59 protein-coding genes, 1 tRNA gene and 1 pseudogene (2 of these 61 only partly in view) are annotated in these 55409 nt (G+C 66.7%); 26 read left to right on the top strand and 35 right to left on the bottom strand.

Going from position 1 to position 55409, the window contains the following annotated elements; all coding sequences use genetic code 11:
- From ACFFII_RS03145 to gph, 6 genes are all read left to right on the top strand, one after another.
- Positions 1–558, top strand: partial view of a form I ribulose bisphosphate carboxylase large subunit gene (locus ACFFII_RS03145; protein ID WP_377697515.1) — the 3' end only. 897 nt of this gene lie to the left of the window's left edge; the window shows 558 of its 1455 coding nt (coding positions 898–1455); its start codon lies beyond the left edge, outside the window; its stop codon occupies positions 556–558.
- A 10-nt stretch (positions 559–568) separates the two neighbouring features.
- The gene (locus ACFFII_RS03140) at positions 569–958 is read left to right on the top strand and encodes a ribulose bisphosphate carboxylase small subunit (RefSeq protein WP_377697445.1); all 390 of its coding nucleotides are present in this window, start codon (positions 569–571) and stop codon (positions 956–958) included.
- Between the two features lie 138 nt (positions 959–1096).
- Positions 1097–2023: a CbbX protein gene (cbbX, locus tag ACFFII_RS03135; protein ID WP_377697444.1), complete on the top strand. Its 927-nt coding sequence runs from the start codon at positions 1097–1099 to the stop codon at positions 2021–2023.
- Complete coding sequence (gene rpe, locus ACFFII_RS03130; protein WP_377697443.1) at positions 2013–2702, top strand: ribulose-phosphate 3-epimerase; 690 nt, start codon at positions 2013–2015, stop codon at positions 2700–2702. The genes cbbX and rpe overlap by 11 nt, the downstream gene beginning before the upstream one ends.
- Complete coding sequence (locus ACFFII_RS03125; RefSeq protein WP_377697442.1) at positions 2699–3397, top strand: HAD family hydrolase; 699 nt, start codon at positions 2699–2701, stop codon at positions 3395–3397. The genes rpe and ACFFII_RS03125 overlap by 4 nt, the downstream gene beginning before the upstream one ends.
- On the top strand, positions 3394–4059 hold the full coding sequence (gene gph / locus ACFFII_RS03120; protein ID WP_377697441.1) for a phosphoglycolate phosphatase: 666 nt from the start codon (positions 3394–3396) through the stop codon (positions 4057–4059). Before ACFFII_RS03125 ends, gph begins: the two co-directional genes overlap by 4 nt.
- A 3-nt stretch (positions 4060–4062) precedes the next feature.
- Here gph and ACFFII_RS03115 read toward each other — a convergent pair whose 3' ends face one another.
- From ACFFII_RS03115 to epmA, 4 genes are all read right to left on the bottom strand, one after another.
- Positions 4063–5568 carry a PhnE/PtxC family ABC transporter permease gene (locus ACFFII_RS03115; RefSeq protein WP_377697440.1) on the bottom strand — a complete coding sequence of 502 codons (1506 nt, stop codon included), beginning with the start codon at positions 5566–5568 and terminating at the stop codon, positions 4063–4065.
- Positions 5561–6223: an ATP-binding cassette domain-containing protein gene (locus ACFFII_RS03110; protein ID WP_377697439.1), complete on the bottom strand. Its 663-nt coding sequence runs from the start codon at positions 6221–6223 to the stop codon at positions 5561–5563. The genes ACFFII_RS03115 and ACFFII_RS03110 overlap by 8 nt, the downstream gene beginning before the upstream one ends.
- Positions 6220–7077, bottom strand: a complete 858-nt coding sequence (locus tag ACFFII_RS03105; protein WP_377697438.1) for a putative selenate ABC transporter substrate-binding protein — start codon at positions 7075–7077, stop codon at positions 6220–6222. Before ACFFII_RS03105 ends, ACFFII_RS03110 begins: the two co-directional genes overlap by 4 nt.
- Positions 7078–7243: 166 nt before the next feature.
- A complete protein-coding gene (gene epmA / locus ACFFII_RS03100) occupies positions 7244–8281 on the bottom strand; it encodes an EF-P lysine aminoacylase EpmA (RefSeq protein ID WP_377697437.1) in 1038 nt (345 codons plus the stop codon).
- Positions 8282–8358: 77 nt separating this feature from the next.
- Here epmA and efp point away from each other — a divergent pair, with 77 nt between their 5' ends.
- Complete coding sequence (gene efp / locus ACFFII_RS03095) at positions 8359–8925, top strand: elongation factor P (RefSeq protein WP_090757324.1); 567 nt, start codon at positions 8359–8361, stop codon at positions 8923–8925.
- A 155-nt stretch (positions 8926–9080) separates the two neighbouring features.
- Here the strand turns inward: efp and selD are convergent, their stop codons facing one another.
- Entirely contained in the window at positions 9081–10124 is a 1044-nt protein-coding gene (gene selD / locus ACFFII_RS03090) for a selenide, water dikinase SelD (RefSeq protein WP_377697436.1), read from the bottom strand.
- Positions 10125–10337: 213 nt separating this feature from the next.
- Here selD and ACFFII_RS17820 point away from each other — a divergent pair, with 213 nt between their 5' ends.
- From ACFFII_RS17820 to ACFFII_RS03055, 8 genes are all read left to right on the top strand, one after another.
- Positions 10338–10931, top strand: a complete 594-nt coding sequence (locus ACFFII_RS17820; protein WP_512700624.1) for a molybdopterin-dependent oxidoreductase — start codon at positions 10338–10340, stop codon at positions 10929–10931.
- A 12-nt stretch (positions 10932–10943) separates the two neighbouring features.
- Positions 10944–13415 carry a formate dehydrogenase-N subunit alpha gene (fdnG, locus tag ACFFII_RS03085; RefSeq protein ID WP_512700623.1) on the top strand — a complete coding sequence of 824 codons (2472 nt, stop codon included), beginning with the start codon at positions 10944–10946 and terminating at the stop codon, positions 13413–13415.
- Positions 13412–14422, top strand: coding sequence for a formate dehydrogenase subunit beta (gene fdxH / locus ACFFII_RS03080; RefSeq protein WP_377697434.1), 1011 nt, complete (start codon positions 13412–13414; stop codon positions 14420–14422). Before fdnG ends, fdxH begins: the two co-directional genes overlap by 4 nt.
- On the top strand, positions 14422–15108 hold the full coding sequence (locus ACFFII_RS03075) for a formate dehydrogenase subunit gamma (protein ID WP_377697433.1): 687 nt from the start codon (positions 14422–14424) through the stop codon (positions 15106–15108). Before fdxH ends, ACFFII_RS03075 begins: the two co-directional genes overlap by 1 nt.
- 39 nt (positions 15109–15147) lie before the next feature.
- Positions 15148–16065 (top strand): formate dehydrogenase accessory protein FdhE, encoded by a 918-nt coding sequence (fdhE, locus tag ACFFII_RS03070; protein WP_377697432.1) that lies wholly within the window; start codon positions 15148–15150, stop codon positions 16063–16065.
- Positions 16065–17432, top strand: a complete 1368-nt coding sequence (gene selA, locus ACFFII_RS03065) for an L-seryl-tRNA(Sec) selenium transferase (RefSeq protein ID WP_377697431.1) — start codon at positions 16065–16067, stop codon at positions 17430–17432. The genes fdhE and selA overlap by 1 nt, the downstream gene beginning before the upstream one ends.
- On the top strand, positions 17429–19342 hold the full coding sequence (gene selB, locus ACFFII_RS03060) for a selenocysteine-specific translation elongation factor (protein ID WP_377697430.1): 1914 nt from the start codon (positions 17429–17431) through the stop codon (positions 19340–19342). Before selA ends, selB begins: the two co-directional genes overlap by 4 nt.
- Positions 19343–19438: transfer RNA gene (locus ACFFII_RS03055), tRNA-Sec, on the top strand.
- A gap of 47 nt (positions 19439–19485) precedes the next feature.
- Here the strand turns inward: ACFFII_RS03055 and ACFFII_RS03050 are convergent.
- The 7 genes from ACFFII_RS03050 to pedA1 form a co-directional block, all read right to left on the bottom strand.
- Positions 19486–20244, bottom strand: coding sequence for a hypothetical protein (locus ACFFII_RS03050; protein WP_377697429.1), 759 nt, complete (start codon positions 20242–20244; stop codon positions 19486–19488).
- Between the two features lie 66 nt (positions 20245–20310).
- On the bottom strand, positions 20311–20895 hold the full coding sequence (locus ACFFII_RS03045) for a hypothetical protein (protein WP_377697428.1): 585 nt from the start codon (positions 20893–20895) through the stop codon (positions 20311–20313).
- Positions 20892–21689 carry a lanthanide ABC transporter permease protein PedC gene (pedC, locus tag ACFFII_RS03040; protein WP_377697427.1) on the bottom strand — a complete coding sequence of 266 codons (798 nt, stop codon included), beginning with the start codon at positions 21687–21689 and terminating at the stop codon, positions 20892–20894. The genes ACFFII_RS03045 and pedC overlap by 4 nt, the downstream gene beginning before the upstream one ends.
- Entirely contained in the window at positions 21686–22417 is a 732-nt protein-coding gene (gene pedB / locus ACFFII_RS03035) for a lanthanide ABC transporter ATP-binding protein PedB/LutE (protein WP_377697426.1), read from the bottom strand. Before pedB ends, pedC begins: the two co-directional genes overlap by 4 nt.
- 55 nt (positions 22418–22472) lie before the next feature.
- A complete protein-coding gene (locus tag ACFFII_RS03030; protein WP_377697514.1) occupies positions 22473–22898 on the bottom strand; it encodes a cupredoxin domain-containing protein in 426 nt (141 codons plus the stop codon).
- A gap of 198 nt (positions 22899–23096) precedes the next feature.
- Entirely contained in the window at positions 23097–24059 is a 963-nt protein-coding gene (locus tag ACFFII_RS03025; RefSeq protein WP_377697425.1) for a YVTN family beta-propeller repeat protein, read from the bottom strand.
- Between the two features lie 6 nt (positions 24060–24065).
- Positions 24066–25268, bottom strand: coding sequence for a lanthanide ABC transporter ABC transporter substrate-binding protein PedA1 (pedA1, locus tag ACFFII_RS03020; RefSeq protein ID WP_377697424.1), 1203 nt, complete (start codon positions 25266–25268; stop codon positions 24066–24068).
- A gap of 198 nt (positions 25269–25466) precedes the next feature.
- Here pedA1 and ACFFII_RS03015 point away from each other — a divergent pair, with 198 nt between their 5' ends.
- Together ACFFII_RS03015 and ACFFII_RS03010 are read left to right on the top strand one after the other, a co-directional pair.
- Positions 25467–26015 carry an SRPBCC family protein gene (locus ACFFII_RS03015; RefSeq protein WP_377697422.1) on the top strand — a complete coding sequence of 183 codons (549 nt, stop codon included), beginning with the start codon at positions 25467–25469 and terminating at the stop codon, positions 26013–26015.
- Entirely contained in the window at positions 26012–26944 is a 933-nt protein-coding gene (locus tag ACFFII_RS03010) for a YncE family protein (protein WP_377697420.1), read from the top strand. The genes ACFFII_RS03015 and ACFFII_RS03010 overlap by 4 nt, the downstream gene beginning before the upstream one ends.
- Here the strand turns inward: ACFFII_RS03010 and ACFFII_RS03005 are convergent.
- The 11 genes and pseudogenes from ACFFII_RS03005 to hrcA all read right to left on the bottom strand — a co-directional run bounded on the left by ACFFII_RS03005 (position 26941) and on the right by hrcA (position 37050).
- On the bottom strand, positions 26941–27471 hold the full coding sequence (locus ACFFII_RS03005) for a rhodanese-like domain-containing protein (protein WP_377697419.1): 531 nt from the start codon (positions 27469–27471) through the stop codon (positions 26941–26943). The genes ACFFII_RS03010 and ACFFII_RS03005 overlap by 4 nt on opposite strands.
- A complete protein-coding gene (locus tag ACFFII_RS03000) occupies positions 27468–28286 on the bottom strand; it encodes a substrate-binding domain-containing protein (RefSeq protein ID WP_377697418.1) in 819 nt (272 codons plus the stop codon). The genes ACFFII_RS03005 and ACFFII_RS03000 overlap by 4 nt, the downstream gene beginning before the upstream one ends.
- A 2-nt stretch (positions 28287–28288) precedes the next feature.
- Positions 28289–28987, bottom strand: a complete 699-nt coding sequence (locus ACFFII_RS02995; RefSeq protein WP_377697417.1) for a c-type cytochrome, methanol metabolism-related — start codon at positions 28985–28987, stop codon at positions 28289–28291.
- 479 nt (positions 28988–29466) lie between these two features.
- A pseudogene (locus ACFFII_RS02990) lies at positions 29467–31260 on the bottom strand (methanol/ethanol family PQQ-dependent dehydrogenase); the annotation flags it as partial.
- 176 nt (positions 31261–31436) lie between these two features.
- Entirely contained in the window at positions 31437–32270 is an 834-nt protein-coding gene (gene fghA, locus ACFFII_RS02985) for an S-formylglutathione hydrolase (RefSeq protein WP_377697416.1), read from the bottom strand.
- Positions 32267–32788, bottom strand: a complete 522-nt coding sequence (locus ACFFII_RS02980) for a GNAT family N-acetyltransferase (protein WP_377697415.1) — start codon at positions 32786–32788, stop codon at positions 32267–32269. The genes fghA and ACFFII_RS02980 overlap by 4 nt, the downstream gene beginning before the upstream one ends.
- On the bottom strand, positions 32785–33435 hold the full coding sequence (locus ACFFII_RS02975) for an ATP-dependent Clp protease proteolytic subunit (RefSeq protein ID WP_377697414.1): 651 nt from the start codon (positions 33433–33435) through the stop codon (positions 32785–32787). The genes ACFFII_RS02980 and ACFFII_RS02975 overlap by 4 nt, the downstream gene beginning before the upstream one ends.
- A 76-nt stretch (positions 33436–33511) precedes the next feature.
- Complete coding sequence (locus ACFFII_RS02970; RefSeq protein WP_377697413.1) at positions 33512–34639, bottom strand: S-(hydroxymethyl)glutathione dehydrogenase/class III alcohol dehydrogenase; 1128 nt, start codon at positions 34637–34639, stop codon at positions 33512–33514.
- A gap of 91 nt (positions 34640–34730) precedes the next feature.
- The gene (gene gfa, locus ACFFII_RS02965; RefSeq protein WP_377697412.1) at positions 34731–35324 is read right to left on the bottom strand and encodes an S-(hydroxymethyl)glutathione synthase; all 594 of its coding nucleotides are present in this window, start codon (positions 35322–35324) and stop codon (positions 34731–34733) included.
- 91 nt (positions 35325–35415) lie between these two features.
- Positions 35416–35994: a nucleotide exchange factor GrpE gene (locus ACFFII_RS02960; protein ID WP_377697411.1), complete on the bottom strand. Its 579-nt coding sequence runs from the start codon at positions 35992–35994 to the stop codon at positions 35416–35418.
- Between the two features lie 3 nt (positions 35995–35997).
- Entirely contained in the window at positions 35998–37050 is a 1053-nt protein-coding gene (hrcA, locus tag ACFFII_RS02955) for a heat-inducible transcriptional repressor HrcA (RefSeq protein ID WP_377697410.1), read from the bottom strand.
- A gap of 82 nt (positions 37051–37132) precedes the next feature.
- Here hrcA and rph point away from each other — a divergent pair, with 82 nt between their 5' ends.
- The 3 genes from rph to hemW are packed head-to-tail and all read left to right on the top strand — an operon-like array spanning position 37133 to position 39611.
- A complete protein-coding gene (gene rph / locus ACFFII_RS02950) occupies positions 37133–37846 on the top strand; it encodes a ribonuclease PH (protein ID WP_377697409.1) in 714 nt (237 codons plus the stop codon).
- Positions 37843–38448 (top strand): RdgB/HAM1 family non-canonical purine NTP pyrophosphatase, encoded by a 606-nt coding sequence (gene rdgB, locus ACFFII_RS02945; RefSeq protein WP_377697408.1) that lies wholly within the window; start codon positions 37843–37845, stop codon positions 38446–38448. Before rph ends, rdgB begins: the two co-directional genes overlap by 4 nt.
- The gene (gene hemW, locus ACFFII_RS02940; protein WP_377697407.1) at positions 38448–39611 is read left to right on the top strand and encodes a radical SAM family heme chaperone HemW; all 1164 of its coding nucleotides are present in this window, start codon (positions 38448–38450) and stop codon (positions 39609–39611) included. Before rdgB ends, hemW begins: the two co-directional genes overlap by 1 nt.
- 3 nt (positions 39612–39614) lie before the next feature.
- On the opposite strand, the gene ACFFII_RS02935 is transcribed toward hemW, so the two are convergent.
- The 7 genes from ACFFII_RS02935 to ACFFII_RS02905 all read right to left on the bottom strand — a co-directional run bounded on the left by ACFFII_RS02935 (position 39615) and on the right by ACFFII_RS02905 (position 46813).
- Positions 39615–40502, bottom strand: coding sequence for a ParB/RepB/Spo0J family partition protein (locus ACFFII_RS02935; protein WP_377697405.1), 888 nt, complete (start codon positions 40500–40502; stop codon positions 39615–39617).
- Positions 40495–41280: a ParA family protein gene (locus ACFFII_RS02930; RefSeq protein WP_377697513.1), complete on the bottom strand. Its 786-nt coding sequence runs from the start codon at positions 41278–41280 to the stop codon at positions 40495–40497. Before ACFFII_RS02930 ends, ACFFII_RS02935 begins: the two co-directional genes overlap by 8 nt.
- A complete protein-coding gene (rsmG, locus tag ACFFII_RS02925; protein WP_377697404.1) occupies positions 41273–41851 on the bottom strand; it encodes a 16S rRNA (guanine(527)-N(7))-methyltransferase RsmG in 579 nt (192 codons plus the stop codon). The genes ACFFII_RS02930 and rsmG overlap by 8 nt, the downstream gene beginning before the upstream one ends.
- Positions 41848–43716, bottom strand: a complete 1869-nt coding sequence (gene mnmG / locus ACFFII_RS02920; protein ID WP_377697402.1) for a tRNA uridine-5-carboxymethylaminomethyl(34) synthesis enzyme MnmG — start codon at positions 43714–43716, stop codon at positions 41848–41850. The genes rsmG and mnmG overlap by 4 nt, the downstream gene beginning before the upstream one ends.
- On the bottom strand, positions 43717–44967 hold the full coding sequence (gene mnmE / locus ACFFII_RS02915; protein WP_377697401.1) for a tRNA uridine-5-carboxymethylaminomethyl(34) synthesis GTPase MnmE: 1251 nt from the start codon (positions 44965–44967) through the stop codon (positions 43717–43719).
- A 7-nt stretch (positions 44968–44974) separates the two neighbouring features.
- Complete coding sequence (gene rho, locus ACFFII_RS02910) at positions 44975–46246, bottom strand: transcription termination factor Rho (protein ID WP_377697400.1); 1272 nt, start codon at positions 46244–46246, stop codon at positions 44975–44977.
- A gap of 120 nt (positions 46247–46366) precedes the next feature.
- Positions 46367–46813 (bottom strand): CopD family protein, encoded by a 447-nt coding sequence (locus tag ACFFII_RS02905; protein ID WP_377697512.1) that lies wholly within the window; start codon positions 46811–46813, stop codon positions 46367–46369.
- Positions 46814–47276: 463 nt separating this feature from the next.
- On the opposite strand from ACFFII_RS02905, the gene ACFFII_RS02900 reads away from it, so the two are divergent.
- The 4 genes from ACFFII_RS02900 to ACFFII_RS02885 are packed head-to-tail and all read left to right on the top strand — an operon-like array spanning position 47277 to position 50390.
- Positions 47277–48152, top strand: a complete 876-nt coding sequence (locus ACFFII_RS02900) for a shikimate dehydrogenase (RefSeq protein WP_377697399.1) — start codon at positions 47277–47279, stop codon at positions 48150–48152.
- Positions 48149–48751, top strand: coding sequence for a dephospho-CoA kinase (coaE, locus tag ACFFII_RS02895; RefSeq protein WP_377697397.1), 603 nt, complete (start codon positions 48149–48151; stop codon positions 48749–48751). The genes ACFFII_RS02900 and coaE overlap by 4 nt, the downstream gene beginning before the upstream one ends.
- Positions 48744–49451, top strand: a complete 708-nt coding sequence (dnaQ, locus tag ACFFII_RS02890) for a DNA polymerase III subunit epsilon (RefSeq protein WP_377697395.1) — start codon at positions 48744–48746, stop codon at positions 49449–49451. The genes coaE and dnaQ overlap by 8 nt, the downstream gene beginning before the upstream one ends.
- Before the next feature lie 27 nt (positions 49452–49478).
- A complete protein-coding gene (locus tag ACFFII_RS02885) occupies positions 49479–50390 on the top strand; it encodes a YihY/virulence factor BrkB family protein (RefSeq protein WP_377697394.1) in 912 nt (303 codons plus the stop codon).
- On the opposite strand, the gene ACFFII_RS02880 is transcribed toward ACFFII_RS02885, so the two are convergent.
- The 3 genes from ACFFII_RS02880 to ACFFII_RS02870 are packed head-to-tail and all read right to left on the bottom strand — an operon-like array spanning position 50387 to position 52910.
- Positions 50387–52162, bottom strand: coding sequence for a histidine kinase dimerization/phosphoacceptor domain -containing protein (locus ACFFII_RS02880; RefSeq protein WP_377697393.1), 1776 nt, complete (start codon positions 52160–52162; stop codon positions 50387–50389). The two genes, ACFFII_RS02885 and ACFFII_RS02880, sit on opposite strands and share 4 nt — an antisense overlap.
- 11 nt (positions 52163–52173) lie before the next feature.
- Positions 52174–52758: an RNA polymerase sigma factor gene (locus ACFFII_RS02875; protein WP_175558859.1), complete on the bottom strand. Its 585-nt coding sequence runs from the start codon at positions 52756–52758 to the stop codon at positions 52174–52176.
- A gap of 5 nt (positions 52759–52763) precedes the next feature.
- Positions 52764–52910: a NepR family anti-sigma factor gene (locus ACFFII_RS02870; RefSeq protein WP_090756456.1), complete on the bottom strand. Its 147-nt coding sequence runs from the start codon at positions 52908–52910 to the stop codon at positions 52764–52766.
- A gap of 91 nt (positions 52911–53001) precedes the next feature.
- Here ACFFII_RS02870 and ACFFII_RS02865 point away from each other — a divergent pair, with 91 nt between their 5' ends.
- Positions 53002–53805: a response regulator gene (locus tag ACFFII_RS02865; protein WP_090756458.1), complete on the top strand. Its 804-nt coding sequence runs from the start codon at positions 53002–53004 to the stop codon at positions 53803–53805.
- A gap of 57 nt (positions 53806–53862) precedes the next feature.
- Here the strand turns inward: ACFFII_RS02865 and ACFFII_RS02860 are convergent, their stop codons facing one another.
- Positions 53863–54507: a carbonic anhydrase gene (locus ACFFII_RS02860; protein WP_377697391.1), complete on the bottom strand. Its 645-nt coding sequence runs from the start codon at positions 54505–54507 to the stop codon at positions 53863–53865.
- 157 nt (positions 54508–54664) lie between these two features.
- Here ACFFII_RS02860 and ACFFII_RS02855 point away from each other — a divergent pair, with 157 nt between their 5' ends.
- Positions 54665–55045, top strand: a complete 381-nt coding sequence (locus ACFFII_RS02855) for a hypothetical protein (protein ID WP_377697390.1) — start codon at positions 54665–54667, stop codon at positions 55043–55045.
- On the opposite strand, the gene ACFFII_RS02850 is transcribed toward ACFFII_RS02855, so the two are convergent.
- On the bottom strand, positions 55038–55409 hold the 3' portion of the coding sequence (locus tag ACFFII_RS02850) for a glycosyltransferase family 29 protein (protein WP_377697388.1). The gene runs 237 nt beyond the window's last position; 372 of the gene's 609 nt are visible here — the last part of the coding sequence; its start codon lies beyond the right edge, outside the window; it ends in the stop codon at positions 55038–55040. The genes ACFFII_RS02855 and ACFFII_RS02850 overlap by 8 nt on opposite strands.

Genomic DNA, 55409 nt, shown 5'->3' with positions numbered 1-55409 from the left:
ACCTATACCCGCCAGAAGAACCACGGCATCAGCTTCCGCGTGATCGCCAAGTGGATGCGGCTTGCGGGCGTGGACCACATCCACGCGGGGACCGCTGTCGGCAAGCTGGAAGGCGACCCGATGACCGTGCAGGGCTTCTACAACGTCTGCCGCGAAACGCATAACGCGGTGGACCTGCCGCGCGGGCTGTTCTTCGACCAGGACTGGGCCGACATCAGGAAGGTCATGCCGGTCGCCTCGGGCGGCATCCACGCGGGCCAGATGCACCAGCTGATCGACCTGTTCGGCGACGACGTGGTGCTGCAGTTTGGCGGCGGCACCATCGGCCATCCCATGGGCATCCAGGCGGGCGCGACCGCCAACCGCGTCGCGCTGGAGGCGATGGTCAAGGCCCGCAACGAGGGCGTGGACATCCGCACGGAAGGCCCCGAGGTCCTGCGGAAGGCCGCCAAATGGTGCAAGCCGCTAGAGGCTGCGCTCGATACCTGGGGCAACATTTCCTTCAACTACACCTCGACCGACACCTCGGACTTCGTGCCGACCGCCAGCGTTTCTTGAGGAGGATCAGATGCGCATCACCCAGGGCTGCTTCAGCTTCCTGCCCGACCTGACCGACGAGGAGATCGGCGCCCAGGTCGAATACTGCCTCGGCCGCAACTGGGCCATCGGCATTGAATACACCGACGAGCCGCATCCCCGGAACACCTATTGGGAAATGTGGGGCAACCCCATGTTCGACCTGAGGGACGCGAAGGGCGTGATGATGGAGCTTGACGACTGCCGCAAGGCACATGGGGACAAGTACATCCGCATCAACGCCTTCGACAGCACCCGCGGCTTCGAGACGGTGACGATGAGCTTCATCGTCAACCGCCCGGTGGTCGAGCCCGAGATCATCATGCGGCGGACCGAGGTGAACGGGCGGGCCATCCGCTATACCCACGAGGTCGCGCGCTGAGTTGCGCGGTTGCACCGGGGGCTTCGCGCCCCCGCTTCGGGGCTGCCGCCCCCTGCCTCGCTGAAAACGGTCCACCGGACCGTTTTCCGGGCGCTCGGCAGCCCTTGGGATATTTCCACGAAGAAGAAGGGCTGAAGGATGGATGACGCGACACCGACTTCGATCAACCTGCGAGCGGAGTATGCAGAGTCCGGCGTCCGCGAGGTGCTGGACGAACTCGACCGCGAGCTGATCGGGCTTGCGCCCGTCAAGCAACGCATCCGCGAGACGGCGGCGCTGCTGCTGGTGGACCGGGCGCGGGCGCGGCTGGGGCTGAGCCACGAGACGCCGACCCTGCACATGAGCTTCACCGGCAATCCCGGCACCGGCAAGACCACGGTGGCGCAGAAGATGGCCGGGCTGCTGCACCGCCTGGGCTATGTCCGCAAGGGCCACCTGGTCAGCGTCACCCGCGACGATCTGGTCGGCCAGTACATCGGCCACACCGCCCCCAAGACCAAGGAGGTGCTGAAGAAGGCGATGGGGGGCGTCCTGTTCATCGACGAGGCCTATTACCTCTACAAGCCCGACAACGAGCGCGACTACGGGCAGGAGGCCATCGAGATCCTGCTGCAGGTGATGGAAAACAACCGCGACGACCTGGTGGTCATCATGGCGGGATACGCCGACCGGATGGACCGCTTCTTCTCGGCCAACCCCGGCTTCCGCTCGCGCATCGCCCATCACATCGATTTCCCGGACTATACCGACGAGGAACTGGGGCGCATCGCAGATTCGATGCTGGACGCGCAGGGCTATCGGCTGGACGGTGAGGCCGCCGCCGCGATGGCCGAATACATCACCCTGCGCCGCGGGCAGCCGCATTTCGCCAATGCGCGGTCGATCCGCAATGCGCTGGACCGGGCGCGGCTGCGGCAGGCAAACCGGCTTTTCTCGCAGGATCGGCCCGTGACGGCGGTGGAACTCTGCACTATGACGCAGGCCGACATCCGCGCGAGCCGCGTCTTCTCCGGCGGGCTCGACCCCGACGGCAGCCGCAGGAAGGACGACCCGCATGAGCTTTGACCGCACCATCAAGATCGCCCCCTCGATCCTGTCGGCCGACTTCGCCGATTTCGGCCGCGAGATCCGCGCGGTCGAGGACCAGGGCGCCGACTGGGTCCATGTGGACGTGATGGACGGCCATTTCGTCCCCAACATCACCTTCGGCCCCCCCGCCGTCGCGGCCTTCCGCAAGCACGTCACCACCGTCATGGACGTGCACCTGATGATCGCGCCCGTGGACCCCTACATCGACGCCTTCGCGCGTGCGGGCGCGGACATCATCACCGCCCATGTCGAGGCGGGACCGCATATCCACCGCACCCTGCAGGCGATCCGCGGCGCTGGCGTCAAGGCGGGCGTGGCGCTGAACCCCGGCACCCCGGCGGAAGCGGTCGAGCACCTGCTGGACCTGACCGACCTGATCTGCGTGATGACGGTGAACCCCGGTTTCGGCGGGCAGAAGTTCATCGACATGACCGCCAAGGTCCGCCGCCTGCGCGCCATGATCGGCGACCGTCCCGTGCACATCGAGATCGACGGCGGCGTCGATCCCACCACCGCGCCGCGCCTGGCCGAAGCCGGGGCCGACGTGCTGGTCGCGGGCTCGGCGGTGTTCCGAGGCGGCTCGGTGTCCAACAGCGCGCCTTACGGCGAGAACATCCGGGCCATCCGCGCAGCGGCCGAGGCCGCGCTGGCGTGACGCTGCGGGCCATCATCTTCGACGTGGACGGCACGCTGGCCGAAACCGAGGAACTGCACCGCCGCGCCTTCAACGAAACCTTCGCCGCGCAAGGGCTCGACTGGCACTGGGACCAGGACCGTTACCGGGCGCTGCTGCAGGTGACGGGCGGGAAGGAACGCATGGCGCATGACCTGGCGGAACGCGGGCTTGCGGCGGACGGCCACGACATTCCCGGCCTGCATCGCGCCAAGACCGACCGCTACACCGAGCTGATGGCGCGCGGAGAGATCGCGCTGCGTCCCGGCATCGCCGACCTGATCCGCTCGGGCCGCGACGCGGGGCTGCGGCTTGCCATCGCCACCACGACCAGCCGCCCCAATATCGACGCGCTGATCCGCGCGACGCTGGGCTGCGAGGCAGCCGATCTGTTCCACGCCATCGCGGCCGGTGACGAGGTCGGCGCCAAGAAGCCTGCGCCCGACGTCTACCTGCTGGCGCTGGAACGGCTGGGCCTTCCTCCCGAAGATGCGGTCGCCTTGGAGGATTCGGTCAACGGGCTGATGTCGGCGCGGGCGGCGGGCCTGCGCTGCGTGGTCAGCCCGGCGACCTATACGGCGGGCGACCCCTTCCCCGATGATTGCACGATCGTCGAGGATTTCACCCACATCGCCTCGGTCGAGGCGCTGGAACGGCTGCTGGAGGCCAAGGCATGATCGTGATCTTCGACCTGGACGGCACGCTGATCGACAGCGCCCCCGACATCCACAAGACCGCCAACGAGGTGCTGGCCGACGAGGGCCTGGGTGCGCTGGACCTGCCCACCGTCCGCAGCTTCATCGGCCACGGCGTCCCGCATCTGGTCGGGCGGCTGCTGGGCCACCACGGAATCTCGGACGAGGCGCGGGCCGCGCGCATGATCGCAGGCTTCGGGGCACGCTACGAGGCGGCGGTGGGGCTGACCACGATCTATGCAGGTGCCGCCGGGGCGCTGGAGGCTCTGAAGGCGCAGGGTCACGTGCTGGGGCTCTGCACGAACAAGCCGGTGGCGCCTGCGCGGGCGGTGATGCGGCACTTCGGCATCCTCAATCATTTCACCGCCATCATCGGCGGCGACAGCGCGCCCACGCGCAAGCCCGACCCCGAGCCGCTGCGGATGGCCGTCGCAGCCTGCGGCGGCGGTCCCGCGCTTTTCGTGGGCGACAGCGAGGTGGACGCGGCCACCGCCACTGCCGCAGGAGTGCCGCTGATCGTCCACACCGAGGGTTATCGCAAGACGCCCGCCGAGGACTTTCCCCATGTGGCCGTCTTCAGCGACTTCGCCGCGCTGCCGGGGATCATCGCGGCCCGAGCGGAAGCCCTCGAGGCGGTGGGCTGACGCTCAGCCGGTCTCCAGCGGCCTCAGCGCCTCGGCGCGCGCGCTGACCTCGCGCACCGCGCCCATGCGGCGGCGGACTGCGCGCGAGGCCGCGTCCGCCGCCGCCGTGATCGCCCCCGTCACGACCAGCAGGACCAGAGCGCGGTCCAGCCGCAACTCGGCCACCGCGCTGTCGATGTAGAAGCCCAGCGTGGCGATGCCCAGCAGGCCCATAACGGCGGTCTCGCGCAGGATGATTTCCCACCGGTAAAGGCAGAGGGCAACGAAACGGCCGAAGAGGCGCGGGGCAAGCTCCCAGGCCCAGAAGGTGGTGCCCCTGGGCGCGTCTCGGCGCAGGGGAAGGCCTTCCGCCTCGCGGCCCAGCAGGTGGCAGATGATGGCGCCGTTGTGCAGCGCCAGCGCCAGGATCGCGGGCAGCATCGAGGGGCCGAAGACCTGAAGGAACAGGTAGGCCAGCATGTATTCAGGGAAGGACCGCAGCACGACCAGTGCCATGTGGCCCGGCAGGCGCGCGCGTCCTGCCACGCGCCGGACGATCAGCCCGAAGCCGAGAAAGGCGATGGCGCCCGTCAGCACCAGTGCGATCTGACCCACCACGATGGTCGCCCAGGCACCGGGCAGCCCTTGCGTCCACAGGATGTCGCCCAGCCAGGTCAGCAGCCCCCCGGCCCCCTCGCCCCGGCGCAGGGGGACGGGGACGATGTCCACGGTCAGGAACCGCCACAGCGCGCCCGATCCCATCGGCGGGTGGGACAGCAGCGACAGCCAGGCGGTGGCTGCCGCCAGCCACAGCAGCGCGGCACGCAGCCGCAGCCACAGCGGGATCGTGGCGATCAGCAGGACATACAGGATCATGATGGCGCTCGCCGCGCCGTAATCCCCTTGCCGGAAGAAGGTATCCAGCTGGAAGCCCAGCGTCGGCAGCCCGATGAAACCCAGCACGGCCGAGGACCTCAGCCCGCATTCGACGCGATAAAGCACATAGGCCCGCATCCCCGGCCATATCAGCGGCAGCCGCGCCCAGAGAAAGCGGGACAGCGCATCGGTGCCGGGCGGCAGAACGTGGGCGGGCCGGGGGTCGGCCTCCTCGATCTGTTCGGCGAAGACCTTGGCGAAGATGCCCGCATAGGGCAGCGCGATGGCCAGCACCCCGGTAGCCGGGCTGATCCCCAGCACCTGCATCAGGAACAGCGCCCAGAAGAGCTCATGCACCGAGCGCAGCGCGACCGACAGGCCCCGGACCAGCGCCGATCCCCAGAAGGGCGCCAGCGCCAGTCCCGCCATGGCACCCACCGCCACCCCGCAGAGCGCGAAGGCCACCGTCGAGACCAGCGCCGTGCCGATGTCCTCGATTGCGCCGAAGTCGGGGGCGAGGAAGCCCCGCGCCATCCGCCCCAGCGCGGACCAGGGGTCGTGCCCGGCCCAGCCGAGATCGGCGAAGGGGATCAGCGCCAGTCCCAGCACTGCGAAGATCAGGGCAACGGCGGGGCGGGACAGGCGTTCAGGCATAAAGCGCCTCGATGGCGGCGGGGCTGACCGCCTCGGGCGGGGCGTCCAGCACGATCCGGCCCGCGCGGATACCGACCAGCCTTGTGGCGAAGCTGCGCGCCAGCCCCACGTCATGGAGCGCCAGCACGCTTGTCGGGAAATGCGCGCGCACGAGGTCCAGCAGTGCCACGGCCTGGGTTTCATCCACGGCCGAAACGGGCTCGTCCGCGATCAGAACCTCGCCGCCACGATACAGTGCCCGGGCCAGTGCCGTGCGCTGGCGCTGGCCCCCCGACAGCGCCTCGACGGCGGCGTCGGCCTGCGCGGCCAACCCCAGAGGGTCCAGCAGAGCCGCGACCTCGGCCCGGTCGCGGGCGGAGGGGCGAACCAGCGTCCACAGGTTCCGCAGCGCCCCGTGATCGTCCAGCCGTCCCATCAGCGCGTTCTTCGTCACCGACAGTTGCGGAACCAGCGCGTGGTCCTGCGGCGCCAGCGCGACCCGCAGCCCCGCCCCGGTCAGCCGGTCGTAAAGCGCATTCAGCAGCGTCGTCTTGCCCGCGCCGGACCGGCCCAGCAGCACCAGCCGCTCGCCCCGGTCCAGCGCCAGGGTGACGCCGCGCAGGACGGTCGCGCCGCCATAGCCGAGCGTCTCGTCCCGGAAGGCAGCCAGCGTCATTCCAGCAGGCCGAGGTCCCGCGCGACGGTCTCGATCGGATCGAACTGGGCGTTCTCGGCGGGAATGAAGCCTTCGCGCGGGAAGGAGGCCAGCAGCTCGGGGTCGTCCATGCCGACCAGCGCGTTCTGCACCTTCTTCGTGAAGCCTTCGCCGAAGCGCGCGTCCACGTCGCCCCGGATCACCCAGTTGTAGTCCGGATAGGGCGGGGTCTTCCAGATCACCTTCGCCGTCTCAACCTCGGGCGCGCCGTCGGCCACGGCCTTGTCGTAGACGGCATAGTTCAGCGCGCCGATGTCATAGGCGCCCGAGGCGACCAGCCGCAGCGTCTGGCTGTGGTCGCCCGAAAAGCCCACGGTCGAGAAGAAGTCCTCGGGCGCGCCGCCCGTTTCCTGGCGGATATGGTAGTCCGGCATCAGCCGCCCCGAGGTCGAGGTCTTGGCCCCGAAGGTGAAGCTTTTGCCCCGGGCGTCCTGCGGGAAGTCGTCGGACGGTTCCAGCCCGGTCGCGGTGTTGGCGATGAAGTAGCTGACGAATGTCGGGTCTTCGGTCCCCTGCGCGATGGACTGCGCGCCGGGATTGGCCAGCCGCGCCTGCACCGAGGTCAGGCCCCCGAACCAGGCCAGCTGCACCTGGTCGTTGGTGAAGGCGGTGACGGCGGCGGGGTAGGATTTCACCGGGACGAACTCGACATCGACGCCAAGCTCCTCGGACAGGTAGTCGGCGACCTTCGAGAAGCGGGCGGTCAGGGCGGTCGCGTCCTCGTCGGGGATGGCCGAGAAATACAGCGTCTCGGCCTGGGCGGCCGAGGCAAGGAACAGGCTGGCAACGGCGAGAAGCCGGGCAGGCAGGCGCATGGATCACCTAAATCATGGGGCGGGGCTTTCCGGGGACGATATGGTCCGGAACCCCAAGGTCCCCGGCCCGGCCGCGGATCGCGGCACGTCGCAGCGCGCACGGCGCATCGGATCGTCTGGGCGCCATCTTGCCGAAATGACTGGCCGTTGCAAGGGAACGGCCCCTTCAGGGGACCGGCGTCCACATCACGTCGTCGATACGGGGCGCCCCGGTCGCCAGCATCACCAGCCGGTCGAAGCCCAGCGCGATCCCCGAGGCAGGCGGCATATGGGCCAGAGCCGACAGGAAATCCTCGTCCAGCGGATAGGCCTTGCCATAAACACGGGCCTTTTCGGCCATCTCGGCGGCAAAGCGGCGGCGCTGCTCGGCGGGGTCGGTCAACTCGCCGAAGCCGTTCGCCAGTTCCACCCCGCAGGCGTAAAGCTCGAAACGCTCGGCCACGCGCGGGTCATCCGCGGCGCGGCGGGCCAGAGCGGCCTCGGGCGCGGGATAGCGGTCAAGGATCGTGGCGCGGCCGTGACCCAGATGCGGTTCGACATGGGTGACAAGGACGCGGCTGAGAATGTCGGACCAGGTGTCGTCATCGGCCACCCGCAGCCCCGCGCCTTGCGCCTGCGCCGCCAGCCCGTCGCGGTCGGTCGCGCCGTCGGCGTCAATCGTCGCCAGCAGGTCGATGCCCGCGTGGCGGTTGAACGCCTCGGCCACCGACAGCCGCTCGGGCGTGGCAAAGGGATCGCAGCGGTGATCGCGAAAGCGCAGGTCCGTCGCGCCCGCACCAACGGCCGCCAGCCGCAGCAGGGCGGCGCAGTCCTCCATCAGCGCCTCGTAGGGCTCGCCCGCGCGATACCATTCCAGCATGGTGAACTCGGGGCTGTGCAGGGCCCCCCGCTCGCGGTTGCGCCAGACATGGGAAAAGGCGGCGATGCGGGTCTCGCCGGCCGCCAGCAGCTTCTTCATGGCGAATTCGGGGCTGGTGTGCAGATACATCCGCCGCGCCCGGCCGTCGTCACCGATGGCGTCGGTGGCAAAGCCGTGCAGATGCGCCTCGTTGCCGGGGCTGATCGCAAGGGCGGCGGGATCGACCCCGGTGAAGCCCTGGTCGTCCAGCCATCCGCGGATGGCGGCCTGGATGCGGTTGCGGGCCAGCAGCAGAGGGCGGCGGTCGGCGTGCCTGCGGGCGTCCCACCAGGGCGTTTCGGTCATGGCTGGCGATTTCCCGTGGCTTGCGCTAAGGAGCCCGCCGATAATCCACACATCCCCCCATCGCAAGAAAGACGCCCGTGAAAGTCATCGCATCCAGCCTGCGCAAAGGCAACGTGGTCGAACTGGACGGCAAGCTCTATGTCGTCCTGACCGCCCAGAACTTCCATCCCGGCAAGGGCACGCCCGTGACCCAGGTCGACATGCGCCGCATCGCCGACGGCGTGAAGGTTTCCGAACGCTGGCGCACGACCGAGCAGGTCGAGCGCGCCCATGTGGACGAACGCGCCTACGACTTCCTCTACGAGGACGGCGAGGGCTTCCACTTCATGGAGCCGGAATCCTACGAGCAGGTCGTGGCCCCCGCCGACATGGTTGGCGACCAGAAGGCCTATCTGCAGGAAGGCATGCGGCTGTTCCTTCAGGTCTACAACGGCGTGCCGATCGCCATGACGCTGCCCCAGCGGATCACCGTCGAGATCACGGAAACCGAGCCGGTGGTGAAGGGGCAGACGGCCTCCTCCTCCTACAAGCCCGCGACGGTGGACAACGGCCTGCGCGTGATGGTGCCGCCGCATATCGGCGTGGGCACCCGCATCGTGATCAACACCGAGGACAATTCCTACGTGGAACGCGCCAAGGACTGAGGCGCACCCCGACCGGCGCCGCCCTGCCGGGTGGCGCCGCAAGGGTCCTTCCTCACGAAGAAGATGCCTTGCGAAGCCCCGGACCGTGCAACCCGCGCGCCGGGGCTTCTTGCTGGCCCGCACCCGGTCACGACCATGACTCAGGCGCGCCCCTTTCAGATGACGGCGATGCCCCGGCCTTCCTCGACGCGGCCCACGACCGAGGCCAACGGATACCCCGCCTCGTGCAGACGCTGCACCCAGGTTTCCGCGGCCTCGGGCGCCACCGCCACCAGCAGCCCGCCTGAGGTCTGCGGATCGGTCAGCAGCGCGCGCTGCCAGTCGGGGCAGCCTTCCGGCAGCGTGACCTCGGCGCCATAGGCGGCCCAGTTCCGGGTCGAGGCGCCGGTGACGTAGCCGGCCTGCGCCAGTTCCTCGGCACGGGTCAGCAAAGGCAGGGCGGCGCGGTCGATGACCACCCTGGCGCCCGAGCCCCGCGCGACCTCGAGCCCGTGGCCGAGGATGCCGAAGCCGGTCACGTCGGTGATGGCATGGACCGCCGCGTCCTCGGCCAGGTCCGCCCCGATCCGGTTCAGCAGCGTGGTCGAGGCGATCATCTCGTCGATGCCGGCCTGGTCCAGCGCGCCCTTCTTGATTGCGGCAGAATAGATGCCGACCCCAAGGCCCTTGGTCAGGATCAGCGCGTCGCCCACCTTTGCGTCGGCGTTGCGGCGCAGCTTGGCCGGGTCCGCCAGCCCGATCACCGCCAGCCCGTAGATCGGCTCGGGCGAGTCGATGGAATGGCCGCCCGCGACCGGAATCCCGGCTTCCGCGCAGATGGACCTGCCGCCTTCCAGAATCTCGCGGATGGTTTCCACCGGCAGCTTGTCGATGGGCATCCCCAGGATCGCCAGTGCCATGATCGGCCGCCCGCCCATGGCATAGATGTCGGAAATGGCGTTGGTCGCCGCGATCCGGCCAAAGGCGCGGGGGTCGTCCACCATCGGCATGAAGAAATCCGTCGTGGCGATCACAGCGGTCCTGTCGTCGATCTGCCAGACGGCGGCGTCGTCGGCAGTCTCGGTCCCGACAAGAAGCTGGGGAAAGACCTGCGCCACCGGCTGGTCGGCCAGAAGGTCGCGCAGCACCGCCGGCGCCAGCTTGCAGCCGCAGCCGCCGCCATGGGACAACTGGGAAAGGCGGATCGTGGGGACGTTCATCGGAAGGCTCCTTGCAACCTGTCGGAGATCGTCCTACCAGATTGCGCGGCCGAGTTCACGACCGGCCCGACAGCGCGGAACAACAGGAGATCACGGCGGCTCGCATCGTTGTGATCACATTCCGCTGCACCCCCCATTCCGTTTGACTTCTGCCGCGAAAATGGGCGAATATCGAGCCACCTATCTAATCGACAGGCAAACAGGAGGGTTCGAATGAACATCGACCTCTCACGTCGCGGCTTCCTGAAGCTTGCGGGTGCGGGAGTCGCGGCGACATCGCTGGGGGCCATGGGCTTCGGCAAGGCAGAGGCGGCGGAACTCGCGCATGTGCGCGACTTCAAGCTGGCCCAGACCACCGAGACCCGCAACACCTGCCCCTATTGCTCGGTTGCCTGCGGCATCATCATCTATGCGCGTCCCGATGACACCGGCGCGCGCCGGGTCGTCCATATCGAAGGCGACGCCGACCATCCGACCAACCGCGGCACGCTCTGCCCGAAGGGCGCGGCGCTGAAGGACTTCGTCAACGCGGAAACGCGCCTGACCGAACCCATGGTCCGCCGTCCCGGGTCCGACCGGTTCGAGCCGATCTCGTGGGACGAGGCGCTCGACAAGATCGCCCGCGCGATGAAGGACGACCGCGACGCGAACTTCCTGGCCACCAACGAGCTTGGCGTGCCGGTGAACCGCTGGACGACGACCGGCTTCCTGGCCGCCTCGGCAACCACCAACGAAACGGCCTGGCTGACCTACAAGGTCGTCCGGTCGATGGGTATTGTAGGTTTCGACAACCAGGCGCGCGTCTGACACGGCCCCACGGTGTCCAGTTTGGGCCCGACCTTTGGCCGTGGAGCGATGACGAACTCCTGGACCGACATCAAGAATACCGACCTCGTGATCGTCATGGGCGGCAACGCCGCCGAAGCGCATCCCTGCGGCTTCAAATGGGTGACCGAGGCCAAGCACCATCGCGGCGCGAAGCTGATCGTCGTGGACCCCCGGTTCACGCGCACGGCCAGCGTTGCCGACTATTACGCGCCGATCCGTCCCGGCACCGACATCGCGTTCCTCATGGGCCTCATCCGCTACATGATCGCGAACGACAAGGTGCAGTGGGAATATGTGAAGGCCTTCACCAACGCGTCCTTCCTCGTGAAGGAGGAGTTCGGCTGGTCCGACGGGCTTTTCACCGGCTATGACGAGGAAAAGCGCGACTACGACAAGTCGAGCTGGGACTATCAGGTCGGCCCCGACGGCTATGTGCTGACGGACCCGACGCTGCAGCACCCGCGCTGCGTCTGGAACCTGCTCAAGGCGCATGTGGACGTCTACACGCCCGAGATGGTCGAGCGGATCACCGGCACGCCGCAGGATCGCTTCCTCAAGGTCGCCGCCATGATCGGGGAATGCTCTTCGCCCACGAAGACCATGACCTCGATGTATGCGCTCGGCTGGACCCAGCACTCGAAGGGTGCCCAGAACATCCGCGGCATGGCCATGCTGCAGCTGATCCTGGGCAACATCGGCGTGCCCGGTGGCGGGATGAACGCGCTGCGCGGGCATTCCAACATCCAGGGCCTGACCGACCTGGGGCTGATGTCGAACCTGATCCCGGGATACCTGAACATCCCGACGGAAAAGGAACCCGACTGGGCCACCTACATGAAGTCGCGCGCCTTCAAGCCGCTGCTTCCGGGTCAGACCAGCTACTGGCAGAACTATCCCAAATTCATGGTTTCCTTCATGAAATCCATGTGGGGTGAGGCCGCCCAGAAGGACAACGACTGGGCCTATCACTACCTGCCCAAGCTGGACGTGCCGGCCTACGACATGCTGCGCATGTTCGAGCTGATGGACCAAGGGAGGGTCAACCTCTACTTCTGCCAAGGGTTCAACCCGCTGCTGGCGCTGGCCAACCGCAACAAGAACACCTCGGCCCTGTCCAAGCTGAAGATGCTGGTCGTCATGGACCCGCTGGAAACCGAGACCGCCCGCTTCTGGGAAAACCACGGCGCCTACAACGACGTGGACACGGCCTCGATCCAGACCGAGGTGATCCAGCTTCCGACCTCGTGCTTTGCCGAGGACGAGGGCGCGCTGGTGAACTCGGGCCGCTGGCTGCAGTGGCACTGGAAGGCGTCGGACATGCCCGGCCAGGCGAAGTACGACACCTGGATCATGGCGCAGATCTTCCTGCGGGTGCGCGAACTGTACCGCAAGGAAGGCGGGGCCTTCCCGGACCCGATCCTGAACCTGACCTGGGACTATGCCGACGAGCACGAGCCCTCGCCCGACGAACTGGCGCGCGAGATGAACGGCAAGGCTCTGGCGGACGTGTACGACCTCGCGGACAACACCAAGCTGCTGACCGCGGCCGGCAAGCAGGTGAAGTCGTTTGCGGAACTGCGCGACGACGGCACCACGGCCTCGGGCTGCTGGATCTATGCCGGCAGCTACAACGAGGACGGCAACAACATGGCGCGGCGGGACAATTCCGACCCGAGCGGCATGGGCGTCTATTCGAACTGGACCTGGAGCTGGCCGCTGAACCGCCGCACGCTCTACAACCGGGCCTCGGCGGACCTTCAGGGCCAGCCGTGGGATCCGTCGCGTCCGATCATCGCCTGGAACGGCAAGCGGTGGGAAGGGAACGACATTCCCGACATCTCGCCGACCGCCAAGCCCGGCGAGGTCATGCCGTTCATCATGAACCAGGAAGGCGTTTCGCGCCTGTTCAGCCGGGGCATGATGCGCGACGGGCCCTTCCCGACGCATATGGAACCCTTCGAGAGCCCCGTGCAGAACGTCTTCAACGACCGGATGCGCGGCAACCCGGTGGCGCGGGTCTTCGCGTCCGACGTCGAGAAGATGGGCACCTCGGACGAGTTCCCGTTCGTGGCGACCAGCTATCGCCTAACCGAGCACTTCCACTACTGGACCAAGCACAACAAGGTGAACGCCTCGTTGCAGCCCGAGTTCTTCGTCGAGATCAGCGAGCAGCTGGCCGCCGAGAAGGGCATCGAGCGCGGCGGCCGCGTCCGCGTCTGGTCCAAGCGGGGCGAGGTCTGGGCCAAGGCGCTGGTCACCAAGCGGATCAAGCCGATGGTCTGCGACGGCAAGACCGTCCATGTCGTGGGCATCCCGCTGCACTGGGGCTTCGTGGGCGCCGCCAGGAAGGGCTGGGGGCCGAACAGCCTGACGCCCTTCGTGGGTGACGCCAACATCGAGACGCCCGAGTTCAAGGCGTTCCTCGTCAACATCGAACCTGCCGTCGGGGAGGCCGTGTCGTGACCATCGCACCCAACATGGACAGCCCCCGCACGGCGACGGCGAACCCGCCGACGCATCCGGTTCCCCCGAACCTCGGCCAGGCGAATGTCGTCCGGTCGTCGGCCGGAGGACCGGTGGCGGAAAACCCGCAGCCGCTGACCGAGGTCGCCAAGCTGATCGACGTCAGCAAGTGCATCGGCTGCAAGGCCTGCCAGTCCGCCTGCATCGAGTGGAACGACACGCAGCCGGAAGTCGGAGTGAACGTGGGGGTTTATGAAAATCCCCACGACCTCACGCCCGAGATGTACACGCTGATGCGGTTCACCGAGTTCGACAACCCGGACACGGGCGACTTCGAGTGGCTGATCCGCAAGGACGGCTGCATGCATTGCGCGGAACCGGGCTGCCTCAAGGCCTGCCCGGCCCCCGGCGCCATCGTGCAGTATTCCAACGGCATCGTGGATTTCATCAGCGAGAACTGCATCGGCTGCGGTTATTGCGTTTCGGGCTGTCCCTTCGACATCCCGCGCATCAGCCCGGTGACGCATGTCGCCAAGAAATGCACGCTGTGTTCGGACCGCGTCGCGGTGGGACAGGGCCCGGCCTGCGCCAAGGCATGCCCGACCCATGCGATCACCTTCGGCACCAAGGAAGACATGAAGGCCCTGGCCGCCGAACGGATCGAGGACCTCAAGTCACGCGGCTACGAGAACGCGGGGCTCTACGACCCGGCGGGCGTGGGCGGGACGCATGTGATGTACGTGCTGCATCACAACGACAAGCCGCAGGTCTATGACGGGCTGCCCGAGGATCCCAGGATCTCGGACGTCGTGCAGAACTGGAAGGGATCGGCCAAGCCCGTGGGCATCGCCGCCGTCGGCCTTGCGGCCATCGGCGCGGCCGCGATGGCGCTGTTCCACCGCGGCAACAGCGTCAGCCAGGAAGACGAGGCCGAGGCCCGCGAACTGGTCCGGGAAGAACTGCGCGGCGCCCCTGTCGAGCGGCCCCATGACAAAGGGAATGCCTGATGGTGGAACGCAAGTTCTCTGAACCCACGGACGAGATCGTCCAGCTGGAACCGGTCGAGGTGAGGCGATACATCGCCTTCACCCGCTGGAACCACTGGTTCACCGCGATCTGCTTCATCGTCCTGATGCTGTCCGGCTTCGCCTTCTTCCACCCCTCGCTTTACGGGCTGACCGCCCTGTTCGGCGGCGGGCAGATGACGCGCTGGCTGCATCCTTTCGTGGGCATCGCGCTGACGGTCAGCTTCCTGGGGATGTTCGTGCAGCTCGTGCACCTGAACATCATCCGGCGCGAGGACCTGGTCTGGACCCGCAACATCAAGGATGTGATCACGGGCCACGAGGAACGGCTGCCGGAACTCGGCAAGTACAACTTCGGCCAGAAGACCGTCTTCTGGGGGATGTTCTGGCTGATCCTCGCCCTGCTGATCACCGGCGTGATGATGTGGTACCAGTATTTCCCGCATCTCGTGTCGATCGAGACGCGGCGGATCGCGATCCTCGTGCATGCGGTTTCGGCGGTGCTGATCGTGCTGGTCTTCATCCTGCACATCTTCGCGGCGCTGTGGACCCGCGGCACCCTGCGGGCGATGACGCGGGGCACCGTGACGGGCGGATGGTCGTGGCGGCACCACCGGAAATGGCTGCGGGAACTGGCTAGACGCCAGCGCACCAAACCGGCAGAGTAGCGCCTTTACCAAGTGGCCGGTCCGGTCCAAGGAGGCACAATGTCCGACACCATCGAGGCCCGGCCCGACATGATCGGCGGCGTTCCGACGCCGCCGCTCGCCGTTCTGCCCAAGCCCGAACGGCTGTTCACCCAGCGCGCCGAACGCTTCGTGCGGCTGGCCGAAGAGTCCAACCTTTCCCCTTATCTTCGATTTCTGGCCGCCCTCTGCCGCCTGCAGGCGCGGTTGAGCGCCGAGCTGCCCGCCCCCGAGGCCCCGGCCGCAGACCGCATCGCACTGGCGCGTGCCTCGCGGATGCCGCCGCTGGACCGGCGCGCGCTGGTTGATGACGCGGGGCTCGCCGCCACGCTGGACGCCCTGCTGGACGGCGCGCGCGAGATCGAGATGCCCCCCGAGGCGCGGCTGGCGCTGGACGCGCTGCGGGCCGCCACGGCCGAGGACCGGCGCTGGCTTCTGTCCAACATCATGGACGACCTGGTGCCCGCCGACAGCGCGGCGCCGCACCTGTTCGTGGCCGCGGCCGTGCAGGTCCACATGGCGCGCCTTGCCGCCACGCTCAGGGCAGACCAGCTGGTCCCGATCCGCACGGGCGTGTGCCCGGCCTGCGGCGGCAAGCCCGCCACCTCGATCGTCACCGGCGTCATGGGGGCCGAGGGTACCCGCTATGCCGCCTGCGCCTGCTGCCAGACCCTGTGGAACGAGGTGCGGGTCAAGTGCCTGTCCTGCGGATCGACCAAGGGCATCGCCTTCCAGGCGGTGGAGGACGGCTCGGGCGACGCGCAGGTCAAGGCCGAGACCTGTGACGAATGCGAGTCCTGGGTCAAGCAGATGGCCCAGAACAAGAACCCCGCGCTGGAACCCATAGCCGATGACGTGGCGAGCCTGGGGCTCGACGCGCTGATGCAGAGCGGCAGGTGGCGCCGCGCCGGGTTCAATCCCTTCCTGATCGGCTACTGATGCAGGGACTGTGGGCCCTGCCCTCGGTCGATCGCCTGCTGTCGATGCCCGAGGTCCAAGACCTGATCGAGCGGCACGGCCGCGCGGCGGTCACCGGCGCCTTGCGGATGGCGCTGGAGGACGCGCGCGAGACTGTCCGCCAGGGGGGCGCGGCACCTGACGGCGCCGCGATTGCGTCCCGCGCAGCCGAGGCGCTGGAGGCAGGGGCGGAAAGCGCCCTGCGCCCTGTCCTGAACCTGACCGGCACGGTCCTGCACACGAACCTCGGCCGCGCCGTGCTGGCCGAAGCCGCCATCGAGGCTGCGTCGGCCGCCATGCGCGCCCCTTTGGCGCTGGAATTCGACCTTGGGACCGGCCGCCGGGGCGAGCGGGACGCGCTGGTGGCCCCGCTGATCTGCGAACTGACCGGGGCCGAGGCCGCTACGGTGGTCAACAACAACGCCGCCGCCGTGTGGCTTGCGCTGAACACGCTGGCCGAGGGCCGCGAGGCCATCGTCTCGCGCGGCGAGCTGGTGGAAATCGGCGGCGCCTTCCGCATCCCCGACATCATGTCCCGCGCCGGCGTCCGGCTGGTCGAGGTCGGGACCACCAACCGCACCCACCCCCGCGACTACCAGAACGCGGTCACGTCCGAGACGGCGCTGATGATGAAGGTCCATCCCTCGAACTACCGCATCGAGGGCTTCACGGCCGCCGTTTCCGCAGCCGAGGTCGCGCGGATGGCCAAGGCGGCAGGCGTGCCGATGCTGAACGACCTCGGCTCGGGCACGCTGGTGGACATGACGCGCTGGGGGTTGCCCGCCGAGCCCACCGTCAAGCAGGCCGTAGCGGAGGGCGCGGATATTGTCACATTTTCGGGCGACAAGCTGCTGGGGGGACCGCAGGCCGGCTTCATCGTCGGCCGCGCCGACCTGATCGCGCGGATCAACCGCAATCCGCTGAAGCGTGCGCTGCGGATGGACAAGATCCGCCTGGCCGCTATCGAGGCCACGCTGCGCCTTTACCGTGACCCCGACCGGCTGGCCGAGCGCCTGCCGACCCTGCGGATGCTGACCCGCCCGCGCGAGGAGATCGCGGCGCAGGCGCAGCGTCTGCTTGCCCCGGTCGCGGCGATGCTGCCGGACTACCGGGTGAAGGTCGTGGACTGCACCAGCCAGATCGGCTCGGGCGCGCTGCCGGTGGACAGCCTGCCCTCGGCGGCGCTGGCCTTCACCGGCGAGGGGGGGGACGCGCCGGAGAAGCTGGCCGCACAGCTGCGCAGCTTGCCCGTGCCGGTGATCGGCCGCATCCGAGACGGTGCCCTGCTTCTGGATCTGCGCTGCCTGCCCGATGACGGCGCCCTGCTGGGGGCGTTGGCCGCGCGATGATCGTCGGGACGGCGGGACATATCGACCATGGCAAGACGGCGCTGGTCCGGGCGCTGACCGGCGTCGATGCCGACCGGCTGGCCGAGGAAAAGGCGCGCGGCATCACCATCGAGCTGGGCTTCGCCTATGCCGATCTCGGCACCGGCCGGATCACCGGCTTCGTGGATGTGCCGGGGCATGAACGTTTTGTCCACACCATGCTGGCGGGCGCGGGTGGCATCGACCTTGCGCTGCTGGTGGTCGCCGCCGACGACGGGGTGATGCCCCAGACGCGCGAGCACCTTGCGATCCTCGACCTGCTGGGCGTCCACCGCGGCATCGTCGCACTGAGCAAGGCGGATCTGGCAGATCAGGCCCGCCGCGACGCTGTCACCGCCGAGATTGCGGCGCTGCTGGACGGGACCGGGCTGGAAGGCGCACCGGTCCTTCCTGTCTCGACCGTCACGGGCGAGGGCATCGAAACCCTGCGTGCCGCACTCGCCGACGCCGAGACCGAAACGGGCGCCCGGGCGGCGGAGGCGCGCTTCCGCCTTGGCGTGGACCGCAGTTTCACGCTGAAGGGCGCGGGAACGGTCGTCACCGGCACGGTTCTGTCAGGCCGGATAGCGGTCGGGGACATGGTCACCGTCTCGCCGCAGGGACTGACGGCGCGGGTGCGGGCAATCCATGCGCAGAACCAGCCGGTGCAGGTCGGCCTTGCGGGCCAGCGCTGCGCGTTGAACCTTGCCGGCGAAAGGATCGACCGCGAGGCGATCCGGCGCGGCGACATGGTCGTGGACCCCGTGCTGCACGCCCCCACCGACCGGATCGACGCGCATCTGCGGGTGCTGGGGTCCGAGCCGCGCCCCATCGGCACCTGGTTCCCCGCCCGCCTGCATAGCGGTGCGGCCGAGGTCGGCGCCCGGATCGTGCCACTGGAAGGCGCACTCGATCCGGGGGAAAGGGGACTGGTGCAACTGGTGCTCGACCAGCCTATCGCGGCGGCGGTGGGCGACCGCTATATCCTGCGCGACGTCTCGGTCCGGCGCACCATCGGCGGCGGAGCTTTCCTCGACCTGCGTCCGCCCGCCCGCCGCCGCCGCACACCCGAGCGGCTGGCGCAGCTTCAGGCGGCCGCCCGCCCCGACCCGGCCGAGGCCCTGCAGGCCATGCTGGTCGCGCCGCCTTACGTGATCGATCTCACCGCCTTCCTGCGCGATCGCGCCCTTGGGCCGGACGAGGCGCGGCGGGTGACCGAGGGCGTCACGGTGCTGGACGGTGGCACCGCGAAGGTCGCGCTCTCGCCGCTGACCTATCGGGGGCTGGTGGCGGGGATGCTCGACACCCTTGCCCGCTTCCACGAGGAGGCGCCCGAGATGCAGGGGCTGGGCCGCGAGCGCCTGCGCCTCGCGCTGACCCCCCGCCTGCCCAAGGAGGCCTTTGCCGCCTTCCTCGCCGAGCGGATCGCGGCGGGCGACATCGTGGCCGAGGGCGCCTTTCTGCGCCTGCCCGGCCATGTGGTGCGCCTGTCCGAGGAGGACGAGGCGCTTTATGCCCGCATCGTCCCCGAACTGTCGGGCGAGGCCCGGTTCCGCCCGCCCCGCGTCCGCGACATGGCGACCGCATGGCACGTGCCCGAGGCCGATGTCCGCCGCGTGCTGCGAATGGCCGCGCGGCAGGGCCGCGTGGACCAGATCCGCAACGACCATTTCTTCCTGCGCGGGACCACGGCCGAGATGGTCCGCATCATCGCCGACATCCAGGCCCAGGCGCCGGACGGCTGGGTCACCGCCGCCGCATTTCGTGACCGCGTCCAGAACGGCCGGAAGGTGGCCATCGAGATCCTCGACTTCTATGATCGGCAGGGAGTCACCTTGCGCCGCGGCGATCTGCGGCGCATCAATCCCCATCGCGCCGATCTTTTCGGCTGAGGAGGAGAATCGTCCCCGGTGGGGCGGCCGGACTTCAAATCCGGTTGGGGCAGCGCGCCTGTCCCGGGTGGGTTCGACTCCCATTCTCCTCCGCCAGGAACGAAAGGCCCCGCCAGATTGGCGGGGCCTTTGTGCATCCGGGATCAGCCCTGCAGGTCGAGCCCGCGCGCCGTCGGCGGCTGCCAGGTCTTGGATTCAGGCAGGGCACCCGCCGTGTTGGTGCCCAGGTGCGAGCCGCCGAGGCCCCCCGTCCAGCCCGAAGTTCCCGAATTGCCGGGCGCGGTGCCGTCGGCGCGGTTGCGCTCGGGCGTCGTGGCAGGGGTCGCGACACCCGCGTCCGCGTCCTGCGAACCAGCGGTGGCCTGGTTCGAGGGGGGCTCGATCGCGGCGGCGGCCTCGGTCCCGGCGGGCACGGGGCCTTGCGCCGTCTCGATGGCCGGCGTGTTGCTGCTGGCAAGAGCCTGGTCCGGGCTCGTGTCCGCCGGGGTCGGCGTGGACAGCGCCTCGGCGGTCGTCCGGGGCATGGCGGTCTGCGCCGGCTCGACCGGGGTGCCGTTCACGGCCGGGGTCGGCTGGGCCGGGGTCGTGGCGGTGTTGGCGGCCTGCGCCTGCGGGGCTTCCGGCGCGGGCGGAGGCGTGTAGTCGGGCGCCACGGCCCGCGCGGCGATGGGCGCGGGAATCTGGGGATCGTTGGTCGGAACGGGGGTGAAGGCAGGTGACTCGGTCGCCGCGCTGGTCGTGCCCGGTGCGGCCGGGGCTTGCGGAACGGGCGTGACCTGTGCGGCGGCAGGGGCAGGCGCGGCGGCGGTCGGGGTTGCCGGCGCGGGCGCCGCAGTCTGGGCCAGCGCAGGGCTGGCCGCCAGCAGGGCAGTGAGCAGAAGGTAAGGAGCGCGCTTGGTCATCGGCTGGGTCTTTCTGGCGGGGGCGCTTGGAAAACCCAGACTAGCACCGGCGGTTCCGCCCGTCACCTATTGCTGCAGATGCGCCGCGACCGCGCGGCCCAGGGCAAACAGCCGCTGTTCCAGGATCACGGGCGTCTCGCAGACATAGGTCAGGCTCTGCTGACGGTCGGAGAAGACTCGCATGTCCCAGTCCAGCGCCTCTTCCTCGGCGTCGATCGCGTCGAAATCGGGGGGATCAGCCGCTTCCAGCTCGGCCATGCGGGCGCGCCGGGCCTCGACCCGCTCGGCCAGCGCCACCTGCCGGTGGCCATAGCGCGAGATGCCGCCGAGGATCGCCGAGCGTTGCGTGTCGATGCGCTGGAAGATCGCCTGCATCAGCGTAGCCAAGGTTTCGGCGTCCTTTCCTTGGGCAAAGGCATCAATGGCGGCGGTGGCCTCCTCGATCGGCAGGCGGCGCTGCGCGACGCGATCGGCCAATGCGGCGATCTCGGGCGTCTCTCGCGCGCTTTCGGGCGGGGGCGGACCGGTCCAGACCTGCCCCAGCGACAGGTGCGGCTGGCGCCCCTGGATGCAGGGCCAGTCGGGCGTGGGCGTGAAGGCGTAGGCCGGCGTGGCTGCCAGCGCCGCCAACAGCATGAGAAAGCGCATCATCCCCCCTTTCGCCGGACGCCGAAACCGCGCGCCGGATCATACATCAGCACCGCGCCGCCGAAGAACAGCGCAAGGCAGCCCCCCACCACTCCAAGGGACAGCCAGTTGACCTGAAGGTAAAGGGCAAAGCGGATCAGCTCGACCGCATGGGTGAAGGGGTTGAGGCGGCAGATGTCGTAAAGCAGGACCGAGGACTCGCGCATCCGCCACAGCGGATAAAGCGCCGAGGAGGCAAAGAACATCGGGAAGATGACGAAGTTCATCACCCCTGCGAAGTTTTCCAGCTGCTTGATCGCCGAGGACAGGAACAGCCCCATAGCCCCCAGCATCAGCCCCGACAGGACCAGCGCGGGCAGCACGGCGACAAGCCCCCAGACCGGTGGGTTGATCCCCCAGAACCAGGCGATCAGCAGGAAGGCATAGACTTGGATGATCGAAACGATCACCCCCGCGACCAGCTTCGATGCCAGCAGGAACCAGCGCGGAAAGGGGCTGACCAGCAGCGTCCGCATCGCCCCGGTTTCCCGGTCATAGACCATCGTCAGCGAGGACTGCATCCCGTTGAACAGCTGGATCATCGCGCAAAGGCCCGGCGTGACATAGACCTCATACAGCACATAGGTCTGGTAGGGCGGCGTGATCGACAGGCCCAGCACCGCCCGGAAGCCCGCCGCGAAGATGAACAGCCAGACGAGCGGACGCACCAGCGCCGCGAGGAAGCGGCCGCGCTGGTTGACGAAGCGCAGCGTCTCGCGCCGGGCGATGCCGCCGAAGGCCGTGGTCCAGCCGCTCATGCCTGCACCCCGGTCAGGCCGAGGAAGGCGCGGGTCAGGTCGCCCCCGGTTGCGGCCGCGGCTTCGCCTGCTGTGCCGGTGAAGAGGACGCGTCCGCGATGCAGGATCACCAGCCCGTCCGAGGGTTCGATCTCGTCGAGGATATGCGTGGCCCAAAGCGCCGAAACCTGCTGCTCGGCAATCAGGCGGCGGGTCAGGGCCAGAACCTCGGCGCGGGATTTCACGTCGAGGCCCACGGTCGGCTCGTCCAGCAGCAGAAGTTCGGGGGCGTGGATCAGGGCGCGGGCGATCTCGGCCCGGCGCACCTGACCGCCGGACAGTGCCGAGACGCGGGCGCCCGCACGGTCGGCCAGATCGACCTGGGCCAGCACCTCGGCCACACGGGGACGCGCCTGAGCGCGGGCAATGCCGTGCAGGGCCGCGTGATACATCAGGTTCTGCTGCACTGTCAGGTCGGCGTCCAGCGCCCGGGACTGGAAGACGACGCCCAGGCGGCGCAACGCCTCGGTCGGCTGGCGGCGCAGGTCGTGGCCCGCGACGGCGATCTCGCCCGAGCGGTTGGCGTAAAGCAGGGTCACGAGGTTGAACAGCGTGGACTTGCCCGCCCCGTTGACGCCCAACAGCGCGGTGAAGCCCCCGCGCGGCACCGATAGCGACACATCCTCCAGCGCCCGGACGGTGCCGAAGCTGTGGCTGACGTTCTGGACGAGAAGTGCGGGCGTGGTCATGGCGCGGCAAGAGAACGGGCGGCCATCGTGACGACGGCCGCCCCTGCGTCAAGCCTCAGCGGATGTTGAACACCGCCTGCTGGCTTTCGCCCGACGAGCCCGGCACCGACAGCGTGTAGCGGCCGGGCGTGATGGCGATGAAGCTGATCAGCGCCTCGCCGGCGGCGTCGAACTCGATCGAGTGGACGCCCATGGGGCGGATCTCGATGTCGTTGATGACGATCTCGTTGATCCAGATCGAGCGGAAGAAGTCGCCGCCCGACAGCGCCAGTTCCGCGCTGCCGTCGGCCACAATGCGCAGGCGGTAATAGCCGCCCGACTGCAGCGCATATTCCTCACCCGCGACCGGCTGGCCCGAGGCGAGCGTCAAGGGCGCAAGGTCGGCGCGGTTCGAACGCGTCATGATCCCCGAGGGGCCGTAATCGTGATGCTGCACCTCGGTCGCGGCCGGCGCCGGTGCTCCGGTGCCCTCGCCGTCCATGTCGCCGTCGGCTTCCTCGTTCTCCTCCTCCTCGCCTTCCTCGGCCGCGGCTTCGGCCGAAGGCGCGGCGCCGGCCGCCGCCTCGGGCGAGGCGGCAGGTTCCGCCGGGGTGGTCTGGCTCAGCGCGGGCGTGCCCAGCAGGGCCGCCAGCATGGCGACGGTCAGCAGTCTTGTCATGTCTCTCTCCCCTGGTGTTGATCAGTTCGGTGCGACCACGACGCCCCAGGGCTGCTGGCCCACGGGGATCGACTTGACCGCAGTATTCGTCGCCACGTCGATCACCGTGACGTCGTTGGAATTGCCGTTGGTGGTGTAGAGATGCTTCTGGTCCGGCGTGAAGCCGAGCTGCCAGACGCGCTGGCCGACCAGGATGTAGTCCGTCACCTCGAGTCTGTCTCCATCCACCACCGCGACCCGGTTCGCGGGCCCCAGCGCCACGAAGATCTTCTTGCCGTCCGCCGTCACGCGCACGCCGACGGGCTGGATCGCCTCGGGCAACACGCCGGGGATCTCGAAGGTGATCTTTTTCGTGATCTCCTGCGTGGCCGGGTCGATCACGCTGACGGTGCCGCCGATTTCCGAGCTGACGAACAGGCGCGAGCCGTCATCCGAGAACTGGGCAAAGCGCGGGCGGCTGTCCACCAGCACGTTGGCCGTGATCTCGAAACTGTCCGTGTCGATGAAATGGGCCATGTTCGTCGTTTCCGACGTGTTGATGACCACCTTTCCGTCGGGCGAGACGCCCATGCCCTCGGGCTCGACCCCGACGGGGATCTCGGCCAGCACCTTGTGGGTCTTGGTATCGACAACGGTCACGAGGTTGTCGTCCTCGTTGGCGATGTAAAGCGGGTTGCCCGAGGGATGCAGGACGAACAGCTCGGGGTCGGGGCCCGAGGGCAGGGTGTGCAGTTCCTGCATCGTCTCGGGGTCGAAGACGCGCACGAGGTTGTCGTCCGAGGCGCAGACGTAAAGCTCGGTTCCATCGGGGCTGATGGTGATGCCGCGCGGGCGGTTGCCGACCGGATAGGAGCCCAGCACCTCGAGCGTGTCGCCGTCGATGACGGTCACGTCGTTGCCCTTTTCGTTCGAGACATAGACCTTGTTGGCCAGCGCAGGCGTGGCAATCGTCGTCAGCAGCAGGATGGCGAATGCGTGTCTCATGTTTCCTCAGAAGGTGCAGGCGGTTTCGGGGCGGTCGATGCCGAGCGTATCAAGCGGGCTGGTCTGGTGCAGATATTCGTCCTGCGGGCTGACGCTGGTCGTCAGCAGCCCGGTGGTCAGCAGGATCGGCTGGCGCAGTTGGTGGTCCCAGTCGCGCAGGGTCAGCTTCTGCCCCTTGAAGCCCGCGACTTGGAAATCGGGCGACAGCATGAAGTCGCGCAACTGGGCGGGGTCGGCGGACTTCGTCTGCGTCGCGGCCTCGCCCACCATGCGCAGGGCAAGCCAGCTCTGGTAATCCTCCTCGCGCATGGGACGGTTCGCCAGCCGCTCGAAGCGGTTCTGGAACTGGGTCGCGCCCCAGGCCTCCAGCGCGGGGTGCCAGCTGCGGGGGACAAGGCCCGCCGAGCCCGCCACTAGTCGCGCGTCCCAGGTGTGATAGGGCATGTAGCCCGCGAAGACGCCGTTCTCGTCGGCGGTGATCATGATGTCGTAGTCGGGAGCGCGCTGGGTGAAAACCGGAAGCTGCGCCTGCACCTGCACATGGCCCGAATCGGTGGAACGCGCGCCGCCGGTGTCGGTGAACTCACGCTCCTCGACGATCTGGGCGCCGAACTTGGTGGCGGCGCGCCGGTAAGCCTCGGCGAGCGCCAGATCCTCGGGGTGGCTGCCGTGGACCAGCAGCCAGCGCGGCCAGCGCTTCCACATCAGGAACTGCGCGAGGCCATCGGCCAGCATCGCGTGGCTGGGCGCGGTGTGGATGACATTGGCGCGGCAGTCCGCGCCGCGCAGCGCATCGCCCCGCGCGGCGGCGTTGAAGACCAGCGCCCGGTCGCCCGCTTGGTCGGCCAGCGCCACGGTCGTCGCGTCGTCGGCCAGCAGCACGACGAACCGGATGCCCTCGCCTAGCAGCCGGTCGAGTTCCGCCCCCGCGGTCTCGGGCGTGGCTGCGACCTCGACGGCCTCGAAGTCCTGGCCCATGAAGCGGCCGGTGGTGTCATTGTCGTCGATGGCCAGCCGGGCGCCCGCGAAACCGATGTCCTCGGGCGGCAGTTCCAGCCGCGAGATCGGCGGCAGCTCGGGCGTATCGACCCGCAGCACGGCCGCGCGGATAAGCTCCGGCGCGGCTTGCGGCGCGGGTGCCTGGGCAAGCGCAGACATGGGAACCACCGCCAGCAAAGCCAGCGCCGTCAGGCAGTTGGGTAAATGCATGGGCCTCTCCTCCACCCGGAAGTCTTGAGGACCAAGCGTCTCAATTCAACCCGCAAGGTCGTGATTTCTTTCCGAAGCGCCTAAGACGTTCGGCTGATGGACGCGCTCTCGACTGTGGGTAAGCTGGCGCCGCAGGCCAGCGGGCGGGGCGGAATGTCGAGAGGCCGCTGGCAATTCACGACATCGGGAGACCATTTCATGAAATCCGTTCTGGCGCTGATGGCCGCCGCGGCGATCCTGACCTGTGGCACGGCACAGGCGCATGGGCCCGTGCGGCTCAAGCTCGAATTGTCCGAAACGCTGAATGCCACGCCCGACGAGGTCTGGGCCACGGTGGGACGATTCGACGACATGAGCTGGCACCCGGCCGTGGCGAGGACCGAACTGACCTCGGCCGACGCGACCACGCCCGACGGCTCGACCCGCGTGCTGCACCTGAAGGCCGACAGCGGCGATCCCACGATCAGCGAGCAGCTGACCAAGTGGCAGCCGGAAAAGCGCTGCTACGGCTACATGATCACGCAGGTGGACGTGGCGGTGCTGCCGGTCACGAACTATGCCGCGACGCTGTGCGTCAACGACGAGGGCGGCAAGGCCAAGGTCGTGTGGAAGGGAGGCTTCTATCGCGGCTACCCCAACAACGATCCCCCGGCCGAGCTGAACGATGAGGCCGCGACCGCCGCCGTTACCGGCATCTACCAGGGAGGCCTGGACGCGCTGGCCGAGAAGTTCGGACGGGCCGAGTGATCCGCGCCACCGCGGCGGGGCTGCTGGCCCTGGCCGCGGGCATGGTGGACGCGGGCGACATCGCCTTTGTCACCGCGCAGAACGCGGGCGCGGTGGCGATCGTTGAACTGGAGACGGGCAAGATCCGCGCCACGGTCCCGGTCGAGGGCGCCCCCGCGCCGGTCGCCTATGACCCGGCCTCGGGCCGCGCCGCCGTGATCGCGGCGGACAGCGGCGAGATGACGCTGCTGGACAGCCAGGGCGCCGTGCTGGACCGGGTGCCCTTGGGTGAGGGCAGCTTCGGCATCGCCATCGCGCCGGGCGGGGACCTGCTGGTGGCGGACTGGTATGGGGCCCGGCTGCGGCGGCTCGACCCCTCGGGGCGGCACGAGCGGTGGTCGGCCCCGACTGGCCGGGCCCCCGCGGGCCTGGCGCTGTCGGGCGACGGGCGGATCGTCGCCCTGGCGGAACGGGATGATGATCGCGTGTCGGCCTTCGACGCGGAAAGCGGCCGGCCCTTGTGGACAAGCCCGACCGGCAGCCATCCTTATGCGGTCGCCTTCCACGATGGCCGCTTCTGGACGACCGACGTCCAATCCCGCAGCGTCACCGTGCTGGAGGCCGCCAGCGGCGCGCATCTCGGCTCGGTGGAAACGGGCGACCATCCCTATGGCGTGGCGTTCGCGGCCGGAAAAGGTTTCGTTACCGACCAGTATGCGGCGACGGTGACGGTCTTCGACCCGCAATCGCTGGAAACCCTGGGCAGCATCGAGATCGGGGACTACCCCGAGGGGATCGCGGCCCTGTCGGACGGCCGCCGCCTTGCCGTCGCAAGCTGGGACAGCAACGAGTTGTCGGTCATCGATGGCGGGACATTGAAGGTCGAGCAGGTGATCGAGGTGCCCGATGGTCCTCGATCCTTCGGGTTGTTCGTGGGGCCCGATCCTTAAGGCGGCGTTGCGGGGACCAGATCCCCGCCTTCCGCCAACCAGGCATCCGTGCCCTCGGGGAACCAGCCCACGCGCGAATAGCCGCCGAGAACGGCCCGCCTGGCAGCGTTCCAGCTCATCCAGCAGTCAGCCTTGCAGAAGAAGACCAAGGGCGCGGCCTTGTCGCCCCCGGCCAGCCGGTCCAGCGCGGCGAAGAACGCGGCCTCGTCTTGGGGTGCGAGACGATCATAGCCGGTATCGGGCAGCCAGACCGCACCGGGAATCGTGTAATGCGAGGGTTGCCGCCACAGGGTGCCCTCGGGCAGGTTCTCGGGCTTGCGGACCTGCGGCATCACGTCGATCAGTACGGCACCACGGGCGCGCCATTCCTCCAGCCCGGCCAAGTCCAGCACCGTGGCCCCGGTCAGCGTGGCGGGGACCGGCGCGCGATAAGGCTCGCCCCGGTAGCCCTGCGGCTCGGGCGGCGGGGCGGCGGCGGCCGTGGTGCCTGCCATCAGCAGGACCACCAGGGCCGCCAACCTCTTCACGGGAGGATTTCCTGCCCGTAGTCATCCACCAGCGGCACGCCGGCCTCGTGCAGGAGGGCGTTGATGTCGTCCTGGTTGCGGCGGATGAGGCTATTGAGTTCCCGCTTCCATTCCTGGTCGCTGGGACGGACGCCCATGGTGATCCGATAGAAGAGCTTGGGTCCGCCCTCTTCCTTCAGAAGCGGCGTGAACTGCAGTTCGGGATCGGCCTTGACCAGGGGACCGGCCAGCGGTCCCCACAGCACGGCGGCGTCCAGCGTGCCCTCGCGCACGCCCTTCAGCATGTCGCCGACCGGATTTTCCACCCGGCGGTCCACAAAGAGGTCCCAGCCCCGCATGTCCTTGGCAAGACCCGCACGAGCCATGTGCGAGGCCGGGGGCGTGCCCGCAACGACGCCGATGTCATGATCCTTCAGCGCCGGGTCGGTCAGGCGATCCACGCCCGCCAGTTCGCCATCCTTGCGCGTCACGATGCCATAGACCGAGGTGTAGTAATGGTTGGTGTTCTGCACCAGCTCGTCGCCCTGGGCATAGCCGATGACAACGTCGCAATTACCGTCCAGCAGCGTCTTCCGGGTGAAGCCCATCCCCTGGGGAAACCAGAAATATTCCAGCGGCAGCCCGAGCCGGTCGGCCAGCAGCTCGGCGATGCGGTTTTCGAAGCCGGTGCCGTTCTTCGAGGACATCGGCTCGGCCGCCGGGTCGGCGCAGACCCGCAGCGCGGTGGTCGAGCGCAGGTCCGCGACCTGCGCCCCGGCCGCGCCGGCGCCAAGCGCCAGCGCCGCGCAGATCCAGGCCGCGCGAAGGCCCCGCATGATCAGCCCTCCATGCAGGAGGCTTCCTGCGCCGCGAACTCCTCGGACTTGTCGGCCTTGTCGGCGGGACGGCCGCGCGGGATCGCCTCGGTGCCGCGGGCCAGCAGATAGACATAGATGTCGTCCACATAGCACCAGACGTTCCGGTTGGTCCCGAATGCCGGCATCACCTGGTTGGCGGCGTTGTTCACGTTCTGGATGCCCGAGGCCACGGCTTCCTGATACTGATAATAATCGATCCGGTGAGTGACGGAATCCTTCAGTGCCGGGGCATAGGTCGAGCCCTCGCCATCCGGGCCGTGGCAGACATGGCATTCGGCGTGATAGCGGCGATAGCCGGAAAAGGTCGCGTAATCGACGACGCCATCCTGGATGTTGGGGACCGGGATGCCGTCGGCATTGTACCAGCGGCCGTTTTCCATGCGGTCGGGCGTCAGGTCCAGGCCGGGCACGGTCGGCTTGATCACGTCGATGGTTTGGCCGGCCGTTACCGCGCCTGCACCGGTTGCAACGGCGGAGCCTGCGGCGTTCGCCTTCATCTCGACCGAGGTCGCGCCCTCCGGGATGGGTGTGGACGAGCCGCGATTTGGCTCGGCAGCGGCGGCAGGCGCGGTGGATGGTGCGTCGGCGGGTTGCGCGAAGGCGGCACCCGCGAACGCAAGGCTCAGCGCCAGGGCGCGTACGGTCGTCGTTGCGATCATTATGTTCTCTCTCCCCTGATTGCCCCATCCGCGAAGATGGGACCGCCCCGAGGTTAAACTCGGGGCGGCATTCGCATAGTCACACTTTCGTATCGGCTGGCGACCCGTCAGTTCGCCTGCGCGGGTGCCGCCCCGTCAGCGGCGGGCTCCATCGGGACGCCCCCCGTGGCCGTGGACTTGCCGGCGCCCTGGCCTTCCGCCGGAGCGGACGGATCGGTTGGCGCAGAGCCGGCGGCTGCATCCGCTGCCGGCTCCATCGGAACGCCGCCGGTCGCGGTGGACTTGCCGGCGCCCGACCCTTCGGCCGGGGCCGAGGGATCGGCAGGCGCTGCAGCATCTACGGGAGGCCGCGTCGTCGCGGCATCCGCCGCGACGGCTGCAGCGGCACCCGCCTCCTGTGCCGAGGCAGCCCTGGCGATATCGGAGACGGAGGCAGGATCGGTTGCAGTCTCGGCCTGCGCCGTCTGCATCTCGCCGGCCAGTTCGAACACCGTCAGCTGGCCGCCAAGCTCGGTGAAGTCCGACAGCGCCGCATAGCCGCCGACCGCACCCAGGCCCTCGTTCGGGTTGGTCAGGCCCGCCGCCAGGCCGATGCCGGCCCAGCCGCCCACGCCGGACAGCACGCCGATGTACTGCTTGTCGTCGTGGGTGTAGGTCATCACGTTGCCGATGATTCCCGAGGGGGTCTTGAAGCGGTAAAGCTCGTCGCCCGACTCGGCGTCCACCGCCTTCAGATAGCCCTCAAGCGTGCCATAGAAGACCACGTCGCCCCCAGTCGCCAGCGCGCCCGACCAGACCGAGAAGCGTTCGGGCAGCGACCACTTGATCTCGCCCTTGACGTTGTCCCAGGCGATGAAGTTGCCCATGCCGCCATGGCTGTTCGGGGCGGGATACATCGACAGGGTGGCCCCGACATAGGGCTGGCCGGCGGTATAGGCCACGCGGAAGGGTTCATAGTCCATGCAGACGTGGTTCGTCGGCACGTAGAACAGGTTGGTCTTGGGCGAGAACGCTGCGGGCTGCTGGTCCTTGGTGCCGAGTGCCGCGGGGCAGACACCGGTGGTGTTCTCGTCCTCGCCGTTCTGGGCGGTCGAATATTCGGCCACGACCTGCGGGCGGCCATACTGGTCGCTGTTGGGGTCCATGTTGACCTCGGTCGCCCAGTTGACGACCGGGTCGAACTTCTCGGCCACCAGAAGCTCGCCCGTGCCGCGGTCCAGCGTATAGGCGAAGCCGTTGCGGTCGAAGTGGGTCAGCAGCTTGCGCTGGGTGCCGTTGAAGTCCTGGTCGGTCAGGATCATCTCGTTGACGCCGTCGAAGTCCCATTCGTCATGGGGCGTCATCTGGTAGAACCACTTGGCCATCCCGTCGTCGGGATCGCGGGCCATGATCGTCATGGACCAGCGGTTGTCACCCGGACGCTGCGACGGGTTCCAGGTCGAGGGGTTGCCGGTGCCGTAATAGATCAGGTCCAGTTCCGGATCATACGAGAACCAGCCCCAGATGGTGCCGCCGCCGATCTTCCACTGGTCGCCCTCCCAGCTGTTGAGCGAGCTGTTCTCGCCGATGGGCTTGCCGAGGTGGGTGGTGTTCTGCGGATCGACCAGCATCTCCTCGTCCGGGCCGGTCGAATAGGCCTTCCAGGCCTCGGTGCCGTCGGCGAGGTTCAATGCGGTCATCCGCCCGCGGACGCCGTATTCGCCGCCCGAGATGCCGACCATGACCTTGTCCTTGACCGGCATGACGGTTGCGGTCAACGTCTCGCCGATGGCGGGATCGCCCACCTTGGTCGCCCATTTCTGTTCGCCCGTCTTGGCGTCCAGCGCGACAACGGTGGTGTCGGCCTGCGACAGCAGGATCATGCCGTCGGCATAGGCTAAGCCACGGTTCACCGTGTCGCAGCACATGACCGCGATGACTTCCGGGTCCTGCTGCGGCTCGTAGCGCCAGATGATCTGGCCGTCGTTGGCAAGATCCAGCGCGAAGACATTGTTCGGGAAGGGCGTGTGGACATACATGATGTCCCCGATCACCAGCGGCGCACCCTCGTGCCCGCGCAGGACGCCCGTCGAGAAGGTCCAGGCGACGCGAAGGTTGCCGACATTGTCCCGGTTGATCTGGTCAAGCGGAGAATAGCGCGTGTTGGCGTAGTCGAGAGTCTGGATAGCGTATTGGCCCGGGTCGCCAATCGCCTGCATAACGCTGTCATTGGCCCAGATGGCCGAACTCGACAGCAGAAGCGCCACCCCGGCGCCGGTCAGCGTGAGTTTCATCGTCTCCCTCCCCTTTTTTCGCCCAAGGGGCCGCAGGACGGCAGCCTGAGCTTGTGAGAGAGTTCTCCGTGAATTTCCTTCCGTCAACGACCTATGCCAAGGCTAGGCGAAAAGTCTTAGTCGGGCATCCACGAGGCCGGGCCGGCGGGTATGACAGCCCCGCCGGCCCGGATCATTCAGGCCAGCCGCTCGGCGTGCCACAGCACATGGTCGGCCATGAAGGTCTGGACGAACCAGTAGCTGTGGTCATAGCCCGGCTGCATTCGAAGCCAGCCGGGCTGCCGGCGCGCAGCCATCGCCTGGGCCAGCGATTCGGGCTTGAGCAGGTCGAGGAACTGGTCGTTGGCCCCCTGGTCGATCAGGATCTCGCCGGGGTAGCCCCTTTCCACCATCAGCAGGGTCGCGTCATGGGAGCGCCAGGCCGCGCGGTCCTCGCCCAGATAGGCCGAGAACTGCTTGCGGCCCCAGTCCGACTCGGTGGGGTTGGCGATGGGGGAAAAGGCCGAAACGCTGCGGTAACGGTCGGGATGGGTCATCGCGATGGTCAGCGCGCCGTGGCCGCCCATCGAATGGCCGGTGATCCCCTGCGCCTCGCGGTCGAGCGGGAAGTTGTCGAAGACGACGCCGGGCAGTTCCTCGACGACATAGTCCCACATGCGGAAGTGCGATTTCCACGGGTCCTGCGTAGCGTTGACGTAGAAGCCCGCACCTTGGCCGAGGTCATAGGCCTCGTCATTGGCCACGCCTTCGCCGCGCGGCGAGGTGTCGGGGAAGATGAGCGCGATCCCCGCCTCGGCCGCGAGTTGCTGCGCGCCCGCCTTGGTCATGGCGTTCTCATGCGTGCAGGTCAGGCCGGAGAGATACCACAGGACCGGAACCGGGCCGCGCTCGGCATCGGGCGGCAGGTAGACGGCGAAGGTCATGTCGGTGCCGGTCGCCTGCGACTTGTGGCGATAAACGCCCTGGGTGCCGCCGAAGCTGCGGTTCTCGGACAGGGTTTCAAGGGTCACGTTTCGGCTCCTCCGGTCAGGTCGTGGTACATCACGAGGGCATCGACATAGCCCTGCGCGGGGTGAAGAAACGCACCGGGCAGGCGGCCGACAATGGCGAAGCCCGCCTTCTGCCACGAATGGACGGCATCGGCGTTGGTGGCGATGACGAAGTTGAACTGCATCGCGCGGAACCCCTGCGCCCGCGCCCAGTCCTTGGCATGGGCAACCAGAGCCGCCGCAACCCCGCGTCCACGGGCGGCGGGCGCCGTGGCAAAGCTGGCGTTGGCGACGTGCGAAGCGCCTCCGGGACGGTTGCGGCCGACATGGCTGGTGCCCAAGACCCGGCCTCTGTCTTCCGCCACGAAGGCGGTGAAGGGGGCGGCGAACCAGTCGGCCAGGGCGTCGTCGCGCGAGATGTCCCGCGGGATGCAGTAGGTCTCGCCCGCGCGATAGACGGGTTCGAGAATGGCCCAGATCGCGTCATGGTCGGCAGGCGTGGCGGGGCGGATCCGCAGATCCGCCCTGTCCGTGCTCATTTCAGGTCGTCCACGCTGCGGATCACGCTGCCCAGAAGGCCATAGTCCAGCGCTTCCTGCGTGTTCAGCCAGAAGTCGCGCTGTGTGTCCTTCTCGATGCGTTCGACCGGCTGGCCGGTCGCCTCGGAGAAGATCTGGTTCAGTCGGTCGCGCATCAGGCGCACCTGCTCGGCCTGGATCATCATGTCCGACGAGGTGCCGCCGATCCCGCCCGAGGGCTGGTGGATCAGGAAGCGCGTGTTGGGCAGGCAGAAGCGGTTTTCCTTTTTCGCCGCGACAAAGATCAGCGCGCCCGCCGATGCCACCCAGCCCGAGCCGATGGTGCGCACGGTGGGGCGGATGAATTTGATCACGTCATGGATCATGTCGCCCGACTCGACATGGCCACCCGGCGAGGAGATCAGCATGTTGATCGGCTTGTCGCTGTCCTCGGCCAAGGCCAGCAGGTGCGAGACGGTGCGCTGCGCGAGCTTGTCGTTGATCGTGCCCGCGACGATCACCGTGCGGGACTGGAAGTAGAGCTTGTCGATCGAGGGGCTTTGCGGAAGGCCCAGGTCCTCGCCCTTCTGGCGATCCTCGCGCGGCTCGTCCTCTTCCTCATCGTCGTCGTCATCGTCCATGCGGTGGGGCGGAAACGGGCGCAGCATGAGTCATCCTTTCAGCATTGCGGCGGGACGCCCGGCTCGGGCCCCGCCGCAGTCTTACCTAAGCATCCCTGAAGGATCAGTAAATGACGACCGACCGGATGGATTCACCGGCATGCATCAGGTCGAAGCCCTTGTTGATGTCCTCGAGCCTGAGCGTGTGGGTGATCATGGGGTCGATCTCGATCTTGCCGTCCATGTACCAGTCCACGATCTTCGGCACATCCGTGCGCCCGCGCGCGCCGCCGAAGGCCGAGCCCTTCCAGACGCGGCCGGTGACCAGCTGGAACGGCCGGGTGCTGATCTCGGCCCCCGCCGGCGCCACGCCGATGACGATCGACTGGCCCCAGCCGCGGTGTGCCGACTCCAGCGCCTGCCGCATCACGGTAACGTTGCCGGTGCAATCGAAGGTGTAGTCCGCGCCGCCGATCTGGTCGAAGGGCGTCTTCGTCATGTTGACGATTTCCTGGACGACGTTCTCGACCTCTTTCGGGTTGATGAAATGCGTCATGCCGAAACGCTCGGCCATGGGCTTCTTGTCGGGGTTCAGGTCCACGCCGATGATCATGTCGGCACCCGCAAGCCGCAGGCCCTGGATCACGTTGAGCCCGATGCCGCCCAGACCGAAGACCACTGCCTTGGCGCCGATCTCGACCTTGGCGGTGTTGATGACCGCGCCGATACCGGTGGTCACGCCGCAGCCGATGTAGCAGATCTTGTCGAAGGGGGCGTCCTCGCGGACCTTGGCCACCGCGATTTCCGGCAGGACGGTGTAATTCGAGAAGGTCGAGCAGCCCATGTAATGCATGATGGGCGTGCCATCGAGCATCGAGAAGCGCGAGGTGCCGTCCGGCATCAGGCCCTGGCCCTGGGTTGCCCGGATTGCCGTGCACAGGTTCGTCTTGCCCGACAGGCAGGAGGCGCACTGGCGGCATTCGGGAGTATAGAGCGGGATGACATGGTCGCCCGGCTTGACCGAGGTGACGCCCGGGCCGACCTCGACCACCACGCCCGCGCCCTCATGGCCCAGGATCGAGGGGAAGATACCTTCCGGATCGGCACCCGACAGGGTGAACTCGTCTGTATGGCAGATGCCGGTGGCCTTGATCTCGACCATGACTTCGCCGGCCTTGGGGCCTTCGAGGTTCACGTCCATTATTTCCAGCGGTTTGCCGGCTTCCAGCGCGACGGCGGCACGAGTTCTCATTCTGTTCTCCTTAAGATAGGGCTGTCCGGCCGGGTGTCACGCCGAAAGGGCTGGCATGGCCAGCCCCTGAATCGGCGATCCTGGGCAGGTGTCACACGTTCAGCGTGTTGAACTTGCCGGTCTTCTTGGCAACATGGGTTGCGATCGCATCCATCAGCGGCGGCGACAGGGCATCATAGGGTTCCAGACCCAGTTCCCTGAGCCGCGCACGGATGGCGGGCATACGGTCGGGGTTGACGCCGGATTCGATCACCGAGGACACGAAGGCCGCGAATTCGGGCGCTGCCCAGCCTTCCTGGTTCGACAGCTCGGTGTGGACAAAGTCGAGGCCGTAGAACGGATGCTCGGTGTTCTCGATCCGGCCGTACATGTGGGTGCCGCAGGCGGTGCAGGCATAGCGCTGGATCGGGGCGTCCTTGTTGACGACCTGCAGCTTGTCGCCGTTCTCCACGACCTCGACGGCATCGCGGCTGACCACGGCGACCTGGCTGAAGATCGCCCCTTCGGGCTTCCAGCACTTGGTGCAGCCGCAGACATGGTTGTGGGCCGTCTGCGCGTTGACCCGGACCCTCACAGGGTTCGAACTGCAACGGCAGGTGAGTTCACCGCCCGAAAAGCCTTGCGTTGCGGATCTGACGCCCCCGTCCACCGAAGGGTGGATCCTGATTCCCGCGCTGTCTGCCATGACCGGCCCTCCCTAGACCTGCCGGAAGGTTAGGGCCGATCATCGCAGGATCAAGTCCGATGAAGGTTGTATTCCCGCAGAGTAGCGGAAATCAGTTGCCGGCGGGCAGCGACGAGACACCGACCTGGGCCGCGCGCAGCAGCCGGTCATGCAGCATGAAGCCGTTGGCCATGACCTGGATGATGTCGCCCGCGCGGGTGCCGGGCACCGGGGCCTCGAACATCGCCTCGTGCTGCAGGGGATCGAAGCGGTCGCCGACGGCCGGCGCGATGACCTTGATGCCATGGCGGCCAAAGACGTTCTGCAGCTCGCGCAGGGTCAGTTCGACCCCTTCCACCAGTTCGGGCGCAACCGATCGGTCAGCAGCCTCGATGGCGCGGGTCAGCGCGTCGTAGACGGGCAGCAGGTCGCGGGCGAGTTTCGAACCGCCGTAGTTCTCGGCCTCACGGCGGTCCTTTTCGGCGCGCTTGCGGGAGTTTTCAGCATCGGCCAGCGCGCGCATGAATCGGTCGCGGTACTCGTCGCGCTCGGCCGTCAGCACCGCGACGCGGGGATCCTCGTCACTGCCGTCGAGGGAATCGACAGCCAGCGGATCAGCGGCAAGAGCGTCACCGGAAACTTCTTCCAGCGGCAGATCGGACAGATCATGAGGCGTCAGCGTGTCGTTCATCTTTCATCCTTTGCGGTCGGACAAGGCCTTGCCGACCAGCTGAGCAGTGTAATCCACGATCGGGACGATACGGCCGTAATTCAGGCGGGTCGGCCCGATCACCCCAACCGCGCCCACGATCCGGCGATCAGCGTTCATATAGGGTGAAACCACCAGAGAGGAACCCGAAAGTGAGAAAAGCTCGTTTTCCGAGCCGATGAAGATCCGCACGCCTTGCGCCTCTTCGGCCAGTTCCAGAAAGCGGGCGATGTCGCGCTTGCGTTCCAGATCGTCGAACAGGCTGCGGATGCGGTCGAGATCAGCGGCTTCATTCTCGAGCAGGTTCGCACGGCCCCGCACGATCAGCCTGGGGTCCGAGGCATCGGCATCCCAAGAGGCAAGACCGGTTTCCACAAGCTGGGCCGCAAGCGTGTCGAGATCCTGCCGCGCGCGGGTAAGATGGTCGGCGATGTCGCGACGCAATTCGTGCAGCGTGTGCCCCTCGCCGCGGGCCGACAGGAAATTGCCTGCTTCGCGCAGCGAACTGGGGGTCTGGCCCGGCGGCGGGGTGAACAGGCGGTTCTCGACCCGGCCATCGGCGAAGACCAGGATCACCAGCGCACGATCGGGGGCAAGGCTGACGAACTCGATATGCTTGAGCGGCGCCTCTTCCTGGCGGGGCATCAGAACGACCGAGGCGCCGCGGGTCAGGGTGGAAAGCGCCGTGGACACACGGTCGAGCATCGCGGCGGTGTCGGCGGGCACGTTGCCCATGATCTCGGCGATACGCGCGCGGTCCTCGGGGCCGATAGGGCCGACCTCCATCAGCCCATCCACGAAAAGCCGCAGGCCGAGCTGGGTCGGGAAGCGGCCGGCAGAGACATGGGGGCTTTCCAGCAGGCCCATGTGTTCGAGGTCCTGCATGACGTTGCGGATGGTGGCGGCGGACACCGGCATGCTGCGTGTCAGCGTGCGCGAGCCCACCGGCTCTCCGGTATCCAGGTAAGCCTCGACAACGCGGCGGAAAACCTCGCGCGAGCGGTCGTTCAGGTCGGCGAACAGATCGGGCTGGGGCATTCGGGTTGCGGTGATCCGGACGGGGCCTGTAATTTGCGACGATCAAGGCGAAGGCCCATATCGGGCCGAGAAAGGACCACATATGCGACCCTCTGGCCGAAAGTTAGTCGAATTGCGCCCGATTTCAATTGAAACGGGGATCATGGCGCACGCCGAAGGATCGTGCCTGATCCGGATGGGGAACACGCATGTGCTGTGTTCGGCCTCGATCGAGGAAAAACCGCCGGCCTTCCTGCGCGGAACAGGCCAGGGGTGGGTCACCGCGGAATACGGGATGCTGCCCCGCGCGACCCACAGCCGTAACCGGCGCGAGGCGGCAGCGGGCAAGCAGTCGGGCCGCACGCAGGAGATCCAGCGCCTGATCGGGCGGTCGTTGCGCGCGGGCGTGGATCGGCTGGCCTTGGGCGAGCGGCAGATCGTGATCGACTGCGACGTCATCCAGGCCGACGGGGGCACGCGCTGTGCCGCCATTACGGGCGGCTGGGTGGCGCTGCGGCTGGCGGTGAACAAGCTGCTGGCTGCACGGCTGGTCACAAGCGACCCGATCCTGGACCATGTGGCTGCGGTCAGCTGCGGCATCTATGCGGGGCAGCCGGTGCTGGACTTGGATTATGCCGAGGACAGCGAGGCGGGGACGGACGGCAACTTCGTCATGACCGGCGCAGGCCGCCTGGTCGAGGTGCAGATGTCGGCGGAAGGATCGGCCTTTTCGCGGGCCGAGATGGTGGCCCTGCTGGACCTGGCCGAGGCGGGTGTCGCCCAACTGGTCGAAGCGCAGAAGGCGGCGGTGTCGTGAGGCGGTTCACCGAGGGAAAGCTGCTGGTTGCGACCCATAATGCCGGCAAGCTGGAGGAGATGCGGGCGCTGTTTTCCCCCCATGGCGTCGAAGTCGTGGGTGCGGCCGAGATGGGCCTGGATGAGCCGGTCGAGACCGAGTCGAGCTTTCTCGGCAATGCGCGTATCAAGGCACGGGCTGCCATGAAGGCGACCGGGCTGCCGGTGCTGGCGGATGACAGCGGGATCACCGTTGATGGCCTGGACGGCGCTCCGGGCGTCTACACCGCAGACTGGGCCGAAACCGAAAACGGCCGCGACTTCATGCAGGCCATGACGCGGACATGGGCCGAACTGGACACGCGCGGCGTGCCCGAGCCCCGGACGGCGCAGTTCCGGGCCACGCTGCTGATGCTGTGGCCGGATGGGCATGAGGAAATCTTCGAGGGCGTGGCTCCCGGACGGCTGGTCTGGCCGCCGCGGGGACAACTGGGGCATGGCTATGACCCGATGTTCGTGCCCGAGGGCGGCGACCGCACCTATGCGGAACTGAGCGCTGAGGAAAAGAACGCGATCAGCCATCGGGCACAGGCCTTTGGCAAGCTGAAGGCGATCCTGGGCTAGTGTCGGAGAGCGATCATCAGGACTGGCAAGACGGCGGTTTCGGGCTTTATGTCCATTGGCCGTTTTGCGCCTCGAAATGCCCTTATTGCGATTTCAACAGCCATGTCGTGGCCTCGATCGACCAGCGTGCCTGGCTGGAGGCATACCGGCTGGAGATCGCGCGGCTCGCGGCCGAGACAGGGCCCCGGGTGCTGCGCAGCATCTTCTTCGGTGGGGGAACGCCCTCGCTGATGGACCCCGAGGTTGTCGCCGGCGTGATCGAGGCTGCGCGCGCGGGATGGAGCTTTTCCAACGATCTGGAGATCACGCTGGAAGCCAATCCAGGCAGCGTCGAACGCGGCCGCTTCTCGGGCTATGCGGAGGCAGGTGTCAACCGGCTGTCCATGGGTGTGCAGGCGCTGAACGACGACGATTTGCGGCGTCTTGGACGGCTGCACAGTGTGGCCGAGGCGCGGGCGGCCTTCGACGTGGCCCGCGGCTGCTTCGGCCGCGTGAGCTTTGATCTGATCTATGCACGTCAAGGGCAGACGCGGGAAGGCTGGAAGGCGGAGCTGCGCGCGGCCTTGGGAATGGCTGTGGACCACCTGTCGCTTTACCAGCTGACCATTGAGGACGGCACGGCCTTTGGCGCACGCGCGGCCGCGGGCAGGTTGAAGGGCCTTCCCGACGATGATCTTGCGGCTGACATGTACCTGGATACGCAGGACCTGTGTTCCGCCCATGGCTTTCCTGCCTATGAGGTTTCGAACCACGCGCGGCCCGGTGCCGAAAGCCGGCACAATCTCGTCTATTGGCGGCAGGGCGACTGGGTCGGCATCGGGCCGGGCGCCCACGGGCGGCTGACGCTTGAGGGACGCCGGTGGGCGACCGAGGCGCCCCGCGCACCGGGAGCCTGGCTGGAGGCGGTGCGACGTGGGTCTGGTGAGCTGACGCGTGTCGCTGTTCCCGTGGAGGAACAGGCAACGGAATATCTGCTGATGTCGATGCGGCTGGCGGAAGGGATGGACATCGCACGCCACGAGCGGCTTTCAGGCGCACCCTTGCCTCAGGAAGCCGTGGCGGATCTGATCGCACTCGGCTTGGTCGATCTGAGCCAGGGACGGCTGCGTGCGACCGATGCAGGCCGGCCCGTGCTGAACGCGATCCTACGGACCTTGGCCTGAACCTTAAAGACCGGCGCCGAGAAGCTGGCAGAGGCGGTCCAGCTGGTCGAGATCACGGTATGTAACCGTCAAGCGCCCGCCGTCCTGACCCGCATGTTCGATCCTGACGCGCATCTTGAGATGAGCCGAAAGATCCGATTCGAGCGCGCGGGTGTCAGCATCCTTTTCAGCACGGACACGGGCAACCGGTTCAGGCCGCTCGGTCTGTTGACGCGCCAGCGCCTCTGTTTCACGGACGGAAAGATTGCGGTCGATGACCTTGCGGGCCATGGCAACAGGGTCGGGCGCGGTGATCAGCGCCCGTGCATGGCCCGCGCTGATCTTGCCTTCACGTACGAAGCCTTGGACCTGATCAGGCAGGTTCAGGAGGCGCAGCGAGTTGGAGATGTGGCTGCGGCTCTTGTCGAGGGCTTCGGCCAGCTTTTCCTGCGTGTGACCGAAACGGTCCATCAGTTGCCGGAAGGATGCGGCTTCCTCGATCGGATTGAGGTTGGCACGCTGGATATTCTCGATCAGCGCGACCTCTAGCACCTCGCTATCACTGAGTTCGCGCACAAGGACGGGAAGTTCGTGCAACTGGGCGATCTGCGAGGCCCGCCAGCGGCGCTCTCCGGCGACGATCTGGTAAAGATCGGGCTCGGTCGGGTGGGGACGCACAATCAAGGGCTGCAAGACGCCCCGGTTGCGGATGGAGGCCGCAAGCTCGGCCAACGCCTCGGGCTCGAACTGGCGCCGGGGCTGATCTGGGTTGGGAATGAGCTGCTCGACAGGAACCACAAGCGGAGCCCGGCCGGAACTGGGCGCCGCTGCGCTGGGGGCGAGTTCCACGTCTGCCATGAGAGCCGAAAGACCGCGGCCCAGACCGCCCTTGCGGGGTTTCAGATCAGCCATTTGCGGCCTTTCTCCTGTCGATGCCCTTTGCAAGAAGTTCCTGCGCCAGCGCCCGGTAGGCGGCGCTGCCCTTGGAGGCGGGATCGTAATGGATCACCGGAAGGGCATAGGAGGGGGACTCGGACACGCGGACATTGCGCGGCACCACGGTCCTGAATACCAGCGGACCCAGCGTCTTGCGCGCATCCGCCTCGACTTGCTGCGAAAGGTTGTTGCGGGAGTCTGCCATGGTCAGCAGGACACCTTCAATCCGCAACTGGGGATTGGCCGAGGCCCGGACCTCTCGAATGGTCAGCATGAGCTGGGACAAGCCCTCGAGCGCATAGAATTCCGCCTGAAGCGGGACGATCACCCCATCTGCCGCCACCATCGCGTTCAGGGTCAGGAGACCAAGGGCAGGCGGACAATCAATCAGCACCACACCCTCTGCCGAGCCGAGTGCATCGGCAAGTAACTGAGTGCGGCGCGGGCGAGAGGCAATGTCGAGCTCTGCCGAAGCCAGATCGGCTGTTGCAGGGATGACCGCCAGATTTGGCAGAGCAGTTTGCCGCCGCGCCGCATCCCAATCGCATTCGCCGATCAGGAAATCGTAGCTTGTCATCTCCCGCTTCTCGGCATCGATGCCGAGACCAGTCGAGGCGTTACCCTGCGGGTCAAGGTCAATGATGGTGACCGACAGCCCCTGTTCGGCCAAGGCCGCACCCAGATTGATGGCCGTGGTAGTCTTTCCAACGCCACCCTTCTGGTTAGCAACTGCAATAATCAGGCGTTCAACCATGGTGGACATCGCGGATGGCAAGGATCGCCGAGGCTGGGTCAGTCGCGCTGGGATGCACGACAACATCAAACCTCCAGGTCTCGCGGGCAGTTTCAAGTTCTGCCTGCCAGTTGCGTCCTTTCATGAGCCAAGCCGTCCCGTTCTGTGCAAGATGCCGGGCGAGATATGGCATGAGGCGCACCAAGGGAGCAAGTGCACGGGCGCTCAGGTTGTCAGCTGAGGCGGGGGGAAGATCCTCGATACGTGATGCAACGGCAGTGCACTTTTCTAGGGCAAGTTCGCGAATGGCAGCCTGCAGGAAGGCGACCTTCCGGCGGTCAGAGTCGATCAGCCTGATCTCGCAATCGCGACGGCAGATGGCGAGGACAAGCCCTGGCAACCCTCCTCCACTTCCAATGTCCAGCCAGAGACCAGAGGGTCTGTCTGCGAGATTGGCCAGTTGAAGACTGTCGCGGATATGCCGCTCTTCCAGATCGCTCAGGGTAGATGGAGCAACAAGATTGACGGCAGGATTCCATTTGCGGATCAGCGCGGCAAGTTTCGCGAGATCTGCTTCACGTGAAGCACTCACGCCACGGCATCCTGTGCGTTGCGCAAGGTCGCGATCAACAAAGTCAGAGCTGCAGGTGTCATGCCTTCCATTGCAGCAGCCTGGGCGAGATTCGCAGGGCGAAGAGCAGAAAGCTTGTTCTGAAGTTCCCGGGATAGGCCTTTCACGTCGGAGTAGTCGATCTCGTCCGGAATGGACCAGTGCTCATGGCGACGAAGGTCGGCCGCATCACGCTGCTGCCGATCCGTGAACTGCGCGTACAAAGCATCATTTCGAACCAGGCTCAGCATAGCACGGTCGTCCGTCAACTCGGTAGGGAGGAAAGAAGAAACCTTCTCCATCTCCAGATCAGCCTGACCCAGAAGGTCGAATGCCGAACGCCGCCGTCCATCTTGCCTGACCGCGATGCCATCTGTCTCGAGCTGCCTTGGGGTAAAAACCGTCTCTTCGGCTTTCTTCTTCAGCGATGTGAATCGCTGCAGCTTGTCACTGAACCGGTGCGCTCGGTCTGCCCCCACGAGGCCTATCTCGACTCCCCACGGGGTAAGACGCCGGTCGGCATTGTCGATCCTCAGCGACAACCGGAACTCGGCACGTGAGGTGAACATGCGGTATGGCTCGGTGACCCCGCGGGTAATCAGGTCATCGATCATGACGCCAATATAGCTTTCTGTCCGGCTGAAGATCGCAGGAGGGCGACCTTGGGACGCAAGAGCTGCGTTGAGGCCTGCCACCAAGCCTTGTGCAGCCGCTTCCTCATAACCCGTGGTTCCGTTGATCTGGCCTGCAAGATAGAGGCCCTTTACGTTCCTGGTCTCCAGAGTAGGGCGGAGTGCTTGGGGGTCGATATAGTCATATTCGACGGCATAACCCGGTTGGACGATCTCCGCCTCCTCCAACCCGCGGATGGAGCGGACATAGTCGTGCTGCACATCCAGCGGCATCGAGGTCGAGATCCCGTTAGGGTAGACAAGATCGCTGTCGATCCCCTCGGGTTCAAGAAAGATCTGGTGGGAGTCCTTATCTGAGAAACGCACCACCTTGTCCTCGATGGACGGACAATAGCGTGGCCCGACTCCGCTGATATGGCCTCCATACATTGCAGAACGATCAAGATTACTACGGATGATCTCGTGCGTTTTGGTGTTGGTCTGTGTGATCGCACAAGAGACTTGGGGAGCGATCAGCTCTTCGCTCATGAAGGACAGGAAGGTTGGTTCCTCATCGCCTGGCTGCTGAGGAAGGCTGTCCCAATCGATCGAGTTTCGCGCCAGCCGAGGAGGTGTTCCTGTCTTCAACCGCCCAAGAGGAAGGCCCAAGGCTAGCAAGCTCACCGAAAGATTGGCTGCCTGATCATTTCCCCACCGCCCGGCAGGGCGCACGCTGTCTCCAACATGGATCAATCCGTTCAGAAACGTCCCCGCCGCGATAACTGCTGAGTTGCAGGCCACCTGCGAACCATCTGCAAGAACAACTCCTCGGATCTGCTGATCCTCGATCACGAGAGAACAAACCTCTCCCAGCAGGATCTCAATTCCGTCGAACTGTGAGAGACATGCTGCAGCAGCAGCACGATACAGGCTCCGGTCAGCTTGCATGCGCGGGCCCTGGACTGCCGGTCCCTTGCGCCGGTTGAGCAGTCGGAACTGAATGCCCGCCGCATCTGCAAGCCGACCCATTACGCCATCAAGTGCATCAACTTCGCGGACAAGGTGGCCTTTTCCCAAGCCTCCAATGGCCGGATTGCAGGACATCGTTCCCGCATCGTCCAACCGCATGGTGATAAGTGCAACACTGACTCCTATCCGCGCGGCAGCCGCCGCAGCTTCCAGACCAGCGTGACCTGCACCTACGACCAGTACATCATAATGTTTCACGTGAAGCACCTACTTGCCGATGCAGAATCTGGAGAAGATCTCGTCAAGGTAATCATCGGGTGCGATGCGTCCAACCACCTCGCCCACCCGATAGGATGCTGACCGGACTGCCTCAGCTAGCAGTTCTGCAGGCTGATCCGGGCTAACGTCCAGAATAGCCGCAGCATCCGCAAGAGCATGAGCCTGTCGCTGGCGGGTCACCAAGCCCGCCCCGGCAACTTGTCCCGCCAAATGGATCCTGATCTCATCCAACATTTCCCGGACGCCGGCGCCAGTCGCTGCGGAAATCCCTGCGCCGCCCAAGTCAGCCTTGGTCTGCAGGACAAGGTCCCCGTCCCGATACAGATCAGACACAGGTTTTCCATCTTCAGAAAGATGAATCCTCATATCAGCCGCAGTTGCCCGCGCCAGTGCGCGCTCCACACCCATGCCTTCAACCATGTCCGAGGTTTCGCGCAAGCCCGCCGTATCCAGGAAGGTAACGGCCAGCCCTCCAAGTTCCGTGTGGAGTTCGATCACGTCCCGCGTAGTTCCGGCGACCTCGCTCACCAAGGCCAACTCACGCTGCGCGATACGGTTCAGCAGCGAGGACTTGCCCGCATTCGGCGGTCCGACAATCGCCACCTCGAAACCCGCGCGCAGCCGCTCGGCAGCAGGATAGCCGGCGATTGCAACCTTGATGTCCCGCCGCACTTGGGCGAGCAGTTCGAACACCTCCGCAGGCACCTCTTCAGGAACCTCCTCGTCGGCAAAGTCCAGCGAAGCTTCGATCAGCGCACCTGCCCGGATCAAGCGGTCCCGCAGCATCCCCGTCCAGCGTGTCAGTTCGCCAGAAACGATCTTCATCGCCTGCTGCCGCTGAGCCTCGCTCTCGGCAGACAACAGATCGGACAGCGCTTCGACCTCGCTGAGCGCCAGACTGCCATTCAGCAATGCGCGCCGCGTGAACTCGCCTGCCTCGGCAAGGCGGGCTCCTCGATTTCGCAAAGCTGCCTCAAGCCGCCGAACGATGACAGGAGCACCGTGAAGGTGAAATTCGACCACCGGCTCCCGGGTGAAACTGGCACCTTCATCGAAGCGGATCACCAGTCCACGGTCGATCAACTCGCTGTCCTTCAGCAAGCGCAACTCGGCCCTACGTGCCTCTGGCAGAGGCCCGGCAATCGCCTCGCCGATGACACGCGCCTCCGGCCCGCTCAGGCGGACAACAGAGACCCCGCCTCGCCCAGGAGGCGTCGCTTCGGCATAGATCGTGTCCATCCCATGCTCAGGCGTTCATCGATTCGAAGAAGTCGGCGTTCTTCTTGGTCTGCTTCAGCTTGGAAATCAGGAACTCGATCGCATCCGTCGTGCCCATCGGGTTCAGGATGCGTCGCAGCAGATAGGTCTTCTGCAGGTCTTTCTGATCCACAAGCAATTCCTCTTTCCGCGTCCCGGACTTGAGAATGTCCATGGCCGGGAAGACGCGCTTGTCGGCGACCTTCCGATCCAGCACGATTTCGCTGTTACCGGTGCCCTTGAATTCCTCGAAGATCACCTCATCCATCCGCGATCCGGTATCGATCAGCGCCGTGGCGATGATCGTCAGTGAACCGCCTTCCTCGATGTTCCGGGCAGCACCGAAAAAGCGCTTCGGCCGCTGCAGCGCATTCGCGTCGACACCACCCGTCAGCACCTTGCCGGACGAGGGCACAACTGTGTTGAAGGCGCGTCCCAGGCGCGTGATCGAGTCGAGCAGGATCACCACGTCGCGCTTGTGCTCGACCAGCCGCTTGGCTTTCTCGATCACCATCTCGCTGACAGCCACGTGCCGCGTCGCCGGCTCATCGAAGGTCGAGGAAATCACCTCGCCCTTCACGGAACGCTGCATGTCGGTCACTTCCTCGGGCCGCTCGTCGATCAGCAGCACGATCAGGTAGCACTCGGGATGGTTCTTCTCGATCGAGTGCGCGATGTTCTGCAGCAGCACCGTCTTGCCGGTCCGCGGCGGCGCCACGATCAGCGAGCGCTGGCCTTTCCCGATCGGCGCCACCAGATCGATGATCCGGGCGGAACGATCCTTCAGAGTGGGATCGTCCAGCTCCATCTTCAGCCGCTCATTGGGATAAAGCGGGGTCAGGTTGTCGAAGGCTACCTTGTGACGCGCCTTTTCCGGGTTCTCGAAGTTGATCTTCTCGACCTTGGTCAGCGCGAAATAGCGCTCGTTCTCGCCCGGCGCGCGGATCACGCCCTCGACCGTGTCGCCGGTCCGCAGGCTGTGCTGGCGGATCATGTCGGGGCTGACATAGATGTCATCGGGGCCGGGCAGGTAGTTCGCCTCGGGCGAGCGCAGGAAGCCGAAGCCGTCCTGGACGACCTCCAGCACGCCGTCGCCACCGATCTCGAAGCCTTCCTCGGCATGCTCCTTCAGCAGCGAGAACATCATCTCGCCTTTGCGCATGGTCGAGGCGTTCTCGATCTCCCATTCCTCGGCGATCGACAGCAGGTCGGCGGGGCTCTTGGCCTTCAGGTCGGCCAGGTTGAGACGTTCTTCGGTCATCATGTCACCATGCGCCGGACCTGCCCATCGGGGCGCTGCGGCAGTTCTCATGTCGGAAAGATTCGCCCCGGACGGGACGCGCCGAGTCACTTAGGGTGGAAGCGCCCCTGAGTCAAACCTTCAGAACTTCACGATCACCGACAGCACGATCACGACCATCAGCAGGGTCGGAACCTCATTCATCATCCGGTAGCGCCGCCCGGTCGATCCTTCGCCACGGGCAAGCTTCTTCCGCTCGATCATCAGCCAGTGATGAAACACCGTCATGCCGATCACCGCTGCCGCCTTGGTCCAAGGCCAGACCATCGTCCAGTCGACAATGCCGGGCGTGAAGACCAGCGCCAGTCCCGCGATCCAGGTTGCGATCGAGGCGGGCCCCATGATCACGCGCAGCAGCTTGTATTCCATGATCTGCAGGCTGTCGCGCGGCTCGCCCGCCGCCGTGCCGCGTTCGGCATGATAGACGAACAGCCTCGGCAGGTAGAACAGCCCTGCCATCCACGAGATCACCGCCATGACGTGGAACGCCTTGGTCCACGGGTAAACGCTCGCAAGCCAGTCGGTGATCATTGGACCTCTCTTCACTGCCTTATCTTTAAAAAAGGAAAGAGAAGAAGGGTAGATGGAGTCGTAGGGCCTGTGGACATCGGAAGACTGCTGAGTCGCCCGATTCAATCCCCGAGAATCTTCCTGTGGGAAAACCCTGTGGAGCCGCAACGACGACTCACAAGAAAAATAAGGAAGATCAGTTTCTTGATCCTCAAGATCGGCCTGTGGATAACTCTGTTAATCCACAGGCGGTGGATTGATCGGGGAGAGTTGTCTCCTTGTGGACAGAGATGTCGTGTTCTCTTTTTGTCTCAGGCATCCATCCCCAGCCCTCATGCGGCCTGAACTTGTCCCCGCAGCCCGCCCCCTGCCTGACCTGCATTTTGCCGTGCAGTTATCCACAGGCCGGGCTCCTGACGCTGCGCTTTCCCTCAAATCCGCTGCGCGCTAGACAAAGGGGACTTGGCGGCGAGGGTGCGGAATGGATGACAGCGCAGCGTCGAAAGTGGTGGAAGGGCAGACCAGCCCGGGGGCGCAGGTACCCCTTGCCGGGGTGATGGGTTGGCCGGTGGCGCATTCGCGCTCACCCGTGCTGCACGGACACTGGCTTCAGCGCCACGGTGTGGCAGGCCACTATGTTCCCTTGGCCGTCCGGCCCGAGCATCTGGCCCAGGTGCTGCATGCTCTGCCTCGCGCGGGCTTCGTCGGCGTCAACGTGACGATCCCCCACAAGGAATCTGTCCTGGCGCTTGCGGATGTCGTGACCGACCGCGCGGCGCTGATCGGGGCGGCCAACACCCTGACCTTCCGCCCCGATGGCACGATCCATGCCGACAATACCGACGGCCACGGCTTCATCGCCAATCTGATGCAGCAGGCACCCGACTGGCGCCCCTCCTCTGGCCCCGCTGTGGTGATCGGGGCCGGGGGCGCCGCGCGCGCCGTCGTTGCGGCGCTGCTGGAGCGGGGCGTGCCGGAACTTCGCATCGCCAATCGCACCCGCTCCCGTGCCGAGCGGATCCGCGAGGATTTCGGCGCACGCGTTACCGTGCATGACTGGTCGCGGCTCGACGAGATGCTGGAAGGCGCGACCACGGTCGTCAATTCGACCTCGATGGGGATGAAGGGCGGACCGCCGCTGGACCTGCCCCTGGATGCTCTGTCACCCGGAGCGCTGGTGACCGACCTGGTCTACACTCCGCTCGACACCGATTTCCTGCGCGCGGCGCGGGCGCGCGGCTGCGCCACGGTGGACGGCCTCGGCATGCTGCTCCACCAGGCCGCACCGGGGTTCGAGCGCTGGTTCGGCGTCCGCCCCGAAGTCGATGAGGCCTTGCGCGCGGCGGTGCTGGGATGAGCTTCAAGCTCGGCCTGACCGGGGGCATCGGCATGGGCAAGACCACGACGGCTGCGATGTTCGCGCGCCGGGGCGTCCCGGTCTGGGATGCCGACGCCGCCGTCCACAAGCTTTATGCCAGGGGCGGCGCGGCCGTCGCACCGGTGGCGGCGCTTTTTCCCTCGGCCTTGGGCCCGGAGGGCATTGATCGCGGCGTGCTGAAGCGCCTGCTGGCCGAGGCTCCCGGCCGGCTGGGCCAGCTTGAGGCCGTCGTCCACCCGCTGGTCGCCGCCGACCGCGCAGCCTTTCTTGCAGATCATGCCAAGGCGCCCGTGGTCCTGCTGGACATTCCGCTTCTGTTCGAAACGGGAGCCGACGCCTATATGGACGGCATTGCCGTCGTGTCCGCCCCGCCCGAAATCCAGCATGCCCGCGTCCTCGCCCGTCCCGGCATGGACAAAGGCACCCTGTCCCTGATCCTGTCGCGCCAGACCAGCGATGCCGACCGCCGCGCTCGCGCGACATGGATCATCCCCACCGCTACCCTGGCCGAGGCGGAAGCGGCCGTGGACGCCATTCTGGCCGAGATCGCCGAGCGAAAGACCAAGACCCATGCGTGAGATCGTCCTCGACACCGAAACCACCGGCTTCGACCCCGACACCGGCGACCGCATCGTCGAGATCGGCGCGGTCGAGTTGATGAACCACCTGCCCACGGGCCGTCATTTCCACGTCTACATCAACCCCGAACGCGACATGCCGGCCGATGCCTTCGCGGTTCATGGGCTTTCGACCGAGTTCCTGTCCGACAAGCCGCGCTTTGCCGAGATCGCCTCGGACTTCATCGACTTCATCGGCGAGGCCCGTCTGGTCATCCACAATGCCGCTTTCGACATGAAGTTCCTGAACGCGGAACTGCGACGCGCGGGCCACCCGACGATGCCCATGGCGCGCGCGCTCGACACGGTGGCGATGGCGCGCCAGAAGTTTCCGGGTGCGCCTGTCTCGCTGGATGCGCTCTGCCGGCGCTGGGGGATCGACAACTCGAACCGGACGCTGCACGGCGCGCTTCTCGACAGCGAGCTTCTGGCCGAGGTCTACCTGGAGCTGATCGGCGGCCGTCAGCCAGACCTCGTGCTGGTGGCCGAGCCTGTTCGCACCGCCGAAGGCCCCTCCGTCACTAGCCAGAACCGCCCGCGCGCGGCCCGGCCTGCGCCGCTGCCGCCCCGGATCACTGCCGCCGAGCGCGAGGCCCATGCCGCCTTTGTCGCCCGTATGGGCGCAAAGGCCCTGTGGCAGCGCCATGTCCCGGCGAGTTGACGGGCACGGCGTGCCGGGGCGCCCCGCATGATCAACTACCTGCGCGAATCCTGGGGCTTCATCGCCGCCATCTTCGAGCGGATGGACAAGATCCACATGGGCCTGATCGCCGCGGGCGTGGCCTTTTATGCCATGTTCGCGGTCTTTCCCGGCCTTGCCGCCCTGATCGCCCTGTGGGGTCTGTGGTTCGACCCGGCAATCATTCAGGAATACGACCGTTACGTCGATGAGTTCGTGCCCGGTCAGGCTGCCGAGATCCTTCATGCCCAGATCGACGCCCTGACCTCGGGCGGGCGGACGCAACTGGGCTGGGCCTCGGCCATTTCCTTCGTGATCGCCACGGTCGCGGCACGCGCCGGGGTGGATGCGCTGGTACGGGGGCTGAACGCGGCCTATGGCGTGCGCTCGCATTCGACCATCGTCGGCTTCGTTCTGGCCTATGCGCTGACGCTGGCCATCGTGGGCGTGGTGATCCTGGGACTTGCCACCATCGTCATCGTGCCCCTGGCCTTCAACTTCATGGACCCCGGACCGCTGCGCAGCTGGCTGATCGGCGTCGTGCCCTGGGCCGCGATGTTCTTCATCGTGATCATCGGGATCGGCATCCTTTACCGCTATGGCCCGAACGTGAAGACCCCGCGCACCCGCCTTTTCACATGGGGTGCGCTGTTTGCGGCCCTGGCCTGGGCCGCGGCCTCGGTAGCGTTTTCGATCTATCTGGCGCGCTTCGACAGCTACAACCGCATCTACGGCTCGATCGGGGCGGTCGTGGCGCTGCTGATGTGGTTTTACCTGGCGGGATTCTCGGTGATGATGGGCGCGCTCATCAATGTTGAAATGGATCGCCACAAGCGGCTGGTGCAGGCGCGCAAGGCACGTGCGCTGGCGCGCAAGATGACCGAGGAACGCAAGAAAGCGGCGTCCGAGCGCGCTGCCTAGTGCCGCGAGCCTTCGCGCGCGGCCGAGGTCAGCACCACCCGGCGGGGTTCCGGTTCGCGCAGGCTGTGCTGCATGTCGGGGCGAAAACGCAGGTGCAGGCGGAAGATGTTGCCCTCGGTTGTCACCTCGGTCTCGGTATCAAGCTGCAGGGCAAAGGCCTCGATCAGCTGGCTGCCGAGGCCGGTTCCTTCCAGCTCGTTGAGCGGCCTGCCGAGGGAGTTCTCGATCGTCATCACCGCGCAGCCTTCCTCGTCGCGGTGCAGTTGCACCCGGACCCAGGCCCGTTCGGCCCCTGGCGGCTTTCCGGCATATTTCAGCGCGTTGGTGAAGGCTTCGGTGGTCAGCAGCGTCAGCGGCACCGCCTGATCGGGCAACAGCACCAGGGGGTCAAGCTGCGTGTCGATCTGGATCGACTGGTCGTTCACCACCGAGGCCGTGGACATCTGGCCGATGATGTCGCGGATCAGCCGGTCGGCCTCGACCGACTCCAGATGCTCGGCCTGGTAGAGATTCTTGTAGATCGTCGCGAGCGAGGCCACCCGGTCCTGCACTGATCGCAGCACCCTCTTGGCGTCGGTGTCGTCGATCACCCGGCTTTGCATGTTGATGATCGAGGCGATCAGCTGGAGGTTGTTCTTGACCCGGTGGTGGACCTCTTTCAGCAGGACCGTCTTCTCGGCCACGGCTTCTTCCAGCGCGGCTTCGTCGCGGATGACGATGCGCGCCATGTTGTGAAAGGTTTCGCTGACGTCCCGGATCTCGCCCGGCGCGCTTTCAAGGATCGGCGGCGGGGCGTCGCGGTTGCCAAGCGCAAAACGCCGCATCTGCCCGCGCAACTCGCGCACATGGCGCAGCACCAGGCGATAGACGGCGAAATAGGCAACCGCCAGCGACACGATCCAGAGCGCCACGGGAAACAGAACCGCGGCAAAGCGCGACACGTTCAGTCCGGCGATCCCGGTCAGCTGCGGGCTCCAGCTGCCCATGGCATAGACAAGGTCGGGGACCACGGCGACCACGGAAAAGACCCGCTGCTCGCCCGAGTTCGAGGTGGCGCGGAAGGTGGTGTCGGTCAGGGGGATCAGCGAATTCAGCGTCATGCCCTGTGGCAGGATCGAGGCCGGATCGCTGCCGTTGCCGAAATCCCCGACCAGTGCCTGGCCCGCGCTGTTGAAGGTGACGATCCGCGCGCCATCGGTCCAGTAGGCGGTGGCATGGGTGGACAGCAGCAGGTCATGGGACAGCGACACCGCCACATAGCCCAGCAGTTCCTGGTCGCGGTAAAGCGGCTGCGAGACGATGACCACCGACTGCCGCGACACGGCCCCCGACATGCTGGCCGTGATCAGCGTCCCGGGGTTCTGCATGAAGGCCTGGTAATGGGGCGAGCCGGTCAGGTCGATTACCCGGTCGCCCGACGAGCAGGTGTTGCGCCCCTCGATGTTGGTGAAGCCAGCATAAACAAAGGTCGCGCTCCGCTGGACGAAGTCGCGCATCATCTCGGAACAGGCGGCCGGGTCGCCCAGCAGCGCCAGCACCGAGCTGCCCAGGGCATCGGCCGTCCCGATCGCGCCCTGCAGCAGCGCCCGCTCGCCTGCCGCAGCGGCCGCGGTCCGCCCCTGGATCGCGATCTCGGACGAGCGTTCCGCTTCCCGCGACAGGTGCATGGTCTGCAGGATCGAGATCATGCCGATCGGCAGGATCGCAATGCTGAGCAGCATCCCCAGCCGGAACCCGAGTGTCCGGGTGAAGGACGCGCCTTTTCCCAGCATCCCGTTTCCCTTCAGCGGGAAACGGGCTGGTTCACCGCCATGACGGCCAGCGTTGCGCGATCGGTCATGTCCAGTTCCTCGCCTTCGGCCATCTGCAGCAGCTCGGCCAGACGGCGCCGGCCGCGGTTGGCCCGCGACTTGACGGTGCCGACGGCCACGCCCGTCATGCTGGCGGCCTCTTCATAGGAAAAGCCCGAGCCGCCCACAAGGATCAGCGCCTCGCGCTGTTCGTCCGGCAGTTGCTCGAAGGCGACCTTGAAGTCGTTCATCGCCAGCCGCCCGTCATGTTCGGGGCGGGTGGCCTGGCGGGCGGCATGGATGCCGTCGGTATCGCTGACCTCGCGCCGGGTCTTGCGGCGCGCGGAATAGAAGGTGTTGCGCAGGATCGTGAACAGCCAGGCGCGCAGGTTGGTGCCGGCCTGGAACTTCTCGATGTTGGTCCATGCCTTGACGATCGTGTCCTGCACGAGGTCGTCGGCCGACGCGCTTTCGCGGGTCAGCGACAGGGCAAAGGCCCTGAGCGCGGGAAGGTGATCCACCAGCTCGTTGCGGGGATCGGGACCGGACTGGGCCTTGCTGTCGGCCGCTTTTGCCATCCGCATCACTCCTGCTCGCGCAGGCGCTCGAGAAGGGTCAGAAAGCGATCAGGCACTTCCTGTTGCGTTTCCTGTTCATAGACGCGCCGCAGATTCTCATCGATCTGCTTTTCAAGGGCGGCGCGTTTTCGTTCTTCCCGCCTCGTGTTCATGTATTTGTTGGTCCCGGAAATCTTGTGCGCACGTTGCCTAACCGCTACAGGACGTCAAGGTTCCCGATGGGGATAAATTTGAGGTTTCGCCATGTCCGCTGCTGATCTTGCCCAATCCATCGGCCGCGAGCTGCCCTATCTGCGCCGCTATGCGCGTGCCCTGACCGGCAGCCAGACGGCGGGAGACAACTATGCCGCCGCCACGCTCGAGGCGATTCTCAGCGACCGCAGCCTGATGAACGGCGACGACACCCGCATCGGCCTGTTCCGCACCTTCCATGCCATCTGGCAAAGCTCGGGCCAGCCTGTGGCCAGCGACGACCAGACCTCGCGCGAGGCTGTTGCCCAGTCGCACCTGCGCGGGCTGACCGCGAACTCGCGCGAAGCGCTGCTGCTGCGCACGATCGAGGAGCTTCGCTACGACCAGATTGCCCAGATCATGCAGATCGATCAGGAAGAAGCCGAGGAACTGGTCCAGATCGCCCTGAACGAGATGGGCCGGGCGATCCGCGGCCGGGTGATGATCATCGAGGACGAGACGATCATCGCCATGGACCTGAAGGGCATCGTGCAGGCGATGGGCCACGAGGTCACGGGCGTGGCCCGCACCCACACCGCCGCAGTGGAACTGGCCGGCAACCGCCGGCCCGACCTGATCCTGGCCGACATCCAGCTGGCCGACGGTTCGTCCGGCATCGACGCAGTGAACGAGCTTCTGGGCTCGCTCGGCGACATCCCGGTGATCTTCATCACCGCCTTCCCGGAACGGCTGCTGACCGGCGACCGGCCCGAGCCGGCCTTCCTGATCTCGAAGCCCTATTCGGAAGAACAGGTACGCTCGGCCGTGTCCCAGGCGATGTTCTTCGCTTCGACCGAAGGCCTGGGCGCCGCCTGACGCCTTCCCGCAGGGAAGAAATGAAACGGCGCCCCGAAGGGCGCCGTTTTTGGTTTGTCAGACCGGAACGAAGCGGTCGTCCTCGGTTAGCATCATCAGCTCGCCGTCGCGGATGTCGTGCCACAGTCCGTGCAGCGACAGCTCACCCGCCTGGACGGCGCTGGCCACGAAGGGGAAAGTCATCAGGTTGTCCAGCGACACCCGGATGGCCATCTTCTCCAGCGCGGGAACCTGTTCCTCTGCGGGCAGGTCGGTGACGCGCTCGTAGCCGGGGCGCAGGATGTCCATCCAGCGCCCGACGAAGCTCGTCTTGTCCTCGAGTTCGGGCGCCTGTCCCGAGCACATGGCGTGGCAGCCCGCCACGCCGCCGCAGCGGCTGTGGCCCATGACGATCAGATGCGCCACCCGCAGGCTGCGGACCGCGTATTCCACCGCGGCCGAGGTGCCGTGCTGCTCGCCGTCGGGGGCATAGGGCGGCACGAGGTTGGCGATGTTGCGATGGATGAAGAACTCGCCGCTGTCAGCCCCGAAGATCGAGGTGACATGCACGCGCGAGTCGCAGCACGAGATCACCATGGCGCGCGGCCTCTGCCCGTCATCGGCCAGTCGTCGGTACCAGACGTGGTTTTCCGCGAACGACGTGGCGCGCCAGCCATGATAACGCTGGACGAGATAGTTGGGCAGTGGACGTGTGACGGTCATGAGGGCCTCGGCTCGGATCTCGGCCAACTGGATAGTCCCCCGATCCCTAAACTTCGAGCGTTTTCTGCGCCGCCACTCAAGGATTTCTTAGCCGGCCTTCTGCAATCTTCGCCCTGCGTGTGGGGACACGGGGTGAGACAATGAATGGGGCAAGGTGATGGGGAACCTGATGGTTCTGGCCGTGAAGGAGCCCGTGCATGTCGATGCGCGGCGCCTGAGCGAGATCGTGGACGAACTGGGCGAGACGGCGGCCAATGACGTGATCTGCGTGGCGCTGGAACAGCTGGCACAGGCGCTGGCGGATGCGCGGCAGGCCGCGATGGCGGGCGACATGGCCGGGCTGACGACGCGGGCCGAGATGCTGTCGCGGCTGGCCTGGCAGGTGGGGCTGACCTCGCTGGCCGGTGTCGCCGTCGATGTGGCCGCCTGCGCGGAACGGCGCGATGGAATCGGCCTGTCGGCCACGCTGGCGCGGCTGATGCGGATCGGCAACCGCTCGCTGACCGAGATCTGGGACGAGCGGCAGGGCCTCAGCTGATCCGCAGCCGCGGGTCCGCCCCGGCGCGGACCCAGGCGGCTTCGGCCGCGAAATCATGGGGCACCTGCGCCGCGCTGCGCGAGCCCGACAGCGATTGCGAGGCGAAGAAGTCGAAGCCGTAGAGGGTCAGCGCGGCAAGGGGTGCGCGCAGCAGAAGCTCGATCGCCATGATCCCCGTGCTGGGCGGCGCGCCCAAGACTTGGGCAAGCGCGTGATAGTCGTTCAAGGGATGCAGGTAGAAGCCGGGGCTGCGCGCGGTCGTCCAGTCCAGCCGCTTGCGCTTGGGCGACATCCACAGAATGCGCCGTGGGTCCAGCCTCTTGCGGTCGGTCAGGGGCAGCCGGACGGCCAGCGCCAGCCAGTC

It is taken from the genome of Paracoccus niistensis, assembly GCF_042432925.1.
Classification (GTDB): Bacteria; Pseudomonadota; Alphaproteobacteria; order Rhodobacterales; family Rhodobacteraceae; genus Paracoccus; species Paracoccus niistensis.
Note: the sequence above shows the minus strand (reverse complement) of the source record. Positions and strands in the feature narration are given on the sequence as shown.

Coding starts and splice junctions, on each gene's coding strand:
- selD (WP_377697436.1), bottom strand. CDS start 10,124: ATGAACGTCCCCACGATCCGCCTTTCCCAGTTGTCCCATGGCGGCGGC.
- ACFFII_RS02930 (WP_377697513.1), bottom strand. CDS start 41,280: ATGGTTGAACGCCTGATTATTGCAGTTGCTAACCAGAAGGGTGGCGTT.
- ACFFII_RS03050 (WP_377697429.1), bottom strand. CDS start 20,244: ATGACCAAGCGCGCTCCTTACCTTCTGCTCACTGCCCTGCTGGCGGCC.
- ACFFII_RS02870 (WP_090756456.1), bottom strand. CDS start 52,910: ATGAACACGAGGCGGGAAGAACGAAAACGCGCCGCCCTTGAAAAGCAG.
- hrcA (WP_377697410.1), bottom strand. CDS start 37,050: ATGCCCCAGCCCGATCTGTTCGCCGACCTGAACGACCGCTCGCGCGAG.
- ACFFII_RS03025 (WP_377697425.1), bottom strand. CDS start 24,059: ATGAGACACGCATTCGCCATCCTGCTGCTGACGACGATTGCCACGCCT.
- dnaQ (WP_377697395.1), top strand. CDS start 48,744: ATGCGTGAGATCGTCCTCGACACCGAAACCACCGGCTTCGACCCCGAC.
- ACFFII_RS03110 (WP_377697439.1), bottom strand. CDS start 6,223: ATGACGCTGGCTGCCTTCCGGGACGAGACGCTCGGCTATGGCGGCGCG.
- ACFFII_RS02855 (WP_377697390.1), top strand. CDS start 54,665: ATGGGGAACCTGATGGTTCTGGCCGTGAAGGAGCCCGTGCATGTCGAT.
- epmA (WP_377697437.1), bottom strand. CDS start 8,281: ATGACCGAAACGCCCTGGTGGGACGCCCGCAGGCACGCCGACCGCCGC.
- gph (WP_377697441.1), top strand. CDS start 3,394: ATGATCGTGATCTTCGACCTGGACGGCACGCTGATCGACAGCGCCCCC.
- ACFFII_RS03075 (WP_377697433.1), top strand. CDS start 14,422: ATGGTGGAACGCAAGTTCTCTGAACCCACGGACGAGATCGTCCAGCTG.
- mnmE (WP_377697401.1), bottom strand. CDS start 44,967: ATGGACACGATCTATGCCGAAGCGACGCCTCCTGGGCGAGGCGGGGTC.
- coaE (WP_377697397.1), top strand. CDS start 48,149: ATGAGCTTCAAGCTCGGCCTGACCGGGGGCATCGGCATGGGCAAGACC.
- ACFFII_RS02935 (WP_377697405.1), bottom strand. CDS start 40,502: ATGGCTGATCTGAAACCCCGCAAGGGCGGTCTGGGCCGCGGTCTTTCG.
- ACFFII_RS03015 (WP_377697422.1), top strand. CDS start 25,467: ATGAAATCCGTTCTGGCGCTGATGGCCGCCGCGGCGATCCTGACCTGT.
- cbbX (WP_377697444.1), top strand. CDS start 1,097: ATGGATGACGCGACACCGACTTCGATCAACCTGCGAGCGGAGTATGCA.
- pedA1 (WP_377697424.1), bottom strand. CDS start 25,268: ATGCATTTACCCAACTGCCTGACGGCGCTGGCTTTGCTGGCGGTGGTT.
- pedB (WP_377697426.1), bottom strand. CDS start 22,417: ATGACCACGCCCGCACTTCTCGTCCAGAACGTCAGCCACAGCTTCGGC.
- ACFFII_RS03045 (WP_377697428.1), bottom strand. CDS start 20,895: ATGATGCGCTTTCTCATGCTGTTGGCGGCGCTGGCAGCCACGCCGGCC.
- ACFFII_RS03115 (WP_377697440.1), bottom strand. CDS start 5,568: ATGCCTGAACGCCTGTCCCGCCCCGCCGTTGCCCTGATCTTCGCAGTG.
- ACFFII_RS02980 (WP_377697415.1), bottom strand. CDS start 32,788: ATGAGCACGGACAGGGCGGATCTGCGGATCCGCCCCGCCACGCCTGCC.
- ACFFII_RS03140 (WP_377697445.1), top strand. CDS start 569: ATGCGCATCACCCAGGGCTGCTTCAGCTTCCTGCCCGACCTGACCGAC.
- ACFFII_RS02900 (WP_377697399.1), top strand. CDS start 47,277: ATGGATGACAGCGCAGCGTCGAAAGTGGTGGAAGGGCAGACCAGCCCG.
- ACFFII_RS02865 (WP_090756458.1), top strand. CDS start 53,002: ATGTCCGCTGCTGATCTTGCCCAATCCATCGGCCGCGAGCTGCCCTAT.
- ACFFII_RS02970 (WP_377697413.1), bottom strand. CDS start 34,639: ATGAGAACTCGTGCCGCCGTCGCGCTGGAAGCCGGCAAACCGCTGGAA.
- ACFFII_RS02885 (WP_377697394.1), top strand. CDS start 49,479: ATGATCAACTACCTGCGCGAATCCTGGGGCTTCATCGCCGCCATCTTC.
- rpe (WP_377697443.1), top strand. CDS start 2,013: ATGAGCTTTGACCGCACCATCAAGATCGCCCCCTCGATCCTGTCGGCC.
- ACFFII_RS02860 (WP_377697391.1), bottom strand. CDS start 54,507: ATGACCGTCACACGTCCACTGCCCAACTATCTCGTCCAGCGTTATCAT.
- ACFFII_RS17820 (WP_512700624.1), top strand. CDS start 10,338: ATGAACATCGACCTCTCACGTCGCGGCTTCCTGAAGCTTGCGGGTGCG.
- ACFFII_RS03105 (WP_377697438.1), bottom strand. CDS start 7,077: ATGCGCCTGCCTGCCCGGCTTCTCGCCGTTGCCAGCCTGTTCCTTGCC.
- ACFFII_RS02875 (WP_175558859.1), bottom strand. CDS start 52,758: ATGGCAAAAGCGGCCGACAGCAAGGCCCAGTCCGGTCCCGATCCCCGC.
- fdhE (WP_377697432.1), top strand. CDS start 15,148: ATGTCCGACACCATCGAGGCCCGGCCCGACATGATCGGCGGCGTTCCG.
- selA (WP_377697431.1), top strand. CDS start 16,065: ATGCAGGGACTGTGGGCCCTGCCCTCGGTCGATCGCCTGCTGTCGATG.
- gfa (WP_377697412.1), bottom strand. CDS start 35,324: ATGGCAGACAGCGCGGGAATCAGGATCCACCCTTCGGTGGACGGGGGC.
- ACFFII_RS03000 (WP_377697418.1), bottom strand. CDS start 28,286: ATGCGGGGCCTTCGCGCGGCCTGGATCTGCGCGGCGCTGGCGCTTGGC.
- rho (WP_377697400.1), bottom strand. CDS start 46,246: ATGACCGAAGAACGTCTCAACCTGGCCGACCTGAAGGCCAAGAGCCCC.
- ACFFII_RS02995 (WP_377697417.1), bottom strand. CDS start 28,987: ATGATCGCAACGACGACCGTACGCGCCCTGGCGCTGAGCCTTGCGTTC.
- ACFFII_RS03030 (WP_377697514.1), bottom strand. CDS start 22,898: ATGGACGGCGAGGGCACCGGAGCACCGGCGCCGGCCGCGACCGAGGTG.
- selB (WP_377697430.1), top strand. CDS start 17,429: ATGATCGTCGGGACGGCGGGACATATCGACCATGGCAAGACGGCGCTG.
- ACFFII_RS02960 (WP_377697411.1), bottom strand. CDS start 35,994: ATGAACGACACGCTGACGCCTCATGATCTGTCCGATCTGCCGCTGGAA.
- ACFFII_RS02975 (WP_377697414.1), bottom strand. CDS start 33,435: ATGCTGCGCCCGTTTCCGCCCCACCGCATGGACGATGACGACGACGAT.
- ACFFII_RS02880 (WP_377697393.1), bottom strand. CDS start 52,162: ATGCTGGGAAAAGGCGCGTCCTTCACCCGGACACTCGGGTTCCGGCTG.
- rph (WP_377697409.1), top strand. CDS start 37,133: ATGCGACCCTCTGGCCGAAAGTTAGTCGAATTGCGCCCGATTTCAATT.
- pedC (WP_377697427.1), bottom strand. CDS start 21,689: ATGAGCGGCTGGACCACGGCCTTCGGCGGCATCGCCCGGCGCGAGACG.